This is a genomic window from Variovorax gracilis (genome assembly GCF_030317115.1).
Classification (GTDB): domain Bacteria; phylum Pseudomonadota; class Gammaproteobacteria; order Burkholderiales; family Burkholderiaceae_C; genus Variovorax; species Variovorax gracilis.
In genome coordinates this window covers 57,040-99,746 of record NZ_JASZYF010000022.1, presented here as the reverse complement: position 1 = coordinate 99,746, position 42,707 = coordinate 57,040, and the positions used below count along the sequence as shown (strand labels likewise).

Sequence of the window (42,707 nt, the reverse complement as noted above, 5' to 3'; positions counted from 1 at the left end):
GTCTTGCACGCCGCCTTGATGACCCATCATGTCGATGCACTCCTCGGTGAGATGCATCCAACATAGTCGAGACGGGTCAAATTTCTAGGGAGTTTTTCAACAGAATTGGCCGAACTGAGCCGCCGGAGTGCAGCGTTTGCGGTCCTTCCGTGCCGCAGGGTGAATTCACGCTGTGGGGTCAACACCGGTCGCTCAACAGCGAAGGTCGCCTTGGTGTCAACTGCCGGTCTCAAGGTATTGCAGTCATAGTCCCCTGGTTGCCCTCTGGCGACCGAGCCCTCAAAGTATCGAACGACCGCTTTGTTCGGCATGGAAATGGGAGTTCGGGCCCTGAACGCCAGGTCGCGGCATTGGGAAGTCGACGTTCGAATGCTGCCGCGTGGTGTGCTGATTGATCGCCTTGCCATACGCGTCGTGGAGCTTGTCGATGCCTTTCTCTTCGGGCGCTGCCATGTAATCGCCGAGCTTTCGGAACACTTCGACGCCGCTCGTCGCAGCTCAAGTTCGCCAATCAGGTTCAATGGACCGGGTTCACCCTCTTGTGGGTGGCGGGCCCAAAGATCATCGTGTCCACCCGCTGCCGCAGGTTTTCCGCCGAGGAGAAGCCCAGACCATAGGAGCGCTTGCCATGATCCGCAAACTGCACCACAACGCCTACCGCTGCCGCAATTCCGAACAGACTCGCGCCTTCTATGAGGACTTCCTGGGCTTGCCCCTGGTCGGCACCCTGGAGATCCGCGAGACCAAGACCGGCCGCGCGACCAACGTGCTGCATACCTTCTATCGGCTCGATGACGGCTCACACCTGGCCTTCTTCGAGGCGCCCGACATGCCCTTCGACTTCAAGCCCCAGCATGACTTCGATCTGCACATCGCACTGGAGGTCGATGCGCCGGTGCTGGCCGACATGTTGGCAAAGGGCAAGTCGCAGGGCATCGAGACGCGCGGTGTTTCGAACCACGGCTTCATCGACTCCATCTACTTCCGAGATCCCAACGGCTACGTGATCGAGTTGTGCGCCAAGCGTGCCAGCCACGATGCCTTGATGGACCCGGCGACCAATGGCGCGCGCGACGCGCTGCAGCGTTGGACGGCCGCCAAGGCGAAGGGGTGAGGCGCTCAGCCGATGCAAGCCTGAGCCGCGGGCGCTATGCTTCCAGCTTGACCCCGGGCACCTGGAGCCACCCATGATCGTCGAGCGCATCTGGACCGGCAACGCATACCGCAACTTCAACTACCTGATCGTTTGCCCCGAGAGCGGCGAGGCGCTCGCCATCGATCCGCTGGACCACCAGAAGTGCCTGGCCGCCGCCAAGGCCAAGGGCTGGGAGATCACGCAGATCCTTAACACGCACGAGCACCACGATCACACCGGCGGCAATGCGGCCGTCGTCGCAGCGACCGGCGCCAAGGTGATCGCGCACTACAAGTCGGGCTCTCGCATCTCCGGCGTGGATCGAGGCGTCGAGGCCGGCGACGTGATCAAGGTCGGCAAGACCGTCGAGCTCGAGTGCATGGACACGCCCGGCCACACGATGTGCCACATCTGCCTGCGCTCCCACACGGACAACCCGGCGCTGTTCTCCGGCGACACGCTTTTCAATGCGGGGGCGGGCAACTGCCACAACGGCGGCAATCCGGAAGAGCTGTACGCCACCTTCGTCGAGCAACTCGCGAGACTGCCCGCCGATACGCGCGTCTACCCGGGTCACGACTACATCGAGAACAACCTGCGCTTCACTCTCGCGCGCGAGCCCGATAACGTGGCCGCCAGGGCCTTGTTGCCCGACGTGGCGGGGCAAGACCCGGCGCGTGCCCGCGTCACGACGCTGCAAGAAGAGAAGCAGATCAACACCTTCTTGCGCCTGTCCAGCCCGAGCCTTATTGCGGCGCTTCGCGAAGTCTTTTCCGACCTGCCCGAGAACCCGGATCCGAAGACCGTGTTCCTCAAGCTTCGCGAGCTCCGCAACAAGTGGTGAGCCTGGCTGTCCCCGTCCTCAATTCGTTCCGCCGCTGCCCGAGTGCTCGTCCGCGCCAGTTGGCAGTAGCTTCAGCACCAATGCGTAGGACCTTGCCCCCTCAGCACGGTCTTGGAGGCGTCGCTCTTCACCAAACGCGCATGCGCTCCACTCCGGCGCGAGGTGGAGCGGATTTCGTGGTTGGCGCACGTGCTGCGACAAACGACAGCTCTCTTGTCCGCCGAAGAGCAGCGGGTGTTCGCAGAGATTGCGCGCCACGCCGGCCCGAACTGCGTCATTGACTGCGCTTCTCATCGGGCGCATATTGTTTGCCCGAGTTTTGCAACAGAAACGGAGGTGCGGCGATGACAACGATGGCCAAGCCGACGATCGACAATGTTCGGGAGCGCGCTCGCGGGCAGGTGATTACTCCGACCGACGACGGCTACGAAGGGGCGCGCAAGGTCTACAACGGAATGATCGATCGACGGCCCTCGGTCGTGATCCGTGCGGTCGACGTTGGCGACGTGATGGCCGGGGTCGACTATGCGCGCGAGAACGGCCTCGATCTGTCGGTGCGCGGCGGGTCGCACAGCGTTCCTGGCTTCGGGACGTGCGACGGTGGCGTCGTGATCGACCTCTCGCAGATGAAAGGCGTGCGGATCGATCCGAATCGTAAGACGGCGCGGGCAGGCGGCGGGACCCTGTGGGCCGACTTCAATCACGCGACGTACCCGTTCGGCTTGGCGACGACCGGTGGAATCATCGGCTCGACCGGCATCGCCGGGCTGACGCTTGGCGGCGGCATCGGCTACCTCACGCGCGGGTTCGGGCTATCGCTCGACAACCTGCTCTCGGCGGATCTCGTAACGGCGGACGGACAGTTCCGCGTGGCCAGTGCCGCGGAGAACGAGGATCTCTTCTGGGCGATCCGCGGCGGAGGCGGGAACTTCGGCGTGGTGACCTCGTTCGAGTACCAGCTGCACCCGGTCAAGGACATTACGGCAGGCATTTTCTTCTATCCGATCGAAAAGGTGCGCGAGGTGTTGCAGTTCTACCGCGACTATGTGGCGAAGGCGCCGGAGGAAATGGGGCTGTTTCCAGCGTTCCAGATCGCCCCGCCACTGCCCTTCATCAAAACAGAGGACCATGGCAAGACGTTCATTGCTATCGTCTCTTGTTGGGCCGGACCGATGGACAAGGCCGACGCGGAATTCGCGAAGATACGCGGCGCGGCGCCGGTCGTTGCGGAGATGGTCGCGCCGATGCCGTACTACGTGATCAACGGCCTTTTCGATGCGCTGCTGCCTCCGGGCCTGCAGCACTACTGGAAGGCCTCATTCGCCACCGAGTTGACGGATGGCGCGATCGAGGCCCATGCCCGGTTCGGGCCGCAGGTGCCGGTTGTGAACTCCACGATGCACATCTACCCGATTAACGGAGCCTGCCACCGGGTGAAGCCGGACGCGACCGCATGGGGCCATCGCGACGCGAGCTTCGCGACCGTGATCGCTGGGATGTGGCCGGATCCCGCTGACAACGCCAGGAACACCAATTGGGTGAAGGACTACTACAAAGCCCTGGAGCCCCACTCGCAGGCAGGCGGATACATCAACTTCATGGCCGAGGACGACCAGGGCCGGGTCAAGGACAATTTCGGACCGCATTACGACAAGCTGGCGTCGATCAAGCGCAAGTACGACCCGAGCAATCTGTTCCACATGAACCAAAATATCCAGCCGTAGCATGGTTGTCGACGCGCGACGCGGGGGTGGCATCCAGAACGTCCACCTTGGGTTGAGCGTGCTGTCGAGTGACTGCTCCTGGCGCTAACGGCGACCGACGACTCGTGGCCGCGAGCACCGGTTCACGTCGGTACCTGATAGCTGACCTTCGAAGCGCCATGACTCGGTTGGCCAAGGTCTGCTATCGGCGAATATTTCGAACAGGCACTCCCCGTCAGAAGCGGTCTTTCGCCAGTACCCCGATGTTCGCAAGGCGCAGCACTTCCTTTGATCACCTCGTGGGCGAGCAGCAGCACAATTTGCGGGATCGTAAGTCCGAGCGCCTTCGCCGTCTTCTGGTTGATCGGCATTGACCACTGCTCCTGGGCCACAGCGCTTGTCCACAATGTAGTGGAGGCAAGCAGCCGCGCCCCATAGGACCATCCGGATACACACACATGGACGACGAGGAAGCTTCCGCGCCTTCGATCTAGTCGTCGCGCGAGAGAATTGGCGGCCAAAACCCGCCGATCGATTGACCCGGCTCGGCTTCTGACTTGACTCTTGGCGCGGCGACGGACAGGTACACCCGCAGAGGTTTGATGCGATAAAGGTGTACGCACCCTTCCGGCGGACTTGGTCTGGCGGCTCGATCAGCGGTGAAAGGCACAGGAGCATCAAATGGCGAATTACTTCTACAGGCGCGGGCAGAGGGTGCCGGTGGACGAGGTCCAAGGGGTGGTCGGCGTGCGCGTTGAATCGGCGACTCGCGCCGGTGTGGCCAGCGCCGCGATTGGTAGCTCGGTCGATCCCGTCCAAGCGGCGGTATTCGCCCAACCGGTTCCGGCCGAAGAAGTGGCGGCATTGTCGGCGGCGGGTTGGTCGTTGGTGCACCCTTCAGCCGACCTGACAGCGACCGCGCGTGCGGCACGCTCGCGGCCGCAGCAGGCCATCGATGCGGGGCAGGTGTACCAGCAGCGTGACGGCCACCTGCTGATTGACACCCGCGGGATGATCGTGCAGTTCCCGGCGGAGCTGTCGGAGCCGGCCGTGCTGCGGACTCTGAAGCAGCGCAAGCTTGAGGTCGTGCGCAAGCTCGGCTTCGCGCCCAACCAATTCCAGGTGCGGGTTCCGGTGGGTGTCGACACGATGGCCGTGGCAAACGAGTTGCAGGAAAGCCGCACCGCGCTGGCGGCCGAGCCAGAGTTCATCGAGTTCATCGGCCAGCGTCTGCGCCCCACCGACCCCAGCTACAACCAACTCTGGCACCTGAACAACGCCGGCGGCAGCGGCGGTGTGGCCGGTGCCGACATCGCCGCCGAGCGCGCCTGGGACTTCACGCTCGGCCGCGGCGTGCGCGTGGCAGTCATCGACAACGGATTCGACGTCGCCCACCCGGACCTGGCTGCAGGCATCGCCGCCGAATCGGGCTTCTTCGATGCCACGGGCAACTTCCAGCAGACGCTGACCGGCTATCCGGACAACGACCACGGCACTTTCTGCGCCGGCATGGTTGGCGCACGCCACAACAACGGCCGTGCCGGCTGCGGCTCGGCACCGGAATGCGAGCTGCTGCTGGTGGCCTCCCTCGGCGACCAGGTCGGCACGCAGGCGACGCTGGCGCGCGCGGTGGCCTATGCGGCCGACCCGCGGCTGGAGGTGACCACGGCCAGCGTTGCGGCGGGTGCCGACGTCATCGTTTCCAGCCTGGGTCCGAACGGCGCCAACTGGGCGCTGACCACGGTGCTGGACAACGCCCTCGTCTTCGCCTCGCGCCGCGGCCGGCGCGGCCGCGGAACGCCGATCTTCTGGGCCAGCAGCAACGGCAACAACGTCGATATCGCGCTGGACCAGGTGGTCTCGCACCCGATGGTCATCGCGGTGGGGCGTTCGCGCCGCGACGACATGGAGGACAACTCCGCACGCGGTGCGCAGCTGGACTTTCTGGCGCCCGGCGTCAACGTCGTCAGCACCGGCTCGGGCGGCGGCACGCGCACTGCCACCGGCACCAGCTTTGCCGCGCCGCTGGCCGCGGGCGTGGGCGCGCTGGCGCTCGCCGCGAACCCCGACCTGCGCGCCGACGAAATCTGCGACGTGATGCGCGCCACCTGCGACAAGATCGGCGGCGTCGCTTACAACGCGCAGGGCCACCACACCGACTACGGCTACGGCCGCGTCAACGCCTTCCGCACGGTGATGCGCGCGCTACAGACCGCCAGCGAGCGCGCCAGCCGCCGCGCGGACTTCGACGCCGATGGCCGCGCCGAGATCCCGGTGACCAGCCCCTGGGGCATCGGCATCCTGAAGGCGGCCAGCGGCAGCATCAGTCACCTGGCGATGGCGGCTAACGGCACTCGCATCGGCGGCTGGCTGCTCAATACCGTGGACAACCGCTTTCCGGCCAGGGGACGTTTCGCGTCCGCCGCGCGTACCGACCTGCTGGTCACCAGTCCCTGGGGCATCGGCGTGCTGCGCCGCTACGGCAGCGGCTACCGCGCGCTGATGATGGCACCCAACGGCACGCGCTTCGGCGGCTGGCTGCTCAACACCGGCGACAACGTGTTCGGCCCGGTGGGCGACTTCGACGGCGACGGGCTCGATGAGATCATGGTGCGCAGCCCTTGGGGCATCGGCCTCCTGAAGCTTGCGGGCGGTACGCTCAGCCCGCTGATGATGGCGCCCAACGGCACGCGCTTCGGCGGCTGGCTGCTGAACACCGCCGACAACCGGTTCGGCCCGGTGGGCGATTTCGACGGCAACGGGCGCGACGAGATTGTCGTCAGCAGCCCCTGGGGCATCGGCATGCTGGCTTGGTCGGGCACCGCGCTCACCTGCCCGATGCTGCAACCCAACGGCACGCGCTTCGGCGGCTGGCTCCTGAACACGGCGGACAACTGGTTCGGACCCGCCGGCGACTACGACCGCGACGGGCGCAGCGAATTCGCCGTCACCAGTCCCTGGGGCCTGGGCCTGCTGAAGCTGTCCGGCGCCACGCTGACCCCGCTGATGATGGCGCCCAATGGCACGCGCTTTGGCGGCTGGCTGCTGAACAGCTTCGACAATAGGCTGCGGGCCGCGGTCGACCTCGACGGCGACGGCCGCGACGAGTTGCTGATCGGCAGCCCGTGGGGCATCGGCGTGCTGGCCTGGTCGGGCAGCGCGCTCACCTGCCCAATGCTGCAACCCAACGGCATGCGTTTCGGCGGCTGGCTGCTGAACACCGCCGACAATGAGTTCCGTGTTTACGGCAACCTGACGCAGGCCGGCCGCGCCCAGGTGTTCGTCGAAAGCCCGTGGGGCGTGGGCGTGCTGAACTTCAACGGCAGCACCTTCCAGGTGCCGGTGATGAAATCCAACGGCAGCCGGCTCGGCGGCTGGCTGCTGAACACGCTGGACAACCGATTCGAGTAGGGGCTGGTGCTAGGCGTGTGTTTATCGGCAAGCGCATCTCGCCGCCACTCAGGGCGAGTTGCACGATGATGCTGCGCGGCCCGACCGGCTAACGGATTTGTCGAGGGAATGTTCGACGTGCTCGAGAGGAACCCTCCGACGATGCCGGACGGCCGCCTGGCGGAGCGGTTGTGCTAACGGTGCACAGCGGACTGGCGGCCAACCACAGCCCGCGGTCGCTTCAGGGATCGCGCCAGCGCGAGTTCCCGAAATCGTTGCACCGAAGGATTGAGGTCGTCGAGGCGAGTTGCCATTGCCAGTTCGATCGCCGACGAAGGCGGCAAGCCCTGGACCGGTCGGAAGACCACATCACGCGCGGCGAGGCGGGCGCTGACGGAAGGCACCAGCGCCACGCCCATGCCGCTCTGCACCAGGCTGATGACAGTCTGCACCTGCGTCGCCTCCTGCGCGACCTGCGGCATCAGCCCCGCGTGCTGGAACACCAGCATCACCATGGCGTGAAGGCCCGGGACGCGGGTGGAGGCATAGTCCACGAAGGGCTCGTTCGCCAGATCGGAGAGCGTCAGGCGCCTTTTTCCAGCGAGCGCATGGCGCGCGGGCAGGACGGCGCAAAACACATCGCTCTCCACGACCTCGAAGCGCAGGCCGCTCTGTGCCCCGGTCGGATAGCGCACCAGGCCAAGATCGAGTTCGCCGCTCTGAACCATCGCCAGCAGTTCCTGGTTTGCCGATTCACGCAGTATCAGTTCGACGTGCGGAAAGCGGGCACGGAACGTCGGCAACAGCGTCGGTAGCAATGCATAGGTCGCGGAACCGACGAAGCCGACCCTGAGTATGCCCCGTTCACCTCCCGCGGCCGCCAGTGCGACCTCTCGCAACGCGTGCGCGTCGTTCAGACAGCGGCGCGCCAATGCGAGTGCCGCTGTGCCCGCAGCGGTCAGCGCGACGCCTCGCGCCTGACGTTCGAACAGGCGCGCACCGACCTCCTCCTCAAGCTTGCGAATCGCCACCGACAGCGGTGGTTGCGCCATGTGGAGGCGCTCGGCGGCACGCCGGAAGTTCAGCGTTTCCGCCACGGCGACGAATTGATGCAACTGGCGCAGTTCCACGAGGGTTACTTTGCATGTATGGCTGATGACACCAACGGTATTGGACGCATGAATGCTGCATTTCTACCATTCACGCATTCCCCAACAAGAGGCGGCTCGAGACACCGCCATCCATGATGACAACTGCATCGAACCTGCCCCTCGATGGCGTCCGGGTCCTCGACCTGAGCGCCGTGGTGCTCGGTCCCTACGCCAGCCAGAACCTGGCCGAGTACGGCGCCGACGTGATCAAGATCGAACCCCCGGAGGGGGACTCCACCCGCCGGACAGGACCCAGTACGGAGCCCGGCATGGGCGCGATCTTTCTGGGCGTGAACCGGGGAAAGCGCAGCGTGGTACTCGATCTGAAGAAAGCCGATGCACGAGCCGCCCTGCTGAAGCTGGTCGATTCCGCCGACGTGCTCATGCACAGCATCCGCCCGCAGAAGCTGGCAGCCATCGGCCTGGACCCCGAGACGCTGCTGGCCCGCAATCCGCGCTTGGTCTACGTCGGCCTGCACGGCTTCGGCGAAGACGGCCCTTACGGCGGCATGCCCGCGTACGACGACATCATCCAAGGCCTCTCGGGCTGTGCCGCGTTGATGGAGCGCCAATCCGGCGCGCCACAGTACTTCCCGACCATCGCCGCCGACAAGACCTCGGGCCTTGTCGCCACGCACGCCATCCTGGCAGCGCTATTCCGTCGCGAGCGCACTGGCAAGGGCGGCTACGTCGAAGTGCCGATGCTCGAGTCGATGGTCTCGTTCAACCTGGTCGAGCATTTTTACGGCCATCATTTCTCGCCGCCTCTGGCCGAGACCGGGTATCCACGGCTGTTTGCCAAGCATCGACGGCCGTATCGCACCGCGGACGGCTATCTCTGCGCCATGCCCTACACAGACGCGCACTGGCAGCGCTTCTTTGTTGAAGGAGGAATGCCCGAGGCCGCTGCAGATGCGCGCTTCTCCAACATCACCGAGCGCACAAAGAACATCGACGCCCTGTATACGCTGGCTGCACAGGTGATCGAAACGCGCAGCACCGACGCCTGGCTTGAAGTCTTCGCACGACTTGAAGTGCCGGCATCGCGAATGAATCGTCTCGAAGACCTGACAGAGGACCCGCACCTGAAGGCCACCGGATTCTTTCAGACCGTCGACGACCCACGAATGGGCCGACTGCGGTTTCCGGGAGCGCCCGTGCGCATCGATCGACGTCAGTTGCCAGTCGGAATGGCACCACGCCTCGGCGAGCACACGCACCAGGTATTGACCGAGGCGGGAATTGCCCCACTCGATGCCCCCTCCCCCGCCCTTCAAGGAGCCCCGATATGAGCGCCACCACATCCAGCTATCCCTTGCTGGGACACGGCTTCTTCTGGCAAGACTTGTCCGTCGGCCAGAAATTCCAGACCTTCAATCGCACCGTGACCGAGACCGACCTGGTCAACTTCATCTCCTGCACGGGCATGCTGGAGATCATCTTCATCGACGCCGAAGGCGCAGCGAGCGCGATCGGCGGACGGCCGGTGCCGGCCGCGCTGACCTATTCGCTGATCGAAGGCTTCATCCTGCAGACCATGATCCAGGGCACCGGCATGGCGATGCTCGAATGCACGCAAAAGGTCCTGGGCCCTGTGCGCGTGAACGACACGATCCACGCGGTGGTCGAGGTGGCCGGCGTCAAGCCGACGTCGAAGGGCAATCGAGCCATCGTCGACTCGAATGTCGATGTGTTCAACCAGCGCGGCGATGTCGTCATGCGCTATACCGCCCGCCGCATGCTGGCTGGGCGCCCCAACGCCTCCTGAGCACTACCGACCGGACATCATCATGAACACTGTTGTGCAATCCCGTCCCGCCTCCGTGCGCGATCGCGTGAGCGATGCCGAATGGAAGGTCCGAACCGACCTCGCCGCCTGCTACCGCCTGGTCGCGAAATACGGCATGAGCGACCTGATCTACAACCACATCACTGCCAAGGTGCCGGGCGACGCCAAGCACTTCTTGATAAATCCGTTCGGTCTCCTGTACACCGAGATGACGGCGTCATGCTTCTATACGCTGGACCTCGACGGCAACATCGTGGACAAGCCCGAGGGAGAGTTCGGAGAGTTTCCCGTGAACCGCGCGGGCTTCATGATCCACAGCGCGGTGCACGGCGCCCGAGATGACCTCAGGTGCGTGATGCACACCCACACGCGCGCCGGCATGGCGGTGTCGGCGATGAAGCAGGGTCTGCTGCCGCTCACGCAGACTGCGATGCGCTTCCACGGCGCGATCGGGTTCCACGACTACGAACAGCCGACCGTCGACATGAGCGAGCGCGACCGGATCGCGCGTGACCTCGGGCCGCACAGCACGCTGATCCTGCGCAACCATGGCCTCGTGGCCTGCGGGCCGACGGTACAGGACACGTGGAACCTCATGTACTGGCTGGAGACCGCCTGCAAGGTGCAGGTCGACGTCCTGGCCAGTGGCGCCGAGATCAGCATGCCCAGCCCCGAACTCGCTGCGGCGATGGCCAAGCGCTACGGCCCCGACGGGAAGGTCAATTTCGCACCGATGGAATGGCCTGCCCTGCTGCGCCAGCTCGATCGCGAAGACCCCTCCTACAAGACCTGAGCGCACCCGCCCGACTTCCCATTCAACAACTGGAGACAAGCCCCATGTTCAAGCCTCTCGTCGTCGCGCTGGCCGCTGCAGCCGCATGCGCCGCCCCGTTGACCCATGCGCAGGACAAATATCCATCCAAGCCCGTCAAGATCATCGTCCCGTATGCACCTGGTGGTCCGAACGACATCGTGGCGCGCCTGGTCGCGCAAAAGCTGGGCGAGATGGAAAAGCAGTCCTTCATTGTCGAGAACAAGCCGGGCGGCGGCTCCAACATAGGCGCCGACTTCGTCGCGAAGGCGCCTGCCGATGGTTACACGCTTCTCATCGCTGCCACGTCGCACGCCATCAACATGACGCTATTCCCCAAGGATCAGCTGAAATACGACCTCTTGAAGGACCTGGCGCCCGTGTCAATGATCATGACCGGCCCGTTGGTTCTGGTGACGCGGCCCGACTTTCCCGCAAACAACCTGAAGGAACTGGTCGCCACGGCCAAGGCCAAGCCTGGCGAGCTCTCGTTCGCTTCCTCCGGCAATGGATCGTCGACGCACCTGGGCGGCGAGATGCTGAACAGCGCTGCGGACATCAAGACGATCCATGTTCCATACAAGGGCAGCGGCCCGGGATTGACCGACGTGATGGGCGGCCAGACGACCTATATGGTCGACACCATGATCTCGGCCACTCCGTTCGTCACCTCGGGCAAGCTGAAGGCACTGGCGACTACCGGCAAGACGCGCTCGCCGGTTCTGCCCAATGTGCCGACGGTCGCCGAACAGGGTTATCCCAACTTCGAGGCGGTCGCGTTCATCGGGATGATGGCGCCGGCTGCGACGCCCAAGCCGATCGTCGACAAGGTCAACGCGGATCTGCAAAAGGTGCTGGCCCTGCCCGACATCAAGGACAAGCTGGCCGCGCAAGGGTTCACGGCCGAGTGGATGAAGCCCGCCGATTTCGGCAGCTACCTGCAAAAGGAAGTTCCCAAATGGGGCGCGATCGTCAAGAGCAGCAACGTCAAGGTTGACTGAACCCTGAAATGGGACGGTTGACTCCGTCCCATTCCTGCTGGCTATGGCGCGGCACGTGCGCTCGCTGATTTCGATCGCATCGAAGGCGCCCAGCAACGCCCGCGCATTCCCTGCCAGGCGCGATGTTGTACCGAGCCCTTCAATCGCCGCAGGCGGCGCTATGAAATGCTCTCCAACTCGCTGGCGACCAGTTCAAGAAATGTTTGCCCAAGCTGCGAGGGCGGCCGGTTGACGTTGGTCACGCTGTAGATTGCGAACTGCGGCGCGTCCGGGATCTTGATCAGCGCAAGATTCTCCGAACGGTGCGCGCGCGCAGACAGATCGTCGACGAACGCGACGCCCGCCCCACTGGCCGCCATGGCACAGGCGGCATAGCCCGATCGCACTTCCACCGCCACCTGTCGTGCAATGCCGAACTTCTCGAGCCAGGCATCGATGATTCGGCTCTGCGGTGCTTCAGGGCTGTAGATGACCAGCCGCTGTCGCAGCGCCGTGGCGAGATCGAACTTCTTCGCCAGCAGCGCATGGCCCTTGGGCACGACGCACTGCAGCGTCCACCGCCCGATCTCGCGCACATCGAGCACGGGGTGGTCCAGCGGGGCACTCGAAATCGCGACATCCGCTTCCTCGGCGACCAGCGTCTGCACGATCTCGCGCGTCGGCAGCGACTCGAAGAACACCTTGGAATGGGAGAAGCGCTGCAACAGCCTCGCGGTAGCGCCGGGCACGAGTTGCAGGGCGGTATTGGCGCTCGACAACACGCGAAGCGTGGCGTGGTCGCCAAAGCGCAGGTGCGTGGCCACGTTCTGAACATGCTGCACGCCGCGATACACCTTGTCGACTTCCGCTTGCAAGGTGTGGGCCTCCGGGGTCGCAATGAGGCGCGCATTGCGTCGTTCAAACAGCGGGACGCCCAGCTGGATTTCGAGGTGACGGATGAGCCGGCTGACTCCCGGCTGGGACACGTGCAGCAGCTTCGCCGCGTTGGTCGTTGAGCCGGTCGTCATGACGGCCCGAAAGACTTCGATCTGTCGCAGATTCACGCTGAGACCTACTACAAGTTGTTCGGTGAAAACCCCTAATCAGAACACCATGTTATAGCCTGCGGCGCTCTTGGTATTGGACCGGCCAGAGAGGCGTCCCTAGCATCCGTGTCACTCCTCCCACCGAAATGAGACATGCCATGACCGCCACCGTCCGTCCCTTGCTGAAAAGCCTCCTCGCTGCCGGCGCTGCAGTGGTGCTATGCACCGCGCAGGCGCAGACCTATCCGACCAAGCCGGTGTCCCTGGTCGTCGGCTTTGCGCCCGGCGGGTCGGCCGATAGCCTCGCGCGCCTGTTGGCGCAGAAGCTCGGCACCTCGCTCGGCCAGCCTGTCATCGTCGACAACAAGCCTGGGGCGGGTGCCACGATCGCGACGGCAGCAGTCGCCGCGGCGAAGCCGGATGGCTACACGCTGCTGATGGTGACCAGCGGGCATGCGGGCAGCGCAGCGCTGTACCCCAAGCTGAGCTACGACACGCAGAAAAGCTTCGAGCCGGTCGCCAAGGTTGGCGCATCGCCGGTCGTGATCGTGGCTCCGTCTTCGGCGCCCTACAAGCAGTTGAAGGATGTGATCGATGCGGCCCGCAAGAGCCCCGGCAAGCTCAACTACGCCGCCGGTGGCGGCGGCGCGACCACCACGAGCCTGGCAGCCGAGTTCCTGAAGAACGAAGCGAAGGTCGACATGGTCATGGTGCCGTACAAGGGCTCCGGCCCAGCGCTGACGGCGCTTCTGTCCGGCGAGGTCGACCTGGGCTTCGACATTCCGTCCAGCGCACTGCCGCACATCAAGGCGGGCAAGCTGCGTCCCCTCGCGGTGACCACGAAAACGCGCTCGAGCGTGCTGCCCGACGTCCCTACGGTCGCGGAGCAAGGCATGACCGGATTCGAGGTGACCGGGTGGTTCGGCGTCCTCGCGCCGGCTGGTACACCCGCAGCGGTGGTTGCGCGCGTGAACAAGGAAATCAATGCGGTGCTGAGCGATCCGGAAACGAAGGACAAGCTCCAGAACATCGGCGTCGAGGCGGCCCCCGGCAGCCCGGCCGATTTCGGCAAGCTGATCGCCAGCGAAACGCAGCGCTACGGTGACGCGATCCGCAAGCTCGGCATCAAGGCAGAGTGAGCCGCAGCATGAACGCCACTGAACGAACGGCCGACGTCGTGATCATCGGCGGCGGCCTGGGCGGGGTCTCGGCCACGCTGGCAGCGGCACGGCTGGGGGCGAAGGTCATCCTTGTGGAGGAGCTCGACTGGCTCGGCGGTCAGTTGACTTCGCAGGCCGTGCCCCCCGACGAATACCCCTGGATCGAGTACCTGACGGCGTCGCAGAGCTACGCTACGTTTCGCGAAACGATCCGCGACTACTACCGACGCCACATGCCGCTGACGGACGCAGCGCGCGCGCGCGTGCGGCTCAACCCCGGTCAAGGCAACGTCAGTTCGCTGTGCCACGAACCGTGGGTCGCGGTGAAGGCCATCGACGAAATGCTGGCGCCGTACGTTTCGGCCGGCCGAGTCACCGTGCTGCGCAAGCATCGCATGGCGAAAGCCGAGACCGATGGAGACCGCATCCGCGCAGTGCATGTGCGCGACCTCCATGCAGACGCGGAACTTGTGCTGGCCGCGCCCGTCTTTATCGACGCTACGGAGATTGGCGACTTGCTCGCAATCGCCAAGGTCGAGCATGTGTTCGGCGGCGAAGCGCAGGCGCAGACGAATGAGCTCCATGCGCTGCCCGAGGCGGATCCTTTCGACCAGCAGGCCATCACCTGGTGCCTGGCTGCGGACTACCTGCCCGGCGAGGACCACACGATCGACAAGCCCGATGACTACGAACGGTTCAGGACCCTGCAGCTCGACTGCTGGCCGGGCCCGCAGTTGAGCTGGACGCTGAGCGACTTCGTCACGCACCAACCGCGCGAACGCCCGCTGTTCGTCGGACCGACCGATACCGACTCTCTCTACGATCTGTGGCACGCGCGCCGTATCGCCTACCGGAAGAACTTCCTGCCCGGCAGCTACGCCAGCGACATCACGCTGGCCAACTGGCCGCAGATGGACTATTGGGAAAAGCCGATCGTTGGCGTGTCCGCCGAAGCACAGGCGCTGGCTCTTGCCGAAGCGCGACAGTTCAGCCTCGCCTTCTTCTACTGGATGCAGACCGATGCACCGCGCCACGACGGAGGCTACGGCTACCGCGGCCTGAGACTGCGTGGGGACGTACTGGGCACGATCGATGGCTTGGCCAAGCAGGCCTACTATCGCGAGGGGCGCCGCATCCAGGCCGAGTTCACAGTGCTGGAACAGCATATCGGTGTGGAGGCGCGACCGGGGCAAGCCGGTGCCGAGCGCTTTGCCGACAGCGTGGGCATCGGTGCCTATCGGATCGACCTGCACCCGAGCACTCGCGGACGCAACACGGTCGACATCGATTCCTTTCCTTTCCAGATCCCACTCGGCGCGCTGTTGCCGGTACGCGTCGTGAACTTGCTGCCGGCCTGCAAGAACCTGGGTACCACACGCATCACCAACGGTGCGTACCGCGAGCACGCAACGGAATGGAGCATCGGCGAAGCAGCCGGCACGCTGGCCGCGTTTTCACTCGCACGCAAGCAACCGCTGCGTGCGGTACGCGCCGACAAGGACTTGCTCGGAGACTTCCAGCGCACCCTGGAAGGGCAAGGCGTTCTGCTGGCGTGGCCAAACTTGGGCGCGTTGACGCCAGTTCAGCGCGTCGGCTACCAGCACGCCAGGCAATGAAGCTTTTGTGATTGGCTCAGTGGCCGCGTGCAGAAAGCTGCGCGCGAATCGAACCACAGCTTGGGCAAACCCGCGGCGTCGACGCCGAAAAGTCCTGGCTTGCATCACGCGAGGCCTTGCGGTCGACCGATGATTTCGAGCGATTCCAGATCGTGATGGGCTGGCAGGAGGGCGGCGGCCTAGCCGGCGCAGACGGGCCGTGGAGCATGCGGATTGCATGCGTCGTATCGATCAGATAGGCCGGCTCGGCGGCGATGTTCTTGAAGCCCCGGGAGACGCCAGCGCGATGGCGATGGTGTCCCAAGCCTCGAGCACCACGTGGCGCTCACCCGTTGGTCCCCAGAAGATCTTCCAGCGCCCCGAGAGCGCGACGAACACTTCCTGCGTCAGGTGGTTGTGCAGCGGCGCCGACTTTCCCGGCTCGCAGCAAACGATGTTGAGGTGAAACCCCTCCGCCTGCAGCGGCGCGGCCGTCGGCGTGCCGATCACTCGCCACGTCGTCCGCTCTCACCCAGGGATGCCCGCGTCGGCGTAGTCGTTTGTCGCGGGAAGCGCGCCGAAGCGCGCCACGCGCGCTTCCATCTCCTCGACGGTGGGGTTTGCATCCGTGATCGGGGCGGTGGGGGTCATGGCGGGCGCTATCGGCTTGGACGTTCCTGGCAGGCATTCTTGCCGGTGGGCCGCATCCTGAATACGGTCTATTTGTACAGACGCTCTGGCCCTCCCCACCCTGCGTGGAACTCTGCTGCCGTTCCAACTACACCCGATGCCTCAGCCTTGTCTGATCCCGAAAAGGCTGCTCAGGTCCTCGCCATGACTCAGAAGGGCCGGGAGGAGTTGATGCGCATTCAATACCCGGACGAACAGGCATCCGTCGCTTTGTGACCCGAGCATGGGACGCCAACTCGACTCTTCGCATGCATGCAAGTCGAATCTCACGAGGGGCCGTGCAATGCCTTGCGAGGAACTCGTCACTGCGCTCTCGACGGGGTCATTCAATTCGACGTTCGATTCCCGCTTCGCAGGCGATCAAGGGTCGCGATCGGCGACGGACGAACCCGCTGCATCGACCTCCCCCTTCCTGGGGACGACACCCGGTCCGCTCGCGCCCACGATGCCCGAGTCGCCCCGAGCGCAACGATCGCGCGAGGGGATGCACGGACCACGAGAAGGGATTCGCCATGAGCTACGCAAAAGCCCGCGACGACGAACAGATGAAGGTGCTGGGGCCCGCGATCGACAGGTTCATCGAGCGGTACAACAAGAACCCTGGGCTGGCGAATGGCAAACGGCGCACGGTCTTCCTGTTCCCGGGCGGCATGGCCAGCCGGTTGATCCGAGCGACGACGCCTTACGACCCTGCGGCTACGGACCAGAGTCTCAAGTACGAAACGATATTTCCCACGCTCGAATGCTTCCTGAACGGCACCGCACGCGACATGGCGCTGACGCGCAAAGCTGAGAACGGCATCGACTGCTATGAGGACACCGGACAGCGCTTCGTGCTCGCCTGCGACGCCGTCGACCTCGAAGGCGCCCTGATTCCGTTCGATCCCGTCCCTTTCCCTCCGAGCGAGGCGATCGAGCACTTCCTGAAGAGCATCTCGCCGTACGCCGATTTCCTGCAATGGTGCGAGGACAACGGACTCGACTACTTCGTGTTCGGCTGGGACTGGCGCCGGAGGATGCAGGAGACCGGTGCCTTCTTCAGGGACACGTTCCTGCCGGAGTTCCAGTCTCGCGTGATCGCCAAGTGCGGCGCCGATCCGCTCGCCGACTATTCGCTGGTCGGCCACAGCGCCGGCGGCATGGTGGTCAACTGGCTGCTGCGCAACATCAGCAACACGAATCCCATCAGCCACGTCATCACGGTAGGCACACCGTTCTACGGCTATGTCAGCCAGGTCCACCGCTGGTTCGAAGGGGATTCGTACTTCAACGGTCCCGGCAATATCTACCGGGACGACATCATCCGGACGGTCTGTGCGCTGCCTGCCTGCTACGCCTGGCAGTTCCTGAACGAGCAGACATATCTCGACCACGAAAGTGACTTCCTGGCCGACACTGAATTCCAGCTCCTCGTCTACCCCAGTCGGGACAAGGTCACGTGGGGCATTGCCGACCCCTACAACCCGCAACCGGGGCCGAGCGGCGAGGGCCGCTACCCGGGTAGCGTGGGCTTCGAATCCTCAGAGCTGGAAGACGCGGAACGGCTGGTGGTGGACTTGGCGCAGCCACTCGTTTCATACGACAAGTTTTTCAATGTCCGGGGTGTCCAGTTGAAATGGGACTTGCCCAAGCCAAGGCCCGCGAATCGGACGAAGGGCGCCGTCTTGTGGGGGTGGGCTGGCGAGCCGCAACCGATCGTCGATGTCGTCAGCGTGCCCGGAGACGGCACCCAGCCGGCGTACTCGGCGCGCCTTCTGGAGCTCTGGCTGCACAAGCGCGACCACGTCATCACCCTCAGGGACTACGGGATCGACCATATGCTCATGATGAACCAGAAGCCCACGCGCGACGCGCTGGCTGGACTGCTGCCGAAATGAGGAGATCGCCATGAAAAAAAGGAAGCCCATCGAGCCCCGGCCGGATCCCTACTCGACGTGGATGAGGCCGGCCGCGACGTCGGCGGATGCGCTCAGGTTCATCCGGAATGCGCAATCCGTGTTCACGCACTACGAGCCCACGCCGGAGAACAGGGAGCGCCTGCTGAAGTACGTGTCCCAGGCGAAGCCCGCCTGGCTGCGCATGCTGTCGCGGCGCATCATGATCGACATTGGTGAGGGACGGCAGCCCGACGCCGCGGACTTCGAGCACCGCGCTCCCGGTAAAAAGGCACGCTGAAACGTCGCCGCGCCGCCCCGCTGGCTCGGCTTGAGCGATCCGGACGCGGCGCGCACAGTTGCACGGCTCGCGCGCACTGACGGCTGCAATGGCTGAACCGCCGGTGCCGATGGCGCGAGATCCAGCGCGTACGAGGCCGCTAGGCGGCAAGCGCAATATCGCTTTGCTCCAGGAACCAGCTTCGAAATCGTCTCAATGCATCGTCGTCTGCCTTGTCTTCTCGAAAGGCGAGGTAGTGGCGCGTCTCCTCAAGCACCACCTCCTGCTCGACCGGCCTGACGAGCTGGCCCCTCTGGACCAGGGGGCTGACCAGGTGATCCCAGCCCAGTGCCACGCCCTGGTCGCTGAGCACCATCTGGATCAGCAGGTTGTAGTCGTTGGCATTGAAGTGGTGGGCGCCATTCGGGCGGTCCCCGATGCCCAGGCGGTGATGGCCACCCACACGCCCCAATCCACGTGCTCCGCGAGCTGAGAACGCCCGTAGGGGCTCAGGTCGAGCAGCACGCCGTTTCTTAGCTCATCGAGGCTCTGGATCTCGGGGTGTGCCTCGAGATAGGTTGGCGTGCATACCGGATAGATCCGGTCGTGAAACAGCGGCGTGCTGACATAGCCGTCGGCGAGGGCGACATCACGACGCCTTTTGGCGGCTACAAGGAGTCTGGGTTCGGTGGCCGCGACAAGTCGATCTGGGCCCATGACCAATACACGGAGATCAAGACCATCTGGATCGACGTGCCCGCATCATGAACAGCAGTGACGGCGCCATGGCGCGACAAGGCAACTCGGACAGCATGAGAAGCAGGAACAACGCCACCCTCATCGGCCTGACCGCCGGCCTGGGCGGCGACCAGGGCCTTGACCTCTCGGGCCTGCTCCTGAACGTTCTGGACAATCCACTGAGCTATGGCCTGGCCTTTGTCGGTGCGGTCATCTGGGCCGCCTACTGCACTGTCACCGCGCGGATCGCCGAGGGCAGGAACGGCGTCACGTTCTTCTTCATGCTGACGGCGCTGGCGCTTTGGCTTAAGTATCTGGGATCGAGCGAGGAATCCATGAAGTGGAGCCTTCATGCAGTGCTCTACCTGGTGCTTGCTGCCGGCGCCATGGGATTCGGCTATGCCGCCTGGAACGTCGGCATCCTCCGCGGCAACGTCACCATCCTGGCCGGAGCCTCCTACTTCATCCCGGTGTTGTCTGCAGCGCTCGCCAGCCTGTTGCTGCAAGTGCCGCTGACGCAATCGTTCTGGCTAGGGGCAAGCCTGGTTGGCGCGGGGTCCATCCTGTGCTGGCTCGCCACGCGCGGCTTCGGACGCCGATCGACTTCGCACGCAGAGCAGTCGCCTTGAAGTTCAGCGCCGGAGGCCGGCTGTACCTAGCGCAAGACGCCTGACTGCACCAAGCGTGGTCGCACGCCACTTGTATCGGGTAGAGGTTGCGGCTGCGATGCTGGACGACGCCGCGCACGCAGCGTTCTTGCCCCCTACCCGCGCCATGGGGTGATGCGCGGCAACCATCGCCTCACGTTCGCCCGGTAGCGTTTGTACTCGTCGCCGAACTGCTCGCCCAGAACAGGCTCTTCGTAGGCGACAACGAACAAGAAGAATCCGGTCCAAACGATCGCGCCGTACGCCAGCACCGTGACGCTCGCGAACAGGAGGCCCTGGCCGGCGATCAATGCCGTGACTGCGACGTACATCGGATTGCGGACGTAGCGATAGAACCCGGTGACGACGAGGCGCTTGGGAGGCATCACGGGTGCCGGTGTGCCGACGCCCTGCAACGCGAAGCGAGCGAACGAATCGAGCAAGATGGGCAAACCGGCGACGATCAGGGCGGCGCCGAGCACCCGCGCGATCGGGAATAGCGGAGGCGCGAAGTGCCAGTGCGTGAGGTACCAAGGGACGAACACGGCGAGCGTGCCCGGAGCGATGACCAGGAAGATCGCGGAACCGATGATCGCGGCGGCGCGCTGCACGATGGGAGCATACCTCGACGCCGCCGCGAATCGTGCAGATTGGGCGAGCGCTGGCGTCGCGTGACGTCCTGCGCGAGGTGCTTGTTGCGTTCGAGCCAGGGTCGCCGAAAGGTGCTTACCGATGTTGCAGCTGATGGGGGTTGATGAGGTCAGACTGCCGAGGCGCCAGTTGGGAGCGTGAAAGTGAAAACGGCACCGCCGCCGCGACGATGCGAAGCCCAGAGCTTGCCGCCGTGTGCCTCGATCAGCTTGCGGCATATCGCCAGCCCGACGCCCAGGCCAGTGGACTTGGTCGAGTAGAACGATTCGAAAACCCGTTCGAGATCGTCAGCGGCGATACCGGCGCCGCGATCCGCGACCTCCACCAGGACGTCTCCGCTCTCATTCAGGCGGATGGCGACAGCAATCTCCCGTTCGCTGCCAGGCTGAGCGAGTTCGATGGCTTCCATCGCGTTTCGCAGCAGGTTCAGGACGACCTGCTGCAAATGGATCTCGTCGACCATCGCCGCCGGAAGTGAATTTGCCGGTGCCAGCCGGATGTGGATGTCCCGAAATTCGCAGTCCGTCTTCACCATGCCCACGCACTCGGTCACCGCCCGCTCGACGTCGATCAGCTTTGGCTCCAGATCATGGCGCTTCACCATGCTGCGCATGCGCGTCACCACATCGCCCGCACGCGCTGCCTGTCCGATGACCTTGTCGAGCAGTTCGATCAACCGGACGTTGTCGGGCACTGGTTCGGCGGCGCGTCGACGTGCCGCCATCGCGTAGTTCTCGATTGCGCCAAGGGGCTGGTTGATCTCATGGGCCAGTGCGACCGACATCTCGCCCGCCGTGTGGACTCGCACGAGGTGCGCCAGCCGCTCGCGCCAATGCGCGGCCTCCACCTCCGCTGCCAGTTTTCGGCTCTCTGCCGCCTCGCGCGCATGCACATTGGCGAACACCTCGGCAACAAGGCTGACACCAGGCGTCAGCGCGTCGGGCCATTCGTGCTCAAACTCGACACTCGCCAAGGTAAGGACCGAGGCATTTCTTCCCTCCCCCCTGATAGGCACCGCAAGCAGGGAACGTACGCCGATCTGACACAGCGTGTCTGCGTCCGCCCGGCCCTCTGGCGGAATATCGTCGAGGCGCGCGATCCGTACGACTTCGCCACGACGGATCAGCGGATGGATCCACGGCAAATCGACCACCTTGCCCTCTGAAGCAGGCCCCGCGAAGCCGCGCGCGTGCCATTGCTGCATCAAGGTGAAGGGAATATCGGTGCCGATATGCCAGAGTGCAACACGCTCGGCGCCCACGAACTCGCCGATCTGCCGAAGGCCCAGCGCGATCGCCTGATTCTCTTCGCCAGGCTTCGATAGCACGAGAGACGCCAGAATGCCGCTTGCAAGCCGTTCGAAACCGAGCGCCAGATCGAGTTCCTCCTGCGCGCTCTTGCGCGCCAGGGCGCTCCCGAAAATCTCCGCCAGCAGCCGCATGCGTGCCAAGAGGTCGCCGGGCCAACTCCGTTCCTTGCGCACACAACCGAACGTGAGACTACCGTGCAGTCGTCCTGCCACCATGATCGGCATCATCACGTGAGATTGCAGGCCGAGCTTGCGCCACGTTTCCTTGTCGACGCTTGCCTCTGGCGGTAGATCGTCCAGGCGACCGAACGCAATCGGCTCATTGGCATTGGCCTTCGCCAGTCCCCACGGGTTCGTTTCGCGCGCCGATCGAAGTCTGGGCACTGGATCCACGCCCTTGACGGCAAAGGAGTGGGTCACTTCGACCCGGCCGGTGAGCGGAAAAAGGCGATTCAAGGTCGATCGATCAATGCCCAACGTCGAGACGATCCGAGCGAGGCCCTGGTTGATCGCTTGATCTACTTCCTGCGCAGGCAGCGAGATGAAGGCGGCCGACAGATCCGACAGCAGGCGCTCGAAGCGCAGCAGTTCCTCAAGCGTTGCTTGCGCCGGGACCGAACCGCCAGGGTCAGTCATGGCCTCTGGTGTGTGGGGACCGATCCCGATGCCATGGAATGCCCGGGGCTCGCAGTCGGACGCTCGCGCGCTTGTGACCTGGATTCCGGAAAAGTGATGTGCATCTTGAAGGCAGCCCGATAGCTAGTCGGCGCGGAAGCCTGACAGCTTGACGATCGGCGTCCAGCGCGCGATGTCGGCCGCCAGAATTGCGGTAAACGCCTCGGGTGTGGTCCCGGTCGGTTCCACACCCATGTTGAGAAGCAGATGGCGCATCTCGTCGGAGTGAGTCGCCGTGACGAGAGCCGCCGACCATTCGTCGATCGCGTCTCTCGGCGTTCCGGCTGGCGCGAAGACGCCGGCCCATCCGCTCGCCTGCACAGTGGGATAACCCTGCTCGACGAATGTCGGGATGTCGGGCAGTTGCGGCACGCGCTTGGTGCCAGACGTCGCGATGATGCGCACCCTGCCTGCGCGATGCAGCTCGATGAGGTCGGAGACGCCAGAGATGGCGGCGGGGATCGTGCCTGAAACGAGATTCGTCGTCATCGGCGCGAAACCCTTGTAGGCTACGTGCGTCAACTCCACTCCGCCCGCGCGGGCGAGCATCACGCCCAGGAAATGCGGCAACGCGCCGGCCGCTCCGGTTCCATAGAAAGCCTGGTCCGGATGCGTCTTCAGCCACTCGAAGTATTCGGCCACGGTCCGGACCGGATGGTTGGCAGGCACGGCAAGGGCGAGGTCGTAGGTGGCGATCTGTGACACAGGGACAAAGTCACGGATCGGGTCGTAGTGGACATCCTTGAACGTCAACGGTGCGAGCACCGGCACGGCGATAGGCAGGTATGCGACGGTCGAACCGTCGGGCCGCGCGTTCCTGAGCGCCATCGCGCCGATGCGCCCGGATGCCCCAGGCTTTTCTTCCACGACGACCGCTCGTCGCAGCATGACGCTTGTCTGTTCAGCCAGCTTGAAGACCACAGGGCTGCTGGAGCCCCCTTCGAAAGCCAACAGGATCTTGGCCGGTGGCCTGGTCGTGTCCTGGGCGTTCGCGCCGGCGCTCAACAGCGCGCAGAGGACAAAGGAGAGGGGCGACAGGAGTTTCCAGACGAGGCGCATGCAAACTCCTTCAAGGAGATGGGGTTCCCGTTGGCGAAGCGCAGGATACTCCCGTTCGCGCCCGGTGACGCGAGCAAGCCTGCCGACGGCTGTGTCAATCCCTACTGCGTCGAAGACCTGAAGTACCGGGAGTCCATGGCTCGTAGTGGTGGCAGGCTCAATGCCTTCGACGACATCTACGAAGGCTATCCGTTCTCGGGCGGCTTGCTGACCGGCACCACGCTGATGTCGCAGTTCGATGGCTCGCAGTTCGACATCGCCACGGGCGTCGTCCTGCGCGGGCCCGCGAAGGCCGTTCTTGCGATTGACGAGGTGCGAGTACGGAGCGGACAGATCCCTTCCGCCGCAGCTGCAATGCCCAAGGCGAAGGCTGCGCGAGCGCGCACGGGGATAAACTGGCGCCGCGACGCGGAAAGGCTCGCCAACGAAGCGGCACGGCGTCAGGATCACCTCACCGACAGGAGCACGCAATGTCGACTTCGCTCATTCCCGATCCGATGCAACTCTGGCGCGATGCCGTGACCAGGCTCGAGAGCAGCGTGAACTCGATGGTCACGGGCAGCATGGACTCACAGGAAGTGATGCGCTCGTTGCACCAGTTCTCGACGGTCTCGCTCGGCCTCGAACGGGCATTTGAAAAGGCCATCGGCAATTACCTCGCCAAAGTCAATCTGCCGAGTCGCAAGGACATCGCCGAACTGGCAACGACGTTGCAGCGTGTCGAAGACAAGCTTGATCGGCTGCTCCCGGCAACCGAGGCTGCGGCGGTGCCGCGGCCCGCTCGCACCCGGCGTCCGCCGGGTGAAGCCGCGGAGGCGTTGCACGTCAAAGCGACCCCTCGCGAGACGGCACCGGCCGCGCCGGTGAAGCGAGCGCCGGCGCGCCCACGCGACAGGAGATAGAGCAATGGCGGCACCGACCACGGCCCAGGCCACCGAACTGGAACTGACCGGGCGCCTGCGCCTGGAGGTCGAGCGCGCGATCCAGCGCGGCCTCAAGGGCATCGAACTGCTTGGCGCGCCCGCACCGAGCGTCGGCAGAACGCCGAAGACCGTGCTGCACCGGCGCGGAACGCTGTCGCTGTACCACTACCACGCCACGGTCGACGAGATCTATCGGGTGCCGATCCTGTTCGTGATGGCGCCCACGAACAGGGGCTACATCGTCGACCTGGCACCAGGCCAGAGCCTGGTCGAGTTCCTGCTCGGCCGCGGCTACGACGTGTACGCGATGGATTGGAATCCACCGGCGGACGACGAGCGCGATCTGAAGATCGAGAACTACGCGCTCGACTTCATTCCCGACTGCGTGCGCCGTGTGCAACAGGACTCGGGCGAGCAGGACGTGACGCTGATGGGCTACTGCGCCGGCGGAATGCTGTCGGTGATCTATGCCGCGCTGCATGCCGACGGCCCGGTCAAGAACCTGGTGTGCTTCACGACGCCGATCGACTTCTCGAAGATGGAGCTGTTCCGCAAGATGGCCGACCCGCGCCAGTTCGACGTCGACCGATTCGTCGACTCGGTCGGCATCGTGCCCGCCGACCTGATCGTGGCAGGCTTCGATGCGTTGCGCCCGTCTGGGCGCGTCGCGGGCCAGGTGCGGCTGTGGGACAACCTGTGGAACGACGAGTTCGTCAAGGGCTTCCGCATGATGGAGCGCTGGGGCAACGAGACCTTGCCGCTGCCCGGTGCGTACTTCCGCCAGACGACCAAGGAACTGCTGCAGCGCAACGCGCTGCACGAGGGCACGCTGCGTATCGGCGGGCGGCTCGTCGAGCTCGGCAAGATCACGGTGCCGCTGCTGCACATCGTGGCGCAGTACGACCACATCGTGCCGCCGGCGTGCGCGCACCCGCTGATCGAACGCGTCGGGTCGGCCGACAAGGAAGAGGTCGTGCTGCCGGGTGGCCACATCAGCATCGCGGCCGGGCCGAACGCGGTCAAGCGCATGTGGCCAAAACTCGATTCATGGCTCCAGGTGCGCTCGACGTGAAGAAGGCATCGCGCGCCCGATCAGCAACGTCAAGGAGTCAACATGCCTCGCACCGCACAGATCCCGCAGCCCAAGGGCGACCCCTTCATCGGCAACCTGCGCTCGATCGACGGTGACGCGCCGATCCAGGGCTTCATGCGCCTGGCGCGCACCCATGGCCCGATCTTCCAGCTCGAGGTTTTCGGCAGCCCGATCATCATCGTCAGCTCGCAGGAGCTGGTGAACGAGCTGTGCGACGAGGCGCGCTTCGACAAGCGGGTCGCCGGTGCTCTGAAGAACATCCGCGACTTTGCCGGCGACGGGCTGTTCACCGCCAAGACTGACGAGCCCAACTGGGCCACGGCGCATCGTCTGCTGATGCCGGCATTCGGTCCGATCGGCATTCGCGGCATGTTCGACCGCATGCTCGACATCGCCGATCAGATGCTGACGCGCTGGGAGCGTTTCGGCTCCGAGAGCGTGATCGAGGTCACCGAGGACATGACGCGCATGACCCTCGACACGATCGCACTGTGCGCGTTCGACTACCGCTTCAACAGTTTCTATCAGCGCGAGATGCACCCTTTCATCGGCGCGATGGTCGATGCGTTGGCCGAGGCCGGCGCGCGCACGCGGCGCCCGGATCTCGCCAGCAAGCTGCTGCTGCGCACGCGCCGCGGTTACGAAGACGACCTTGCGCTGATGCGCGAGGTGGCCGATGCGCTGATCGCCGAGCGCAAGCGCGACCCCGACGCAGCGCAGAAGAAGGACCTGCTCGGGCTGATGCTCCAAGGGCGCGATCCAGTCACCGGCCAAGGCCTGTCCGACGAGAACATCCGCTACCAGCTGATCACTTTTCTGATTGCCGGGCACGAGACGACCAGCGGAATGCTGTCTTTCGCGACCTACTTCCTGATCAAGAACCCGCAGGTGATGCTGAAGGCCCGCGCCGAGGTCGATGCCGCACTGGGCGACGAAATGCCGCGGCTGGAGCACATGGGGCGGCTGCGCTACATCGAGCAGGTGCTGATGGAGAGCCTGCGCATCTGGCCGACCGCGCCGGCGATCCAGTTGCGCGCGCGCGAAGACACGGTGATCGGCGGCCGTTACGCGATCGGCCGGCGCGATACCCTGATGGTGCTGACGCCGATGCTGCACCGCGACACCAAGGTCTGGGGCGACGATGTCGAAGCTTTCCGTCCCGAGCGCTTCGCGCCCGAGGCGATGGAGCAGTTGCCGCCGAATGCGTGGAAGCCTTTCGGCAACGGCCAGCGCGCTTGCATCGGCCGGCCGTTCGCGATGCAGGAGGCGGTGCTGCTGATCGCGATGATCCTGCAGCGCTTCGACCTGATCGAAGACGACCCTTCCTACCAGCTGTCGGTGGCCGAGACGCTGACCTTGAAGCCGCACGGCTTCCGCATCCGCGTCAAGCGCCGCGGCAGCGCGTCGTTCAAGCCGCGCAGCGCCGTCGTGCCGCAGACCGCCGCTGCTCCGGTGCAGGCAGTGACGGCTCCGCGCGCTGCCGGCGAGCAGGCCACGCCACTGCTGGTGCTGTTCGGCTCGAACACCGGCTCGGCCGAGGCCTTCGCGGAGCGCATCGCCAGCGATGCACCGTCGCAGGGCTATGCGCCCCAGGTGGCGCCGCTCGACGACCACGTAGGCAGGCTGCCGAGCGAGGGCGCCGTCGCGATCATCACCGCCTCGTACGAAGGCCAGCCGCCGGACAATGCGCGCCAGTTCGCGGCCTGGCTCGACACGCTTGCGCCAGGGGCGTTGAACGGCGTTCGCTACGCGGTGTTCGGCTGCGGCAATCGCCAATGGGCACGCACCTACCAGGCGGTGCCCAAACGCTTCGATGCGGCGCTCGTGGCCGCCGGCGCCGTGCGCATCAGGCCGCGGGGCGAGACCGACGCCGGAGGCGACTTCTTCGGCGCCTTCGACGAGTGGTATGGCGGGCTGTGGTCCGACTTCGGGCGCGCGCTCGGCAAAGAGGTGCAGGCCGCGCCGACCGGCACCCAGTTGCAGGTCGAGCACATCAAGGCCGGCCGCACGGCGATCCTGCGCCTGGGCGACCTGCAGCACGGCGAAGTGATCGAGAACCGCGAACTGGTCGACATGGAATCGCCGCTCGGCCGCTCCAAGCGCCACATCGACATCGCGTTGCCCGAGGGCATGAGCTACCGCGCGGGGGACTATCTGGCGGTACTGCCGCACAACCCGATCGGAAGCGTGATGCGGGCGCTGAAGCGCTTCGATCTCGCCTCCGACAGCCAGATCGTGATCCGCAAGCCCGAGAGCAGTCTGACCTCGCTCCCGGTGGACTACCCCGTCAATGCGAGCGAAGTGCTGTTCCACTATGTCGAGCTCGGTCAGCCGGCCACGCGCGGCCAGGTGGCAACGCTGGCGGCGGCCACGCGCTGCGCGCCCGAGAAGGCCGAGCTGAACGCGCTGACCGAGGAGGATGCCTACCATCGCGACGTGCTCGGCAAGCGCGTCAGCGTGCTCGATCTGCTCGAGCGTTACGCCGCGTGCGAGCTGGGCCTGGCCGCCTTTCTTGAGATGCTGCCGCCGGTGCGGGCGCGCCAGTATTCGATCTCGTCATCTCCGCTGTGGAACGCGCAGCGCTGCACGATCACCGTCGCCGTCGTCGATGCCCCGGCGCTGTCGGGCCAGGGGCGCTACCAAGGCATGGCGTCGACGCATCTGGCGAATTGCACCCCAGGCACGCGCGTCGCGATCGCCGTGCGTTCGTCGAACGACCACTTCCATCCGCCCTCCTCGCCCGAGATGCCGATGGTGATGGCCTGCGCAGGTACCGGACTCGCACCGTTTCGCGGCTTTCTTCAGGAGCGCGCGGTGCAGGCGCAGAACGGGCGCAGCGTCGGGCCGTCGCTGCTGTTCTTCGGCTGCGACCATCCCGATGTCGATTTCCTGTACCGCGACGAGCTGGCCGCGTGGGAAGCCGCCGGCGTGGTCAGCGTTCGTCCCGCGTTCTACAAGGCACCCGAGGGCGAGGTGACTTTCGTGCAGCATCGCGTCTGGAAGGACCGTGCCGACCTGGCCGACTTGTTTCGCAAGGGCGCGCATGTCTACGTCTGCGGAGACGGTCGCCACATGGCGCCCGCGGTGCGCGAGACCTTCACGCGCATCTACCAGGAAGCGGTCGGGGCGACGGCCGAGCAGGCCGAGGCGTGGATCGACAAGATTGAGCGCGAGACGGGCCGCTATGTGTCCGACGTCTTCGCCTGATTGCCGTCCAAGGGAAATCCCGCAAGCCGATGGGCGTCCGATACGCCCCCGGCCGCCTCGAGCTGGCGTATCGTGACGCCGAACAAGGAGACCCACTCGTGACCCTCGCCCCCGATCGCCCCGAGCAGTTCGTGCACGCCAACGGACTCGAACTGTGCTGGGACAGCTTCGGCGATCCCGACGGCCCGCCATTGCTGCTGATCATGGGCCTCGCATCCCAGATGATCGCGTGGGATGACGCGTTCTGCGCCGCCCTTGCGGACGCCGGCGGCTTTCGCGTGATCCGTTTCGACAACCGCGACATCGGCCGCTCCAGCCACCTCGCGCACCTGGGCGTGCCAGACGTGATGGCGCTGATGGGGCTGGCCCTGGCGGGCAAGCCAATCAAGGTGCCCTACACGCTGCGCGACATGGCGAACGACACGGCCGGACTGCTCGACGCGCTCAAGATCACACGCGCCCACATCGTCGGCGCCTCGATGGGCGGCGCCATCGGGCAGGAGCTGGCCCTGCATCATCCGCAGCGGATGCTCTCGTTCACGAGCATCATGTCGAGCACCGGCGACCCCGTCCTGCCACCGCCCACATCCGAAGCGATGGGCGTGCTGTTCACGCCATCGCCCAGCACGCTGGATGCCTACCTGCCCCACTACGCCAGGGTCTGGCACGTGCTGCGCGGCCCGGGCTTTCCGGAAGACGAGGCGCGCGACGCCGAGCGAGCCCGCGCCGTCTTCGCGCGCGGCATGAATCCGGCCGGCGTGGCGCGTCAGCTGGCAGCCATCTTCGCTTCGGGCAACCGCAAGCCCGCGTTGCGCGGGGTACGGGTGCCCACCCTCGTGGTCCACGGCGATGCCGATCCGCTGGTGCCGGTCGAATGCGGCATCGATGTCGCGGGTGCCATCCCAGGTGCCCGACTGCTGCGCATTCCGCGCATGGGTCATGCGTTGCCGATCTCGATGTGGTCGCAGATCATCGAGGCGATCGTGGAGCACGCGGCCCTGCATCAGGGCGGTTGATTCTGGCTTGGAGTGCGCTCGACATGAATGCTCCGAAACGTTCCTACCCGCGCGCAGTGCCGCATACCGACGGCGAGATCACGCTGCGCCTGATGACCGAGGCCGACGCCGCGGGTGTGCTGGCCTTCGCCCAGGCACTGCCCGCGCACGACCTGCTGTTCCTGCCGCGTGACATCACGCAGCCCAAGGTGATGGACGCTTGGGTGCGCGCCATCGTGCGCGGCACGATCCTGAGCGTGCTGGCCGTGCGCGGCGAAGTGGTGCTCGGCTGCGCCGGAGTGATCCGCGATCCGCATTCCTGGTCGGTCCATATCGGCGAGGTGCGGGTGCTCTTGTCGCCTGCGCTGCGCGGTGGCGGCGTCGGGCAGCAACTGGCACAGGAAGCGTGTGCGCTGGCACTTGAGCACGGGCTGGAGAAGCTGGTCGCGCAAATGACGGTGGACCAGCGCGGTGCGATCGCGGTGTTCCAGGCGCTCGGGTTCCGGCCCGAGGCCCTGTTGACGCAGCACGTGAAAGACCGGCAGGGCGTGGCGCACGACATCGTGGTGCTGAGCCACCATGCGGCGCAGGTCGAAGCGCAGATGCAGGCGTATGGGATGAACGAAGCGTTCTGACCTTGGCCCACCGCCACGAACGGCCAGCATAATGGTCGCGCAGATTGAACAGGCAAATGAACAAGCGCCGCCGACTTCTTTTTGCGCTTGGTATGGGCGTGCTCGCGTGGGCGGACGCTGGACGCGCGCGGGCGCCGGAAAAAGTCCGCCAGATAGGAGTGCTCTCGCCGTTCTCTGCTTCTGTTGCGGCGCCCTTGCACCAGGCATTCCGATCAAGTCTCAGCGACCTCGGATGGGTCGAAGGAAAAAACGTCAACATCGAGTACCGCTATGCGGAGGGGAGCGGCAATCGCCTTGACGACCTTGCAGCGGATCTCGTGCGTCTCAAGGTTGACGTCATCGTGACTTCCGTGACTGCCGATGCTCTTGCTGCCCATAAGGCTACTAGGACTATCCCAATCGTTGTGGCGGTGGGTGACCCTGTTGCTCTTGGCCTGGTTGAAAGCCTGGCGCGCCCCGGCGGCAACGTCACAGGGCTATCGACAATGAGCGTCGAGACCGCCGGAAAACGGCTGGAGCTGCTCACGGATCTGCTTCCCAAGCTCTCTCGCGTGGCGGTGCTGTGGGATCCACAGTCCCCAATCTCCACACTCGCTTGGAAAGAAACTCAACTTCCGGCACGGCGGCTGGGAGTCCAGCTTCATTCACTGGAGGTGAGAAGCTCCGATGAACTCGACCAGGCAGTCGAAAGCGCGATCCGCTCGCGCGCTGATGCCATCGACGTCATGCCAGGCCCCGTGTTCACATCGAATCTAAAGCGGATTGCGGATCTGGCGGCAAAGAATCGTCTGCCTTCGATATTTCCATTTCCAGCATACGCGGACGCTGGTGGGCTTGCGACGTTTGGCCCAGACCGTGTCGACTTGTTCCGGCGTGCCGCCACCTTCGTGGACAGGATCCTCAAGGGTGCAAAACCCCGCGATCTGCCGATCGATCGGGCCATCCGGTTCGAACTGGTGATCAACATGAAAACCGCCAAGGCGCTCGACATCACGATCCCGGAATCGGTTCTGGTGCGTGCCGACCGGCTGATCAAGTGATGGGCGCGAGCGAACGCTTCTGGTCAAGAACGGCGTCGAGGGGCTGCTTTATGGGATCCACATTGAATGGCCGGCGATGGCCGGGACTACCTGTTCGTCAAACTCGCCGATAGCAGCCCTTGGCCAACAGCGGGATCACGTCGAGGGTCAGCAGCTCCGAAATAAGCAGAGGTTCGGGCAAGCACTTGAGGGCCAGCGGGTTGTCTGCTTGGACATTCCTGATCGCTACCAGTTCATGCAGCCCGAGCTCGTTGAGCTACTGGCCGCAAAGGTTGGCCGGCACCTGGGCGCCCTTCAGGCTGGACGACAGGTAGGCTTGCGCGAATGAGTTCGACGAGTCAACCTCCCGCAACTTTTCGCCTTCCAAGAGGAGTATGAGATGGCGCGTCAAATTGTCTTCACCACTAAGGCTGCCAAGCCGCCGGCGCTCTACAGCCAAGCCGTAAAGGCGGCCGGGCTGGTGTTCGTCTCCGGAACTGCACCGATTGATGCCACCACCGGCGCAATCAGAGGTACCACGATCCAGGAGCAGACTGCCCAATGCCTGACGAACATACGTGCCATCCTCGAAGAAGCCGGCAGCTCGATGGACAAGGTGGCGAGCATGACAGTGGTGCTCGCCGATGAAGATGATTTTGCTGGCATGAATGAGGAATGGCTGAGATGGTTTCCCTCCGACCCGCCTGCTCGCCAGGGTGCAAAGCTGCCCGCTCGTATTCCGGGACTTAAAGTGTCCATTGCAGCGATTGCTGAGGTTTAACCCTGCTAGGCAGCCGCGGGAAGCGAACGCTGCGCAGACGCATTGGTCAAGGTCAGCTTTTGGAGAGAGCACGAGGTCCGCTATGGGCCGGCCCTACCCTGCCCTCCACCGGCGGCCGTCGTGCGGCAACTGTCGCGCCGAAGTACAAAATCAGCGTTCGGTCCGGTACGAGATGCGAGCATGAGCCGCCGCAGCGATCCGTTGAAAATCATCCGGGCCCTCAGGGAGGGCCTTGGTCAACCGTCCGTCGAAGATTGGCTGAGGACCAGGACAGATGAGCAAGGGCGCTCAGAGAGTCGCGGGGCTATCGAGATGCGACCTTTGAGCGCTCGAATTCGAACACCGAGGTCTTCCCGTTCGCAGTGACCTCAAACCTGATCGTGTCATCGGGCTGGGGATACGGATCGCAGCAACTCTTCAGGATCAGTTCGCCCGAAACCATGTGCAGAGGATCCACCGTGTTGGCCTGCAGGATTGAGTTGGCTGCTTGCTCCTGATTCTGGGCGTTGAACTCGAGCTGCTGGACCCCGAGCCCCGTCGCGCCACCAATCGCTGCGCCGGCGACGATGCCTGCCAATGGGTCATAGACCCGAACGGTATTGGCACCGGAGAACGTCGTCACCCCTCCCCGCCCTGCCACGTAGCCGTTGTAGTTCGAGCTGTACGTTCGGTGCGAGGCCCCATAGGCAGCAGCGCCAGCGGCCAAGCCTCCAACAATGGCCAGCGCGATCTGCTGACTCTGTTTTTCACTCCTGATCTCGGCAATACGTTCCGTGTAAGTGTAGATGGGGACCGGCTGGCCACGAAAGTACGCTTTGACGTTGTCAGTCGTGAAGTTGACAGGCGCTCCACCGTTGTTCGCATAGCCGATCGTGAAAGTCGGCATCGTCGGGCCCTGCATCTTGAAGGTGGGGTACATGAATATTTCCTGTACCTCATCCTTCTCGATGACGCTCCCCACGCCCTGGGTGTACTTGATGGTCTGGACCGGACCATTGGCCTTGCCCGAATACGTGACCATTGAGCTGCAACCGCTCATTGCGACGGCCACTGCCGTCACGAGGGCGACCTTGCTCTTGAGGCCAAGCTTCGCGCTGGCCAGCGCGAGATGGGCGCCGCGCTCGTTGACCGGTCCATGCATCGAGCTCGCGCGAGTGTTCGACATATCTTCTCCAACAGTGGCGGTCAATGGCAGCCAAACTGATCGCAGGTCTGGCTGAATGCGTTCCCTCGACTGTCGGTGCCGTTGATGAACGTGGTGTTGCCGACACGCTGGGCCGTGCTGTTCCAAGTGTTGCCGTTGGCGGCCGTCCCGTTCGTGAACGTCGAATTGCCGACGCGGTGGCTGGCCTGACTCCAGTTGTGGCCGTCGGCGCTGGTGCCCTGAACGTTCGTCGAGTTTCCAAAGCGTTGGACGTTGTACGTGTTGCCCGAGGCGTCGGTGCACGTCTTGAACGCGTCCGAGCCGAAACACCCGGCGTGGGCTGCGGAAGCGAAGAGGGAGAGGCAGGCCGCCGCAATCGCGGCAAGACTGGCGGATTTCATGATTTGATCTCGAAGACGGGCAACATCGCCCACGCATGCACTCAGCTGTGGTGCATGCGTCGGTGTCTGTCGTGGTGCCCCTGCCGGGGTGCGCCTCAAGAGGCCTCGTCGCTGAGCACCTGGAAAGCCGCCATGAAGAATGCTCGAGTGACGCTGATCTCGCGTGGCGACTGACCACCGGTGTGCTTTCGCCACTGCTCGGACTGCACTTCGAAGAGGCGCGCCATTTCAAAGGCCGTCAGACCGAAATGCTCCTTGAGCACGTGGAGATCCTGCGGCGTTGGCGCCTGGTAGTCGCTAACGGGGGCGTGATCCGCATCGGGAGGGTCGCCTGGTCGTCGCTGGAGGCCGTCACTTGGGCCGAGATGCTGGTGCTGATTGATTCATCGGTGTACGTCCTTGAAGGGTTGAGGGCGCTGCGCTATCGCTGCACCACGTCTCGGATTTTACCGACCCTTTAGGTCGTATACGGCAATAGTTGAGCGAAGTGCTCCGTGCACTAGTTCACGATAGTCCCTGCGGGCCTCAGGGTGCGTACCAGCCTTGCCCGCTCGGTGAAATCGCCGAAACCTTCGAGACAGGGGATGCAATGCCGACAAGGTCAACCGGCGGCGCAGTGCAGTGGGTCGTGCCGCCCGATGGAGGGATGCCCGCCTTTCTCGAGGTCTGGTAGCCCGTCGAGGTGGAACCGGCGCAGGCCCGACTGACCGTGGAAGCGCCCGATGGAACGGTTCTTTCCGCAACACCCGGATTCGTGGAGGCGCCCGCGGCACGCTGGTTGATCACGCTGACTCGCGCGCGCAAGAACGGCGCCATGGCGCTCGTCGCGGTCTCTCCGACCGCCGGAGGCCAGGGCTGCCAATCGCGGCAGCCGCCGGCCCACACGGCATCTGGAAAGTGTCGGTCGACCGGATCGAGGGATGCACCGGCGAAGCGCACCTCTACATTGCGCGCGCCGACCATGACATGGGCGCGCGCCGCCGTGCCCGGGCGAGCTACCTGCGCGACAAGGCTTCGGACGACGCGCGCTTTCGCCAGCCTGCACTGCGCGATGAGGAAGCACCGCGATCGGTGGTCCGTCGCGCAGGAACCCTCAACGGCGTTGCCACCGGCGCCGCCAGCCGCGTGGCCGCGGGCTACGTGGGCGATTGGACAGACTCGACCCAGGACCGTCGGCCCTCGAGCTACTCCTCCTCGGGACCGTCGCGCGATGGCACGAAGGTCGGCCCGGACTATGCGTTCATGACGGACCACTCGCTCGCCGTGAAAGGCGTGCGGGCTTCGGGGGTGCGAACGGGCACGGTGGCGCGGCTGGTGGGCACCAGCATGGCGGCACCGCAATATGCGCGCGAGCTCGCGGTCGCATCAAAGCGATCGGCTGACAAGGCCAACGAAAAGGTCGCTCCGCCGCCTATCGATCCGCGCTTCGGCAAGGGACACAGGAGACCGCTCAAGAGGCCCCGAGCCAGCCAGCCGGAGTGATGAAAGAAGATGCCGACGCGGCGGCGACTACGAAACTCTGTGCCGCGCCACGGACCCAGTTCGGTGCCAACGTGCGGGGAGGGACACCTATGCTCTTCAGTCACTACGTTGCTCGTCCGCAATGCCCGTCATCACTGGAGCTTTCCCATGTCGCTGCAAGATTTCAAGGTTCTCACGTTCGATGTCGTCGGCACGTTGATCGATTTCGAGGGTGGCATGCTCGCCTACCTGCGCGCCTCGGCGCCCGAATCTCGCGTGACCGATGACGACTTCCTGGCCGCCTACCGCCGCGCGCGCGCCGACGGCAAGGCCGGGTGGTATCCCGACGACCTGGAGCGCTGCTGGCATGCGATCGCACCGGAACTGGCCCTGCCCGACACCGATGCGATGGCGCGCGGCCTGCGCGATTCGGTGGCGAACTGGCCGGCGTTCCCGGATTCGGTAGAAGCACTGAAGCGACTTGGCAAGCGGTTCAAGCTGGTGACGATGACCAATGCGCAGCACTGGGCTCTGGCCCATTTCGACCGGACGCTGGGCTCCCCCTTCGACATGCTGCTGAGCTGCGACGACGCGCTTTGCGAGAAGCCCGACGCGCGCTACTTCGCCTATGCGCGTGGCCGCTTCGAAGGCGCCTGGGGCTACAAGCAAGCGGACAACCTGCACGTGGCGCAGAGTCAATACCACGACATCGGCATCTCGAAGCAACTGGGCATCACGACCTGCTGGATCGAGCGGCGCCATGCGCAGAAGGGTTCCGGCGGCACGATCGAATCCACGCACACGCAGCCCGACTACCACTTCCACACGTTGGCCGAGCTGGCCGATGCCGTCGAGGCCGGCCGTTGACGCTCCAGGCCATCGCTGCGCCGGTCGAGGACCTGCTGCCCGAGCTGATCGCGCTGCGCCGCGATCTGCACGCATATCCCGAGCTCGCTTTCGAGGAGCGGCGTACGGCCGGCGTGGTGGCGAATGCGCTGCGGCTCCTCGGCCTCGAGGTTCATGAAGGCCTGGGCGGCACCGGCGTAGTCGGTACGCTGCGCTGCGGCAGCGGCACCCGCAGCGTCGGTCTGCGCGCCGACATGGACGCACTGCCGATGGCCGAGCTGGGGCGCGCCGCACACACCAGCCGCACGCCGGGCGTGCACCATGGCTGCGGCCACGACGGCCACACCAGCATGCTGGTCGGCGCCGCGCGCCAGCTGGCGCGCACGCGGCGCTTCGACGGCACGGTGCATTTCATCTTCCAGCCGGCCGAAGAAGGCAGGGGCGGTGCGCGCGCGATGATCGAGGACGGCTTGTTCGAGCGCTTCCCATGCGACACCGTGTATGCGCTGCACAATTGGCCCGACCTGCCGCTCGGACAGGCGCAGACGCGGGCCGGCCCGATCATGGCCGCGGCCGACCGCTTCGACATCGTGCTGCGCGGCCGCGGCGGCCACGCCGCGCAGCCGCATCACACGCCCGACGCCATCCTCGCCGCGAGCCATCTCGTCGTGCAGCTGCACACCATCGTCTCGCGCCGCATCGACCCCGCCGAATCGGCGGTGCTGTCGGTCACGCGCATCGAGGGCGGCCACAGCCACAACGTCCTGCCGGCGGAGGTTTCGGTCACCGGCACCGTGCGCAGCTTCGACCCCGCCTCGCAAGACCGTATCGAGGCCGCGCTGCGCGCCACCGTCGACGGTGTGGCGCTGGCGAGCGGGACGCAGGCGGAGGTGCGCTACGTGCGCTACTACCCGGCGACCGTCAGCACCGCGGCCGAGGCCGCGCTCGCGCTTGCCGCGGCAACGGCCGTCGGCCTGCAGGCCGGCATGGCGCCCCGCGCGGCCTTCACGTCGGAGGACTTCGCCTTCATGCTCAAACACCGGCCAGGCGCCTACCTGTGGCTCGGCCAGGGCCGGGCCGATCCGGGGCCCGACGGCGAACGCGCGCTGCACCATCCGTGCTACGACTTCAATGACGATGCGCTCCCGCTGGGCGTGCGCTGGTTCTGCGAGGTGGCCGAACGCGCTCTGGCGGCGAATCCCGTCCGCGCATCCCCCTGACCCCTTCAACCATTGCACTCTTCAATCCCCATGAGCATCACCGTTCTGCACCAATCGGCCATCATCGGCGGCCTGCAAGACCAGGGCACGCCCGCACGTCCGCTGAGCCAGCCGCCTTGCCGGCTGCGCGGCATCGACGTTGAACTTGTCGGCGCCGGCGGCAACAACAGCGGCATCTGGGAATGCGAACCCGGCCGCTTCGAGCGTCAGCTGGCCAACGCCGAAGTCATGCACATCCTCACTGGCGCGTGCACTTTCACGCCGAGCGGTGCCGCGGCGCTCGAGATCCGCGCGGGCGACACACTGTTCTTCCCGGCGCACACCACCGGCGAATGGCATGTACACGAGACGCTGCGCAAGGTCTTCGTCGTGATGGCCCTGTAGCAGTCAGGAAGCCAGCCCAGATCAGCCGGCGCCACGCGTGAAGCGGCAGGAGGCGGCCCCTTCAGGCCGCCTGCCTGGTCAGCTCGGAAGCAAAGCGGCCGATCGAGAAGCACTCGATCGGCGTCGACGTGCGTCCCGTGGCGATCAGCTCGGCCATCGTCTCGCCCACGCCGGGGCTGATCGCGAAACCTTCGCCATTGAAGCCGAAGGCGTAGTGCAGGCCGGCCACGCGGGCGCTGGGCCCGATGACCGGCTGCCAGTCGCCGGTGTAGCCCTCGATGCCGCTCCACACGCGGATGAGTTGAACGTGCTCGAAGGCCGGCACGAAGCGGCGCAGCTCGCGCAGCTGGCGCAGCACGTTGTCGGGCTTCACGTAGGCGCGGACCGAGTCGGTGTGGGCCGGTCCCTTGAGTCCACCGCCGAAGACGATGTTGCCGCGCGCGATCTGCCGGAAGTACAGGCCCTCGTGCTCGACCGGCGAGGACACACCGATCGACGGGCCAAGGGCATAGGGCAGCGGTTCGGTCACGCCCATCTGCGGTCCGCGCGCGTCCATCGGCACGGCTTCGCCGAACTGCTCGGCCATGCGGTTCGACCAGGCGCCGCAGGCGACGAGCAGCTGCGGCGCGCGGAAGCGCCGACCGTCCGCGGTGTGCGCGACGAAGCCCGCACCATCGTGCTCGACGTGCATGACTTCGGCGTGCTCGACGATGTTCGCGCCCGCACGCCGCGCCGCCCGTGCAAAGGCCGGACCGGCCAGGCGCGGATTGGCATGTCCGTCGTTCGGCGAGAGCGAGCCGCTCACGACCTCGGGAGCAAAGATGCCCCAGCGCCGGCGCAACTGCTCGGCGCTGAACAGTTCAAGGTCCAGGCCCAGCGGCTTCACGTCCCGCACGTGCTGTTCCAGCACCGCGGCCTGCTTCTCCGTGTAGCACACGCGCAGGTGGCCGTAGGGCACGAATTCCAGGTCCTCGCCCAGCAGCGTCTTCACTTGCCCCCAGACGGCGCGTGCGCGGTTCGCCAGTGGCATCTGGGCCAGCGCACGGCCCTGCCGGCGCACATTGCCGAAGTTGGTGCCGCTGGCCTGACGGCCGACCAGCTCGCGCTCAAGCAAAGTGACCGTGAGGCCATGGTGGTGGCGCAGGAAGAAGGCCGCGGTGGTACCCATCAGGCCTCCGCCCAGCACCAGCACATCGGTGTCGTGCGTTGTCCGGTTCATGCGCTTGCTTCCCTCGTGTTCATCATCAGCGGCTTGACGGGTGCCTGCGAGCGCAGACGGCCGACGAACTCCACGGGCACGCCACAGGCCTGTGCGACGATCTCGGCCGATGCATGGCCGCAGAAGCGGCCCTGGCAGCGCCCCATGCCGACGCGGCTGAAAGCCTTGGCGCGATTGACTTCGCGGCTGTCCATCTCGTCGACGCAGCGCCGCAGTTCGCCCACTGTCACGGCTTCGCAGCGGCACACCACCGTATCGTCGGGCAGCGCCGCGGCCTGCGCATGCGGCCACGGAAAGGCGCGCGCCAGGCCTTCACGGAAACGGTCCATCCGCGCCAGCGTGCGCCGCAGCGCGGTGGACTCGGCGTCGTACAGCGCGCGACCCGGTGTATGGCCCAGGTCGACGAGCGCCGCCAGCGCGGCCAGCCGGCCGGCCGCTTCGGCGCCATCGGCACCGAGGATTCGGGCGCCGTCTCCCGCGAGATAGACGCCGCGCGTGCTGCTGCGTCCATCGGCATCGATGCGCGGCAGCCACTGCCGGCTCACCCTGTCGAAGTCGAACTCGCAGCGCGCGAGGTCCGCCAGTTGCGTCTCGGCGCGCAGATGCCAGCCGAGGCCGACCGCATCGCATTCGAAACGGTGCTCGCGGCCCTGCGCGTCACGCACTGCGACAGCCTGCACGCCGATGGCGACTTCGCCATCGATGCGCAGCGGCGTCACCCCCTGCAGCAAGGTCACGCCAGCACCGCGCAGCCCGCGGATCAGGGCCAGGCCGCGCAGCGCCAGCCGCGGGCGCGCGAGCAGCCCGGTCACGGCGCCCCAGGGCTTGGTGGCCGGCGCGGTGTCGAGCACCGCCGCGACCTGCGCGCCAGCCTGCACGTACTGCGACGCCACCAGGTACAGCAACGGACCGCTGCCGAGGAAGACAACACGTGAGCCAATCGCGCACGCCTGTGCCTTCAACGCGATCTGCGAGGCGCCCAAGCTGTAGCAGCCGGCGCGATGCCAGCCGGGCACGGGCATCAGGCGGTCGGTGGCGCCGGAGCACACCAGAAGCGCATCGAAAGGCAGTGTCTGCGGTTCGCCGTCGCGCACGACGTGCAGCGCACCCTCGCTCAGGTTCCAGGCCAATGTGTCGCTGCGATAGTCGATGTGATCGCGCAGCGCATCAAATTCGCTGTGCAGCGCCTGTGCCTTCGCGGCTTCTGTGCCGTAGAGCTTGGCGTAGGGTCGCTTGAAGCCTTCGGGCTGGCGGCGATAGATCTGCCCGCCATCGCATCGGCCCTCGTCGATCACGATGGGCCGCAAGCCGGCCTGCACCAGGGCCTGCGCCGCGCGCACGCCGGCGGGACCCGCTCCGACCACGACGATGCGCGGCACCGATCGCGGTGTCCCGCTCATGACTCGGCTCCCAGCGCGTGGCGCGCCAGAGACTGCCGCAGATCGGGCGTGGCCGGCCAGTGCTCGGCGGGCGGGCGCGTGAGCACCGACATGCCCGCAACGACCGCCGTCGAGCATGCGCGCAGGCGCTCGCCGGCCGGCGTCCACACCCAGCAGTCCTGGCAGGCGCCCATCAGGCAGAAGCCGGCGCGTGTGCCGTCCCCGAACTCACTGTCGCGCACGCGTCGGCCATGGCTGAGCAGCGCCACCAGCAGCGTGTCACCCGCCAGCGCGGTGGCCGTCTGCCCGTCGATCCGCAGCGTAAGCGAAGGTCTGTCGATTTCCGCCAGCCGCACGAAGCGGGCGGGCGGCTGGGAGCGAGGGGATGATTCGGGCATGGACAGATCAAGAACGCCGTTCAGCGCTGGTGGGGGAACAGCCGTTCGATCGGACAGTGCGTCTTGATGAACGGCGACTTGATGACGATGTAGCTGAAGTACTTTGCAATGCCGATGTTGCGTTCGAGCAGTTCCTCGATCACTTCCTGGTAGTGGTTGACGCCGCGCGTCAGGAAGCGAAGCAGATAGTCGTAGCCGCCGCTGACCAGGTGGCACTCGAGCACCTCGTCGACCTCGCGGATGGCGGCCTCGAAGCGCACGAAGTCCTCGCGGTGATGGTCCGACAGCGTGACCTCGGTGAACACTGTCAGCGTGTCGCCGAGCTTCTCGAGCCGCAGGTGCGCGCCGTAGCCGGCGATGTAGCCGGCCTGCTCCAGCCGCTTCACGCGGATCAGGCAGGGGCTGGGCGAGAGGCCGACCGCGTCCGCGAGGTCCACATTGGTCATGCGCCCGTTCTTCTGCAATTGGGCCAAGATGCGCAGGTCGAGTCGATCGATCTTGAATGCTTCTGTCATGGCGGTGCCGGAAGTCGAGGAGAGTCCGATTCTGCGTCGGTCCGGGCCTGTGTGCGCGGCAGGTGGGTCTCAGGCAGCCAGCGCCGTGCGAACGTCCGGCGCCTCGAGGACTTCGTCCAGCGTCCTCTTCAGCCGCGCGAACAGTTGCGCGAACTCATCTTCGGTATAGGTCAGTGCCGGTGCGAAGCCGAGGATGTGATCGGCGAACGAACGGAACACCAGGCCGTTGCGGTAGCCCGCGGCGAAGATGCGGTCGGACAGCCCGAGCGCCGCATCGAAACCGCGTTTGCTTGTCTTGTCGCTCACGAGCTCGAGCGCGCCCAGCAGGCCGCGGTGACGCGCGTCGCCCACCAGCGGATGCGCGCGCAGGGCATCCAGCCCTGCCGCGAAGTGCGCCGCGCCGCGCTGACCGTTGGCGAGCACGCCGCCTTCCTCATAGAGGCGCAGCACCTCGAGCGCCACCGCCGCGCTGACCGGGTGTGCCGAATAAGTGGCGCCGTGTCCGATCGATGCGCCCGCCGACGCGCCGTCGGCGATCCCGGCGTAGACCTTTTCCGACATCATGGTCGCGCCCATCGGCACGTAGCCGGCGGTCAGGCCCTTGGCCATGGTCATCAGGTCAGGCTCCACGCCCTCGGCCTCGCACGCGAACATGGGGCCGGTGCGGCCGAAGCCGGTGATGACCTCGTCCACGACGAAGAGGATGTCGAGTTCGCGCGCGGCCTCGCGCATGGCCTTCAACCAGCCCTTCGGCGGAACGATGACGCCGCCCGAGCCCTGGATCGGCTCGCAAAAGAAAGCGGCCACATGGTCCGCACCCAGCTCGGCGACCTTGGCGCGCAAGGCCGCGACCGATGCGGCGATCAGTGCCTGCGGATCGGCGCCTGCCGGATGGCGATAGGCGTTGGGCGATGGGATGTAGTGCTGCGTGGGCAGCGGCAGGTCGAAGCCGCGATGGAAGGCCGGCAACGCGGTCAGCCCCGCGCCCGTGGACGATGAACCATGGTAGCCGCGCTCGAGCGCGATGAACTGCTTCTTCGAGGGTTTGCCGATCGCGTTGTAGTACTGCACGATGAACCGCACGGCGGCATCGACCGCCTCGGAACCGCCGAGCGTGAGGTACACGCGGGTCAGCGATGGCGGCGTGAGCTGCACCAGCTTCTCCGCCAGGCGAATGGCCGGCTCGCTGCTGAAGTGGAAGTACCCGGTCGCATACGGCAAGCGCCGCATCTGCTCGGCCGCGGCCTGCACCACGCTCTCCTGCCCGTAGCCGACATTCACGCACCACAGGCCCGCAAAGGCGTCGAGCAGTTCCTGGCCGTTATTGTCGGTGAGCCACACGCCGCGGCCCGAGGCGAGTACGGTGGGACCGCGCTGCTCGTGCACGCGCCAGGGCGAGACGGGATGGATCAAGTGAGCGCGGTCGATCGCGTCGAGCGCGGCCTGGTTGGGCAATGCGGTGGGGTGCGTCATGGCGGTGTTGGATAGAGCGAGAGCGGAAGAAGCTTTCGATGCCTTCAGCTTATGTCGCACAGCTTCGGATCTGGTGCTGCTTTGGGG

General features: G+C 65.5%; 42 protein-coding genes and 2 pseudogenes. 26 read left to right on the top strand and 18 right to left on the bottom strand.

What is annotated here, in order from left to right; translation table 11 throughout:
- Window positions 1-279: 279 nt before the first annotated feature.
- The gene (locus QTH97_RS27865) at window positions 280-477 is read right to left on the bottom strand and encodes a hypothetical protein (protein WP_286571770.1); all 198 of its coding nucleotides are present in this window, start codon (window positions 475-477) and stop codon (window positions 280-282) included.
- Window positions 478-628: 151 nt separating this feature from the next.
- On the opposite strand from QTH97_RS27865, the gene QTH97_RS27860 reads away from it, so the two are divergent.
- From QTH97_RS27860 to QTH97_RS27850, 3 genes are all read left to right on the top strand, one after another.
- Complete coding sequence (locus QTH97_RS27860) at window positions 629-1,114, top strand: VOC family protein (RefSeq protein ID WP_286571769.1); 486 nt, start codon at window positions 629-631, stop codon at window positions 1,112-1,114.
- Between the two features lie 73 nt (window positions 1,115-1,187).
- Window positions 1,188-1,979: a hydroxyacylglutathione hydrolase gene (locus QTH97_RS27855; protein ID WP_286571767.1), complete on the top strand. Its 792-nt coding sequence runs from the start codon at window positions 1,188-1,190 to the stop codon at window positions 1,977-1,979.
- A gap of 344 nt (window positions 1,980-2,323) precedes the next feature.
- Complete coding sequence (locus QTH97_RS27850; RefSeq protein WP_286571766.1) at window positions 2,324-3,703, top strand: FAD-binding oxidoreductase; 1,380 nt, start codon at window positions 2,324-2,326, stop codon at window positions 3,701-3,703.
- 122 nt (window positions 3,704-3,825) lie between these two features.
- Here QTH97_RS27850 and QTH97_RS27845 read toward each other — a convergent pair whose 3' ends face one another.
- Window positions 3,826-4,053, bottom strand: coding sequence for a hypothetical protein (locus QTH97_RS27845; protein WP_286571765.1), 228 nt, complete (start codon window positions 4,051-4,053; stop codon window positions 3,826-3,828).
- 310 nt (window positions 4,054-4,363) lie between these two features.
- On the opposite strand from QTH97_RS27845, the gene QTH97_RS27840 reads away from it, so the two are divergent.
- Window positions 4,364-7,093 (top strand): S8 family serine peptidase, encoded by a 2,730-nt coding sequence (locus QTH97_RS27840; RefSeq protein ID WP_286571764.1) that lies wholly within the window; start codon window positions 4,364-4,366, stop codon window positions 7,091-7,093.
- Window positions 7,094-7,266: 173 nt separating this feature from the next.
- On the opposite strand, the gene QTH97_RS27835 is transcribed toward QTH97_RS27840, so the two are convergent.
- Window positions 7,267-8,202, bottom strand: coding sequence for a LysR family transcriptional regulator (locus QTH97_RS27835; protein ID WP_286571763.1), 936 nt, complete (start codon window positions 8,200-8,202; stop codon window positions 7,267-7,269).
- 116 nt (window positions 8,203-8,318) lie between these two features.
- On the opposite strand from QTH97_RS27835, the gene QTH97_RS27830 reads away from it, so the two are divergent.
- The 4 genes from QTH97_RS27830 to QTH97_RS27815 are packed head-to-tail and all read left to right on the top strand — an operon-like array spanning window position 8,319 to window position 11,824.
- Window positions 8,319-9,515, top strand: coding sequence for a CaiB/BaiF CoA transferase family protein (locus QTH97_RS27830; protein ID WP_444813478.1), 1,197 nt, complete (start codon window positions 8,319-8,321; stop codon window positions 9,513-9,515).
- Window positions 9,512-9,991: a MaoC family dehydratase gene (locus QTH97_RS27825; RefSeq protein WP_286571761.1), complete on the top strand. Its 480-nt coding sequence runs from the start codon at window positions 9,512-9,514 to the stop codon at window positions 9,989-9,991. The genes QTH97_RS27830 and QTH97_RS27825 overlap by 4 nt, the downstream gene beginning before the upstream one ends.
- Window positions 9,992-10,013: 22 nt before the next feature.
- The gene (locus QTH97_RS27820) at window positions 10,014-10,805 is read left to right on the top strand and encodes a class II aldolase/adducin family protein (RefSeq protein ID WP_286571760.1); all 792 of its coding nucleotides are present in this window, start codon (window positions 10,014-10,016) and stop codon (window positions 10,803-10,805) included.
- 44 nt (window positions 10,806-10,849) lie between these two features.
- Window positions 10,850-11,824 carry a tripartite tricarboxylate transporter substrate binding protein gene (locus QTH97_RS27815; RefSeq protein ID WP_286571759.1) on the top strand — a complete coding sequence of 325 codons (975 nt, stop codon included), beginning with the start codon at window positions 10,850-10,852 and terminating at the stop codon, window positions 11,822-11,824.
- A gap of 158 nt (window positions 11,825-11,982) precedes the next feature.
- Here the strand turns inward: QTH97_RS27815 and QTH97_RS27810 are convergent, their stop codons facing one another.
- Window positions 11,983-12,867 (bottom strand): LysR family transcriptional regulator, encoded by an 885-nt coding sequence (locus QTH97_RS27810; protein WP_286571758.1) that lies wholly within the window; start codon window positions 12,865-12,867, stop codon window positions 11,983-11,985.
- 140 nt (window positions 12,868-13,007) lie between these two features.
- On the opposite strand from QTH97_RS27810, the gene QTH97_RS27805 reads away from it, so the two are divergent.
- Together QTH97_RS27805 and QTH97_RS27800 are read left to right on the top strand one after the other, a co-directional pair.
- A complete protein-coding gene (locus QTH97_RS27805) occupies window positions 13,008-13,988 on the top strand; it encodes a Bug family tripartite tricarboxylate transporter substrate binding protein (protein ID WP_286571757.1) in 981 nt (326 codons plus the stop codon).
- Window positions 13,989-13,996: 8 nt separating this feature from the next.
- Window positions 13,997-15,625, top strand: a complete 1,629-nt coding sequence (locus QTH97_RS27800; RefSeq protein ID WP_286571756.1) for an FAD-dependent oxidoreductase — start codon at window positions 13,997-13,999, stop codon at window positions 15,623-15,625.
- A gap of 231 nt (window positions 15,626-15,856) precedes the next feature.
- Here QTH97_RS27800 and QTH97_RS27795 read toward each other — a convergent pair whose 3' ends face one another.
- Together QTH97_RS27795 and QTH97_RS27790 are read right to left on the bottom strand one after the other, a co-directional pair.
- Window positions 15,857-16,114, bottom strand: coding sequence for a cupin domain-containing protein (locus QTH97_RS27795; protein WP_286571755.1), 258 nt, complete (start codon window positions 16,112-16,114; stop codon window positions 15,857-15,859).
- Window positions 16,115-16,132: 18 nt separating this feature from the next.
- Window positions 16,133-16,255, bottom strand: coding sequence for a hypothetical protein (locus QTH97_RS27790; RefSeq protein ID WP_286571754.1), 123 nt, complete (start codon window positions 16,253-16,255; stop codon window positions 16,133-16,135).
- Between the two features lie 551 nt (window positions 16,256-16,806).
- Between QTH97_RS27790 and QTH97_RS27785 the strand changes: the two genes are divergently transcribed.
- Together QTH97_RS27785 and QTH97_RS27780 are read left to right on the top strand one after the other, a co-directional pair.
- The gene (locus QTH97_RS27785) at window positions 16,807-18,171 is read left to right on the top strand and encodes an alpha/beta hydrolase (RefSeq protein ID WP_286571753.1); all 1,365 of its coding nucleotides are present in this window, start codon (window positions 16,807-16,809) and stop codon (window positions 18,169-18,171) included.
- Window positions 18,172-18,181: 10 nt separating this feature from the next.
- Window positions 18,182-18,469 carry a hypothetical protein gene (locus tag QTH97_RS27780; protein ID WP_286571752.1) on the top strand — a complete coding sequence of 96 codons (288 nt, stop codon included), beginning with the start codon at window positions 18,182-18,184 and terminating at the stop codon, window positions 18,467-18,469.
- Window positions 18,470-18,608: 139 nt separating this feature from the next.
- On the opposite strand, the gene QTH97_RS27775 is transcribed toward QTH97_RS27780, so the two are convergent.
- Window positions 18,609-18,911 carry a LysR substrate-binding domain-containing protein gene (locus tag QTH97_RS27775; protein ID WP_286571751.1) on the bottom strand — a complete coding sequence of 101 codons (303 nt, stop codon included), beginning with the start codon at window positions 18,909-18,911 and terminating at the stop codon, window positions 18,609-18,611.
- A 173-nt stretch (window positions 18,912-19,084) separates the two neighbouring features.
- Here QTH97_RS27775 and QTH97_RS27770 point away from each other — a divergent pair.
- Window positions 19,085-19,216: pseudogene (locus QTH97_RS27770) on the top strand (aldehyde dehydrogenase family protein); the annotation flags it as partial.
- 68 nt (window positions 19,217-19,284) lie between these two features.
- Window positions 19,285-19,815 (top strand): annotated as a pseudogene (gene yddG, locus QTH97_RS27765) (aromatic amino acid DMT transporter YddG); the annotation flags it as partial.
- A 134-nt stretch (window positions 19,816-19,949) separates the two neighbouring features.
- On the opposite strand, the gene QTH97_RS27760 reads toward yddG, so the two are convergent.
- The 3 genes from QTH97_RS27760 to QTH97_RS27750 form a co-directional block, all read right to left on the bottom strand.
- On the bottom strand, window positions 19,950-20,444 hold the full coding sequence (locus QTH97_RS27760) for a methyltransferase family protein (protein WP_286571750.1): 495 nt from the start codon (window positions 20,442-20,444) through the stop codon (window positions 19,950-19,952).
- A gap of 149 nt (window positions 20,445-20,593) precedes the next feature.
- The gene (locus QTH97_RS27755) at window positions 20,594-22,429 is read right to left on the bottom strand and encodes a sensor histidine kinase (RefSeq protein WP_286571749.1); all 1,836 of its coding nucleotides are present in this window, start codon (window positions 22,427-22,429) and stop codon (window positions 20,594-20,596) included.
- Window positions 22,430-22,552: 123 nt separating this feature from the next.
- Window positions 22,553-23,527, bottom strand: a complete 975-nt coding sequence (locus tag QTH97_RS27750; RefSeq protein ID WP_286571747.1) for a tripartite tricarboxylate transporter substrate-binding protein — start codon at window positions 23,525-23,527, stop codon at window positions 22,553-22,555.
- 30 nt (window positions 23,528-23,557) lie between these two features.
- Between QTH97_RS27750 and QTH97_RS27745 the strand changes: the two genes are divergently transcribed.
- The 8 genes from QTH97_RS27745 (at window position 23,558) to QTH97_RS27710 (ending at window position 32,180) form a co-directional block, all read left to right on the top strand.
- Window positions 23,558-24,049 carry a Rieske (2Fe-2S) protein gene (locus QTH97_RS27745; RefSeq protein ID WP_286571746.1) on the top strand — a complete coding sequence of 164 codons (492 nt, stop codon included), beginning with the start codon at window positions 23,558-23,560 and terminating at the stop codon, window positions 24,047-24,049.
- Between the two features lie 17 nt (window positions 24,050-24,066).
- Window positions 24,067-24,429, top strand: coding sequence for a hypothetical protein (locus QTH97_RS27740; protein ID WP_286571745.1), 363 nt, complete (start codon window positions 24,067-24,069; stop codon window positions 24,427-24,429).
- 4 nt (window positions 24,430-24,433) lie between these two features.
- Window positions 24,434-25,522 carry a PHA/PHB synthase family protein gene (locus QTH97_RS27735; RefSeq protein ID WP_286571744.1) on the top strand — a complete coding sequence of 363 codons (1,089 nt, stop codon included), beginning with the start codon at window positions 24,434-24,436 and terminating at the stop codon, window positions 25,520-25,522.
- A gap of 42 nt (window positions 25,523-25,564) precedes the next feature.
- Entirely contained in the window at window positions 25,565-28,750 is a 3,186-nt protein-coding gene (locus QTH97_RS27730; protein ID WP_286571743.1) for a bifunctional cytochrome P450/NADPH--P450 reductase, read from the top strand.
- Between the two features lie 98 nt (window positions 28,751-28,848).
- Complete coding sequence (locus QTH97_RS27725; protein ID WP_286571742.1) at window positions 28,849-29,766, top strand: alpha/beta fold hydrolase; 918 nt, start codon at window positions 28,849-28,851, stop codon at window positions 29,764-29,766.
- Between the two features lie 23 nt (window positions 29,767-29,789).
- Window positions 29,790-30,380: a GNAT family N-acetyltransferase gene (locus tag QTH97_RS27720; protein ID WP_286571741.1), complete on the top strand. Its 591-nt coding sequence runs from the start codon at window positions 29,790-29,792 to the stop codon at window positions 30,378-30,380.
- Window positions 30,381-30,436: 56 nt separating this feature from the next.
- A complete protein-coding gene (locus QTH97_RS27715; RefSeq protein ID WP_286571740.1) occupies window positions 30,437-31,420 on the top strand; it encodes an ABC transporter substrate-binding protein in 984 nt (327 codons plus the stop codon).
- Window positions 31,421-31,799: 379 nt separating this feature from the next.
- Window positions 31,800-32,180, top strand: coding sequence for a RidA family protein (locus QTH97_RS27710; RefSeq protein WP_286571739.1), 381 nt, complete (start codon window positions 31,800-31,802; stop codon window positions 32,178-32,180).
- A 304-nt stretch (window positions 32,181-32,484) separates the two neighbouring features.
- Here the strand turns inward: QTH97_RS27710 and QTH97_RS27705 are convergent, their stop codons facing one another.
- The 3 genes from QTH97_RS27705 to QTH97_RS27695 all read right to left on the bottom strand — a co-directional run bounded on the left by QTH97_RS27705 (window position 32,485) and on the right by QTH97_RS27695 (window position 33,988).
- A complete protein-coding gene (locus tag QTH97_RS27705; RefSeq protein ID WP_286571738.1) occupies window positions 32,485-33,345 on the bottom strand; it encodes a hypothetical protein in 861 nt (286 codons plus the stop codon).
- A gap of 20 nt (window positions 33,346-33,365) precedes the next feature.
- Entirely contained in the window at window positions 33,366-33,725 is a 360-nt protein-coding gene (locus QTH97_RS27700) for a hypothetical protein (protein WP_286571737.1), read from the bottom strand.
- A gap of 95 nt (window positions 33,726-33,820) precedes the next feature.
- Complete coding sequence (locus tag QTH97_RS27695) at window positions 33,821-33,988, bottom strand: hypothetical protein (protein ID WP_286571736.1); 168 nt, start codon at window positions 33,986-33,988, stop codon at window positions 33,821-33,823.
- A gap of 634 nt (window positions 33,989-34,622) precedes the next feature.
- Here QTH97_RS27695 and QTH97_RS27690 point away from each other — a divergent pair.
- From QTH97_RS27690 to QTH97_RS27675, 4 genes are all read left to right on the top strand, one after another.
- Window positions 34,623-35,207, top strand: coding sequence for a hypothetical protein (locus QTH97_RS27690; protein ID WP_286571735.1), 585 nt, complete (start codon window positions 34,623-34,625; stop codon window positions 35,205-35,207).
- Between the two features lie 147 nt (window positions 35,208-35,354).
- Window positions 35,355-36,053: an HAD-IA family hydrolase gene (locus QTH97_RS27685; protein WP_286571734.1), complete on the top strand. Its 699-nt coding sequence runs from the start codon at window positions 35,355-35,357 to the stop codon at window positions 36,051-36,053.
- Window positions 36,050-37,252 (top strand): amidohydrolase, encoded by a 1,203-nt coding sequence (locus tag QTH97_RS27680; protein WP_286571733.1) that lies wholly within the window; start codon window positions 36,050-36,052, stop codon window positions 37,250-37,252. Before QTH97_RS27685 ends, QTH97_RS27680 begins: the two co-directional genes overlap by 4 nt.
- Before the next feature lie 30 nt (window positions 37,253-37,282).
- Entirely contained in the window at window positions 37,283-37,636 is a 354-nt protein-coding gene (locus QTH97_RS27675) for a cupin domain-containing protein (RefSeq protein ID WP_286571732.1), read from the top strand.
- A 61-nt stretch (window positions 37,637-37,697) separates the two neighbouring features.
- Here QTH97_RS27675 and QTH97_RS27670 read toward each other — a convergent pair whose 3' ends face one another.
- The 5 genes from QTH97_RS27670 to QTH97_RS27650 all read right to left on the bottom strand — a co-directional run bounded on the left by QTH97_RS27670 (window position 37,698) and on the right by QTH97_RS27650 (window position 42,620).
- A complete protein-coding gene (locus QTH97_RS27670; protein ID WP_286571731.1) occupies window positions 37,698-38,855 on the bottom strand; it encodes an NAD(P)/FAD-dependent oxidoreductase in 1,158 nt (385 codons plus the stop codon).
- Window positions 38,852-40,255 carry an FAD/NAD(P)-dependent oxidoreductase gene (locus QTH97_RS27665; RefSeq protein ID WP_286571730.1) on the bottom strand — a complete coding sequence of 468 codons (1,404 nt, stop codon included), beginning with the start codon at window positions 40,253-40,255 and terminating at the stop codon, window positions 38,852-38,854. The genes QTH97_RS27670 and QTH97_RS27665 overlap by 4 nt, the downstream gene beginning before the upstream one ends.
- Entirely contained in the window at window positions 40,252-40,632 is a 381-nt protein-coding gene (locus QTH97_RS27660) for a (2Fe-2S)-binding protein (RefSeq protein ID WP_286571729.1), read from the bottom strand. The genes QTH97_RS27665 and QTH97_RS27660 overlap by 4 nt, the downstream gene beginning before the upstream one ends.
- Window positions 40,633-40,652: 20 nt before the next feature.
- Entirely contained in the window at window positions 40,653-41,147 is a 495-nt protein-coding gene (locus tag QTH97_RS27655) for an Lrp/AsnC family transcriptional regulator (protein WP_286571728.1), read from the bottom strand.
- Between the two features lie 69 nt (window positions 41,148-41,216).
- The gene (locus QTH97_RS27650) at window positions 41,217-42,620 is read right to left on the bottom strand and encodes an aspartate aminotransferase family protein (RefSeq protein WP_286571727.1); all 1,404 of its coding nucleotides are present in this window, start codon (window positions 42,618-42,620) and stop codon (window positions 41,217-41,219) included.
- Window positions 42,621-42,707: the final 87 nt, after the last annotated feature.

Excerpts from the sequence above, each read along its gene's own strand:
- QTH97_RS27710 (WP_286571739.1), top strand. The coding sequence starts at position 31,800 with ATGGCGCGTCAAATTGTCTTCACCACTAAGGCTGCCAAGCCGCCGGCG.
- QTH97_RS27855 (WP_286571767.1), top strand. The coding sequence starts at position 1,188 with ATGATCGTCGAGCGCATCTGGACCGGCAACGCATACCGCAACTTCAAC.
- QTH97_RS27670 (WP_286571731.1), bottom strand. The coding sequence starts at position 38,855 with ATGAACCGGACAACGCACGACACCGATGTGCTGGTGCTGGGCGGAGGC.
- QTH97_RS27685 (WP_286571734.1), top strand. The coding sequence starts at position 35,355 with ATGTCGCTGCAAGATTTCAAGGTTCTCACGTTCGATGTCGTCGGCACG.
- QTH97_RS27820 (WP_286571760.1), top strand. The coding sequence starts at position 10,014 with ATGAACACTGTTGTGCAATCCCGTCCCGCCTCCGTGCGCGATCGCGTG.
- QTH97_RS27845 (WP_286571765.1), bottom strand. The coding sequence starts at position 4,053 with ATGCCGATCAACCAGAAGACGGCGAAGGCGCTCGGACTTACGATCCCG.
- QTH97_RS27860 (WP_286571769.1), top strand. The coding sequence starts at position 629 with ATGATCCGCAAACTGCACCACAACGCCTACCGCTGCCGCAATTCCGAA.
- QTH97_RS27720 (WP_286571741.1), top strand. The coding sequence starts at position 29,790 with ATGAATGCTCCGAAACGTTCCTACCCGCGCGCAGTGCCGCATACCGAC.
- QTH97_RS27665 (WP_286571730.1), bottom strand. The coding sequence starts at position 40,255 with ATGAGCGGGACACCGCGATCGGTGCCGCGCATCGTCGTGGTCGGAGCG.
- QTH97_RS27715 (WP_286571740.1), top strand. The coding sequence starts at position 30,437 with ATGAACAAGCGCCGCCGACTTCTTTTTGCGCTTGGTATGGGCGTGCTC.
- QTH97_RS27730 (WP_286571743.1), top strand. The coding sequence starts at position 25,565 with ATGCCTCGCACCGCACAGATCCCGCAGCCCAAGGGCGACCCCTTCATC.
- QTH97_RS27705 (WP_286571738.1), bottom strand. The coding sequence starts at position 33,345 with ATGTCGAACACTCGCGCGAGCTCGATGCATGGACCGGTCAACGAGCGC.
- QTH97_RS27660 (WP_286571729.1), bottom strand. The coding sequence starts at position 40,632 with ATGCCCGAATCATCCCCTCGCTCCCAGCCGCCCGCCCGCTTCGTGCGG.
- QTH97_RS27780 (WP_286571752.1), top strand. The coding sequence starts at position 18,182 with ATGAAAAAAAGGAAGCCCATCGAGCCCCGGCCGGATCCCTACTCGACG.
- QTH97_RS27840 (WP_286571764.1), top strand. The coding sequence starts at position 4,364 with ATGGCGAATTACTTCTACAGGCGCGGGCAGAGGGTGCCGGTGGACGAG.
- QTH97_RS27800 (WP_286571756.1), top strand. The coding sequence starts at position 13,997 with ATGAACGCCACTGAACGAACGGCCGACGTCGTGATCATCGGCGGCGGC.
- QTH97_RS27675 (WP_286571732.1), top strand. The coding sequence starts at position 37,283 with ATGAGCATCACCGTTCTGCACCAATCGGCCATCATCGGCGGCCTGCAA.
- QTH97_RS27750 (WP_286571747.1), bottom strand. The coding sequence starts at position 23,527 with ATGCGCCTCGTCTGGAAACTCCTGTCGCCCCTCTCCTTTGTCCTCTGC.
- QTH97_RS27815 (WP_286571759.1), top strand. The coding sequence starts at position 10,850 with ATGTTCAAGCCTCTCGTCGTCGCGCTGGCCGCTGCAGCCGCATGCGCC.
- QTH97_RS27655 (WP_286571728.1), bottom strand. The coding sequence starts at position 41,147 with ATGACAGAAGCATTCAAGATCGATCGACTCGACCTGCGCATCTTGGCC.
- QTH97_RS27650 (WP_286571727.1), bottom strand. The coding sequence starts at position 42,620 with ATGACGCACCCCACCGCATTGCCCAACCAGGCCGCGCTCGACGCGATC.
- QTH97_RS27850 (WP_286571766.1), top strand. The coding sequence starts at position 2,324 with ATGACAACGATGGCCAAGCCGACGATCGACAATGTTCGGGAGCGCGCT.
- QTH97_RS27805 (WP_286571757.1), top strand. The coding sequence starts at position 13,008 with ATGACCGCCACCGTCCGTCCCTTGCTGAAAAGCCTCCTCGCTGCCGGC.
- QTH97_RS27830 (WP_444813478.1), top strand. The coding sequence starts at position 8,319 with ATGACAACTGCATCGAACCTGCCCCTCGATGGCGTCCGGGTCCTCGAC.
- QTH97_RS27755 (WP_286571749.1), bottom strand. The coding sequence starts at position 22,429 with ATGACTGACCCTGGCGGTTCGGTCCCGGCGCAAGCAACGCTTGAGGAA.
- QTH97_RS27785 (WP_286571753.1), top strand. The coding sequence starts at position 16,807 with ATGAGCTACGCAAAAGCCCGCGACGACGAACAGATGAAGGTGCTGGGG.
- QTH97_RS27790 (WP_286571754.1), bottom strand. The coding sequence starts at position 16,255 with ATGACCCCCACCGCCCCGATCACGGATGCAAACCCCACCGTCGAGGAG.
- QTH97_RS27735 (WP_286571744.1), top strand. The coding sequence starts at position 24,434 with ATGGCGGCACCGACCACGGCCCAGGCCACCGAACTGGAACTGACCGGG.
- QTH97_RS27700 (WP_286571737.1), bottom strand. The coding sequence starts at position 33,725 with ATGAAATCCGCCAGTCTTGCCGCGATTGCGGCGGCCTGCCTCTCCCTC.
- QTH97_RS27825 (WP_286571761.1), top strand. The coding sequence starts at position 9,512 with ATGAGCGCCACCACATCCAGCTATCCCTTGCTGGGACACGGCTTCTTC.